This is a genomic window from Marinomonas alcarazii, assembly GCF_003208215.1.
Taxonomy (GTDB): Bacteria; Pseudomonadota; Gammaproteobacteria; order Pseudomonadales; family Marinomonadaceae; genus Marinomonas; species Marinomonas alcarazii.
Genome location: NZ_QKLW01000010.1, coordinates 1 through 57,671, shown reverse-complemented (window position 1 = coordinate 57,671; position 57,671 = coordinate 1). Strand labels below are relative to the sequence as shown.

Here is a 57,671-nt window from a genome sequence, read left to right as displayed (position 1 = left end):
CGCGCAGGACGTCCTGACTGAGTCGGCCCTGACCCAGTATTGGCGGCTTTAGTGTTCATATTTGATGCTTCACTATAGAAGAGAGTGCGATAAAACGACAAGGCTCGACGCTAGGATGTAAACTCCTGAGTTATCTTTGCTTGTGATGTTTTGGCATTCTCTGAGAAATCTTAAGAAGAGGCTGACCTGAGGGTCAGCCTCGTATGTTTACTGCAAGTCAAAGATCTGCAGATTGGATCTTACATACTTGCTTTAACTGCACGTGCTAGCTTGTCTACTGCTTCTTTAGATGTCATAGACTCATCATTGAAGAAGTTCGTTACAACGTCAAAGATAGCGCCTTGAACCATAGAGTTCACAGCCATGCCGTGAGCCATACTTGGTACTAGGTTGCCAGTCGTAGAGCTTGCTAGGAAAGCATCCATAGAAGCGTGTGCACACGTATCAAATTTCTCACGTGGCATATTCAAACGAACAGGGATAGAACCTTTGTTCAAGTTGAACGTTTCTTGGAATTTAGGCTCAAGAATCAAACGAGCAAGGTCTTTTTGCGCAGCTTGTTTGTCTTTACCGTCTACTTTAAACATCGCTAGAGAGTCGATGTTGAAAGTGAAAGCACCGCTTGTGCCTGGCGCTGGGTAACAAACGTAATCGATACCGGCTTTTTTGCCCGCTGCAGTGAACTCACCTTTCGCCCAGTCACCCATGATTTGCATTGCTGCATCACCATTGATAACCATAGAAGTTGCAACGTTCCAGTCACGACCAGAGAAACCTGGATCAACGAACTCACGCATTTGCTTGAAGGTGTCAAATACGTCGATCATGTCTTGGCTACGTAGTGTTTTGTCAGACAAACCGATGAATGCGCTGTTGTAGAATTTAGCGCCTTTTGCCAAAGCAATGGCTTCAAACAAAGTCGCGTCTTGCCAGTTCTGACCACCATGAGCAAGTGGAGTGAATCCCGCTGCTTTGATTTTCTTCGCTTCTACGATGAACTGTTCCCATGTTGTTGGGATAGATGCGCCAGATTTACGGAATACTTCAGGGTTTGCCCACATCCAGTTTACGCGGTGAACGTTTACTGGTGCCGCAACATAATGACCGTCGTATTTCATCGTATCGCTAACGACTTGAGGAAGGATAACGTCCCATTCGCCTGCTTTTGCCACATCGTCAAGGTTTGTTAGGAAACCAAGATCACCCCATTCTTGAATGGTTGGGCCTTTAATTTGAGCAGCGGAAGGTGGGTTGCCAGAAATGGCACGAGATTTTAGAACGGTCATGGCGGATTCACCACCGCCACCTGCGACTGCGAAGTCTTTCCAAGTGTGGCCAGCGTCTACCATTTCTTCTTTAAGTACATTGATCGCAGCGGCTTCGCCACCTGATGTCCACCAATGCAAAACTTCTACTTCACCAGCCTGAGCAGTCGCTGCGGCTAGAGAAAGTGCAACTGTGGTTAAACCGAAAGCAATTTTTTTCATGATAGGAACCTTTGTTATTGTTATATCATCCAACCAAAGACATTTTACAGACTTTGATATCGCGTTATTTTTTTGTATCGACTTCGCTTTCTGAAGATCAGCTTAAGCGAGTGTTCGAGTTACAGAATTTAGCAAAGGAACTGACAAGGGGGGGTAAAGTAGAGCAACCTATTGTAACAAAGTCTTGCAAGGTTGCTTTTTATTGACGACTTTTTTGCGGTTTTTTTGCACATAAGCCCATGAAATCAGTGCCTTGGCAACCAAAGCTTGGCTTCCAGTCCTTGCTTAATATTATTGCTCAATGTCACTTCGCCACCATGGGCGCGGGCAATATTTCGTGCAATGCTTAATCCCAGTCCCATGCCTCCTGGGTGACCAGAGTGATCTGGAGTAAGGCGCGTATAGGGTTGAAAGACTTTGTCCATTTTATCTATTGGAATGCCTGGCCCTTGGTCACAAATGCGAATACAGACTTCGTCTTCATCATCTTCAATGTACACGATGGCGGTTTTTCCGTAATACAGTGCGTTATCAACCAGGTTGCCTAGGCAACGCTTGATCGCCAGTGGTTTGCCAATAAATGGGTGATTCAAATCCCCTACAACCGTGAGCTTTACATCGTGTAAATTGGCTGTGGCTTGCATGTCTCGTAACATGCGGGAGATGTTTACCTCGATGCGATTTTCATGAATATCGGTTTCTTTCACACTTTGTAGTGCGCCTTTCACCAGCATGTCTAGGTCTTCTAAGTCGCGAATCATCGCGTCGCGCGTATCGTCTTCGTCGAGCATTTCTGCCCGTAACCGTAGGCGAGTGATGGGGGTTTTCAAATCATGGGAGATGGATGCAAACAGTCTTTCCCGATCATTTAGATAACGCTGTATACGGCGCTGCATATCATTGAAGGCTTTGGCGGTATTACGCACTTCGACACTGCCTACTTCTTGTATCGGTTTCCAATCGCCTTGCCCAAAGCGTTCTGCTGCTCGTGCCAACGTTGCCAGCGGACGAGTGACGCGACGCAGAATAATAATGCTTAGCAAGAGTACCGTAATGACCGACATGGCCATGGAAAACAAGCGATCGCCAGTGAGTGCTGAGTTGCCATCCAGAAAATATGGGTCTGGCATGAGGCTCGCCAAATACAGCCAGTCTTTGTCGTTGATGGGGATTTGGATGACAATAATCGGCGGCGTAAGAGGCTTCACTAATAAACTATGGTGTCCCCAGCGTTCTGGCAAATCTACAAGACGAGTATGATTGTTGATCACGTGCAAATCGCTTGGGCTGGAAAATGCAATCTTGGCGTTGTGAATGCCCAGTTGTTTGATCAGTGTGGATTGCACCTCGTTTTTGACAATGTTTTTGAGCGGCGAGTCAGGAATATTGTTGATGAGAATTTCTTCTTTGTTGAGCGTTACAAAGAAGCGTGTTCCACCCATGTCTTGCAATTGATCGATGACGATATGTCGATAATTGGTGGGCAAAGAGGTGAAGTAGCTAACAGTGGCGGCGATACGAAATGCCATGTGTTTAGAGACTTCACGGACGTTTTGTTCGGTGTCGGATTCAAGCTGACGCAGCCAAATGGTCGAGCTAATAAACTGTGCGCTGGCTACCCCAAGCGCCATAATAATCAAGATTTGTCCTGTCAGTGATTGTGACCAGCGCTTAATGCGAGAGCGGCTGCTTTGAGCTGTGCTATTGGACATCACTGATGACTTCGACATTGGCGGTTAAGATGTAGCCTTGGCCACGGACCGTTTTGATCAGTTGGGGCTGACGAGCATCTTCATGCAAGCGTTGGCGTAAGCGGCTGACATGGACATCAATAAAGCGATCGAGGGGCGCGCTGTCACGCCCGCGGGTATTTTCTGCGATGAGTTCGCGCGTGAGTACTGCACCGGGGTGAGTCAAAAACAACATGAGCAAATTATAATCCGCCCCAGATAGCGATTCTTTTTTGTCTTCAAAATGCAGCTCACGTGACACAGTATCTAAGGTGAACTGGGCAAACCGATAAAAGCGGTGGCTAACGGTTGTCACTTCAACTACTTCGGTGTGTTCCATACGACGCAAAATCGCTTTCATTCGCGCTAGCAACTCACGAGGGTTAAATGGCTTTGCCAAGTAATCATCCGCGCCAATTTCTAGACCAATAATACGATCCATTTCATCCGAGTTGGCTGTCAGCATAATCACAGGAACTTGCGAAAGAGCACGCAAAGAACGACACACAGCAAAGCCATCTTGCCCCGGAAGCATGATGTCTAAGATCACCAGATCTACGCCTTGCTCTGCTCGAAAATTTGCCAAGAACGCTTCGCCAGAATCAGCGGTAAGTACGTTAAATTGGTGCTTTTCTAAATACGTTTTGAGCAGGGTGCGAATCTCGTCGTCATCGTCTACAACATAGATACATTTTGCATTGGTCATTCTTTTGCTCGGTGGAAGTGTTGATAGAAACCTAGGTGGAGCTTCTATTTAAGATAAAAACCGTCTTGTAATATTTGAGTCTAGCAAGAAAGTGAGAGTGAACCAATTGTTCAAACGAAGCGGTGACACCAAGTCAATTAAATAAATTAAATTGATTTAAGGCTTTTCCACCTGCATAATTTTTCATCTATCCTTATTTCTACTTACGCATTTAAAAGAGAACGCAATAATGACAACAAAAGTGATGGCATTCGGTGAAGCCTTAATCGACTTTCTTTCAAACGGAGCAACCAAAGCCGGAGAGCTTGAATCTTTTACGAAGTTTCCAGGTGGTGCGCCAGCGAACGTTGCCGTTGCTGTGGCTCGCCTAGGCGGTAACAGTCATTTTGTTGGTCAAGTGGGTGATGATGCGTTTGGCCATTTCTTGAAAGCATCTCTTGATGATTATGGCGTGAATACCAGCAATATGCTGATGACCAAAGAAGCCAAAACCGCGTTGGCTTTTGTGAGTCTAGACCAGACGGGCGAGCGTAGCTTCGAATTTTATCGCAGTCCTTCAGCAGACATTTTGTTTCGAGAAGACGATTTCGATGACGCTTGGTTTGCAGGCAGCAAAGGGGTTTTCCATACTTGCTCCAATACCTTAACGGATGCAGATATTACTAAGGCCACCTTGGCTGGTGTGAGCATGGCGCGTGCAGCCAATTGGATTGTCAGTATCGATGTTAATTTACGCGTTAATCTTTGGCCCAATGGTCAAGTGGATACCAAGCGTGTGATTGATTGGATGCAAAGTGGCGACGTGGTAAAAGCCAGCTTGGAAGAATTGGTTGTGTTGGCGGAAGATCCATTTGCTCTGATCGAGCAATCACTGGCTGCGGGCGTGACCTTATTTGTCTTAACGGACGGCGGTAATCCAATCCGCTTTTATACGCAGGCTCATGGTGTCAGTGAAGTGATTACACCGAAAGTCGAGGTAAAAGACACCACGGCGGCGGGCGATGCCTTTGTTGGAGGCTTGCTTTACAAGCTAGCAGAGCAAGGTGGCGATCGTGCAGCATTGGCTGGGTTATCACAACAGCAGCTTATCGATATTGTTCGTTTTGCGGCGGCGTGTGGTGCGGACTCGGTGACTAAATTGGGTGCGTATCCTTCTTTGCCTACTGTTGCCGAAGCAGAGGCTCAATTAGCGAAGTTCTAGTCCAACGGACACTGATTTAGGTTGAAAGGCCATTTTTTAGTTAAACGGTTAAGAAGATAAAAAAGCGGTATTGTCACCTATAAAGCGCAGCTTGGCTGCGCTTTTTTTATGACCAGAAAATCACCATCAATTTAGCAAAAATTGAGAACAAAAGTGGTATAAAATGCTCGATAAGTGAGCATTAACTTGCTGAATTCAGAGAGAAAACCCTATGTTGTTGGTTTTTTATACAGACTATTGAGAATAGATAATATTCGCGTTTTCGTAATAACCAACTAAATTTAACAAATAATTAAGTTAATATTAAGGACGCTAAGTGCTTGAAGCGCGGGTTTTGTTTGTTAATAATCAAATTCCTTCTTAATCCTTATAGAAGACATGTTTAGTGTGTTTCGACCTACGATAATAAAAACAAAGGCGTACTTTGGGAGGATCCCAAGTGTGCCGTAAGGAGCGATGATGAAAAAGTCTCTATTGTCCGCGGCGGTAGCCCTGACGCTTTCCGCAAATGCTGTGAATGCAGCTGATCTTATGTTCACACCTGGTGAAGACTCTCGTTTTAGCTGGAGCAGCTATGAAGCTTTGAAGTCTACAGATTTGTCAGGTGAAACTATCTCCGTATTCGGCCCTTGGATGGGTGACGAGAAAGGTAACTTTGAACGTGTTGTTGCGTATTTTGAAAAAGCCACTGGCGCTAAAGTCAATTACGCAGGTTCAGATTCCTTTGAGCAACAAATTGTTATTGATGCCCAAGCGGGCAGTGCCCCTAATATTTCTGTTTTTCCTCAGCCTGGTCTAGCGGCCGATTTAGCGGCGAAAGGCTTTATAGCGCCACTAAGCGATACCGTGAAAAAGGCCGTAGTGAACGACTATGCAGCAGGGCAATCTTGGGCAGATTTGGCAACCTTTAAAGACCAAAATGGTGACAAAGAGCTCTTCGGTGTCTTTTACCGTGCGGATTTGAAATCTTTGGTTTGGTACTCGCCAGATAACTTTCAAGATGCAGGCTACGATGTGCCTGAAACCATGGAAGACCTAAAATCACTGACCGAACAGATTGTTGCTGATGGCGGCACGCCTTGGTGTATCGGACTGGGTTCTGGTGCAGCAACGGGTTGGCCTGCAACGGATTGGGTAGAAGACCTTATGTTGCGTACACAGCCTGCATCGGTTTACGACAAATGGGTAACCAACGAAATTAAGTTTGATGACCCTCGTGTGGTTGGCGCGATTGAGGAATTTGGCTGGTTTGCTCGTAATGACGACTTTGTCGATGGTGGTGCTGGTGCGGTGTCTTCTACGGACTTCCGTGATAGCCCTAAAGGGTTATTCCAATCGCCACCTAAGTGTTACTTGCATCGTCAAGCGTCTTTCGTTCCTGCGTTCTTCCCTGAAGGAACACAGCTTGGTCTAGACGCTGATTTCTTCTATTTCCCTTCGTATGAGTCTAAAGATCTAGGTAACCCAGTATTGGGTGCGGGAACTTTGGTAAGTATTACGAATGATTCAAAAGGCGCGCGTGCTTTTATCGACTTCATTCGTTCTCCAATCGCTCATGAGTTGTGGATGGCTCAAACAGGTTTCATTTCGGCTCATTTGAAAGCCAATCCTGAAACTTATGCGAGTGAAACAGCGAAGAAGCAAGGTGAGATCCTGCGTTATGCAACCACGTTCCGCTTTGATGCGTCTGACTTGATGCCGGGCAAAATCGGTGCAGGTTCTTTCTGGACTGGAATGGTGGATTACACTGGCGGTAAAGACGCAAAAGAAGTTGCTCATGATATTCAGAAAACATGGGATGCGTTGAAATAAGCTAACTAAAAGCCTCTAAACGAGTGATCGTTTAGAGGCTTTATTATTTGTTGTTCACATTACCAGATGGCCCTTGGGTGATCTGTTTGTTCTAAGAATTTTTGGAGTTTATATGGCTCAGCTCGCTTCCGCGTTAGTGACCATGCTTTTGGGTGTACTGGGATGTGCTGTGTATTTTTACGGTTCTAATGTCCTATTGGATAAAGTCTTTCCGACGAAAAGTGGACCGGCTCAAAAAGTCGCTCGAAATCTGCGTATTTCCAATACCATTCGCCCTTGGCTGTTTTTAGGCCCAGCGGTATTGTTGCTGACGTTTTATCTGTTTTACCCCGTTATCGATTCCATTCGCTTGTCCTTCTTTGACCGTAGTGGCGATGAGTTTGTAGGTATTTCAAACTATGTGTGGTTGTTTAACAGTGATGAGTTTTTTGAATCCTTCCGCAACAACATGTTGTGGCTGATTGTTGTACCAACTGCCGCGACCTTTTTTGGTTTGATTATTGCCACCATGACAGACCGTATCTGGTGGGGAAATATTGCGAAAAGTCTGATTTTTATGCCGATGGCGATTTCGTTTATCGGTGCATCGGTCATTTGGAAGTTTATCTACGACTTCCGTAGTGGCGATGATGCTCAAATTGGTTTGCTCAATGCCATTGTGGTGTTCTTTGGTGGTGAGCCACAAAACTGGATCACTATCCCTTTCTGGAATAACTTCTTTTTGATGATCATCCTAATCTGGATTCAAACCGGTTTTGCGATGGTTATTTTGTCCGCGGCGTTACGCGGGATCCCTGATGAAACCATTGAAGCGGCAGTGTTAGATGGCGCTAATGGTGTGCAGATTTTCTTTAAAATTATGGTGCCGCAAATTTGGGGAACCATTGCGGTTGTTTGGACGACGATCACCATTTTGGTTCTCAAGGTATTTGATATTGTACTGGCGATGACAAATGGCCAATGGGATACGCAAGTCTTAGCGAATCAGATGTTTGATTGGATGTTCCGTGGCGGCGGCGATTTTGGTCGCGGCGCTGTGGTTGCCATTGTGATTATGGTGTTGGTTATCCCGATTATGATTTGGAATATAAAGCGTGCGAACGCAGAAATGGAGGGTCGTTAATATGATTGCATCATCAAAACGTTCCCCATTGACTTATTTGGTACACGCCACTGTTTTGTTCTTGGTAGTGATTTGGACGATTCCAACCGCTGGGTTGTTTATTTCTTCCATTCGTGACAAAGACCAGCTGTCTGTGTCTGGCTGGTGGACGGCACTATCGACTTCGGAACAACGTATTGTTGACCGCGCCAATGGACCGAGTGCCCAAGCCCAAGAGGGCGATCTGTTTGTTATTCGCGGTAATTTGTTGACGAATTCATCGGCAAAAGTGACCAAGTTTGGTTTTAGCTCGTTAGAGCCTGAAGCATTTTCAGCGGGAGACTTAGCTGAAATGAGGAAAGGGCAGACCTTACAAGTGATGCCGAACGGTGACTATGCTCTTTCTTCTCCAACCGAATGGAAGGGGTCGCGAGGACAACGGATTTTCTACACGGCAGAAGTGCCTCCGCGTTTTACTTTGGACAACTATCGCGAGGTTTTAAGTGCGGAAGGGTTGGGACAATCGTTCTTAAACTCCTTAACGGTGACGATTCCTGCGACAATTATTCCTATTTTGGTGGCTGCGTTTGCTGCGTATGCCTTGGCGTGGATGCGTTTTCCAGGCCGAGCATTGTTGGTCGCTGCGGTAGTGGGGTTGTTGGTAGTGCCTCTGCAAATGTCGTTGATTCCTTTGCTTAAAAGCTACAACTTGATAGGTGAGTTCTTTGGTGTTGGCTCAAAAACCTATGTGGGGATTTGGCTGGCGCATACGGGGTTTGGTTTGCCTTTGGCGATTTATTTATTACGTAACTACATTGCCGGATTGCCGGGGGAAATTATTGAGTCGGCCCGTGTTGATGGTGCATCGGATTTTGATATTTTCCGCAAAATCATTTTGCCATTGTCTTTCCCTGCGTTGGCCTCGTTTGCGATTTTCCAATTTCTTTGGGTATGGAACGACTTGTTAATCGCCATGGTTTTCTTGGGGAACAATGAAGAGCATTTGGTGCTAACTGGCCAGTTGCGAGAGCTGCTAGGTTCTCGTGGTGGTAATTGGGAAATTCTGACCGCGTCGGCGTTTATCACCATTATTGTTCCTTTGTGTGTCTTCTTCAGCTTGCAGCGCTATTTAGTGCGCGGTTTGTTGGCAGGTTCTGTGAAATAACACCCGTTGCGCGAGTGAGTTGAGCTTGGCTCCTCACTCAAGGTACGTATTTAGATTGAGGCGATTGAATCATGGCAGATGTAAAGTTAACCCATGTTAAAAAGATTTATTCCAATAAAGTGGAAGTGTTAAAAGACATTAATTTAGACATTAAAAAAGGCGAGTTCATTGTCTTTGTTGGGCCTTCGGGCTGCGGTAAGTCTACTTTGTTGCGTATGATTTCTGGTCTGGAAGAAATCTCGGCTGGTACGTTAGAAATAGATGGTCAGGTGGTGAATGATATACCGCCTGCACTGCGTGGTATTGCGATGGTATTCCAGAGCTATGCTTTGTACCCGCATATGTCTGTGTACGACAACATGGCATTCAGTCTACAGATTGCTAAAGTCAGCAAAGAAAGTATCGATCAGCAGGTGCGTAAAGCGGCTGAGATGTTGCAGCTTACGCCTTACTTGGATCGATTACCGAAAGCCCTTTCCGGTGGCCAGCGTCAGCGCGTGGCGATTGGACGAGCAATTGTTCGTCGACCTAAGGTGTTTTTGTTTGATGAGCCTTTGTCGAACTTGGATGCGGCATTGCGTGTGGCGACTCGTATGGAGATCGCCAACTTAAAAGACACGATGCCAGATTCAACCATGATTTATGTGACCCACGATCAGGTAGAGGCGATGACTTTGGCCGATCGTATCGTGTTGTTGTCGGCAGGTAATATCGAACAAGTGGGGTCGCCATTAGAACTTTATGAGCATCCTGCTAACGTTTTTGTGGCTAAGTTTATTGGTTCGCCAGCGATGAATGTTGTGCCTTGTCGTATCGAAAAAACCGGCGAGCAAACCCATGTGTCTTTATCTTCTAGTATCACGGTTGAAACCCCTATTGTGACTGAGGCCAGCGAGCAAGCGAAAGCGGCATTCTTTGGTGTACGTCCTGAAGATTTGCTGGTTGTAGCGACTGAGGCGGAAGGCTTTTTATCAGGTAAGGTGACGTTCGTAGAATCTTTAGGTGAAGCAACGTTACTGTATCTCACGGTGCCAGGCTGTGAAGACATGATCATTGCGAAGCAAGCAGGTACGTTGAAAACTCAGCGTGGAGACACGGTTCATTTGTCTGCCTTACCAGAAAAAATGCATTTGTTTGATGATAAAGAAGTGTCTTATCGTCGTTAATCGTTTGAATTCTTTTGATCGGAACATGGTGTTGTTCCCTGTTTTTTTTGTTTTTGGAGAGCCGTTATGACGACCACTTTAAATTGGTGGAAAGGTGGAGTGATTTACCAGATTTACCCACGTAGTTTTATGGATGCGAATGGCGATGGTATTGGTGATTTAGCGGGCATTACAAGCAAGCTTGATTACGTAGCGTCATTGGGTGTGGATGCGATTTGGTTGTCGCCTATCTTCACATCACCAATGAAAGATTTTGGTTATGATGTGTCAGATTATTGCGATATCGATCCTATGTTCGGCACGTTAGCGGATTTTAAAGCCTTAATTGATCGTGCTCATGAATTAGGTCTTAAGGTGATGATTGATCAGGTAATCAGTCATTCTGCGGATTCTCACCCTTGGTTTGAAGAAAGTCGACAAGATAAAACGAACCCTAAAGCCGATTGGTATGTTTGGTCTGACCCTAAACCAGATGGCTCGCCACCAAACAACTGGCTATCTATTTTTGGTGGCAGTGCATGGAAGTGGGACAGCCGTCGTTTGCAGTATTATCTGCATAATTTCTTGGAGTCTCAGCCTGATTTTAATTTCCATAACCCAGATGTACGTAAAGCGCATTTGGAGAATATGCGTTTTTGGTTAGATATGGGTGTGGATGGTTTCCGTTTGGATACGGTAAACTTCTATTTCCATAGTGAAGGTTTGGAAGACAATCCTCCGGTGTTACCTGGTGAGCCCAAAACTATGGGGGCGCCACACGATAACCCTTATACCTACCAACGACATGTGTACGATCTGAGCCGTCCAGAAAACCTCGATTTTCTAAAAGACATGCGCGCCATGATGGACGAATATCCGGGTACGACGACTGTGGGCGAAATCGGTGACGATTTCCCGCTAAAACGCATGGCAGAATATACTTCTGGCGGCGACAAGCTGCATATGGCGTACACGTTTGATTTTTTGAATAAGCCACATGCACCAGATTATATTCGTGATGTGTTGAAAAACATGCAAGAGATAGTGGGCGATGGCTGGCCATGTTGGGCGCTGTCGAACCACGATGTTGTGCGTTCTCGCACACGCTGGGGGGCGAATGAAGATGGTGAAGCCTATCCTCTGATTACCTTAGCGCTTATTTTATCTCTGCGTGGTAGTGTGTGTTTGTATCAAGGTGAAGAATTAGGCTTACCTGAAGCGGATGTGCCGTTTGAACGCATTCAAGACCCTTATGGCATTCCATTGTGGCCAGTGTTCAAAGGCCGTGACGGCTGTCGTACACCCATGGTGTGGGATAAGTCGCCATTAGGTGGTTTCTCTACAGTAGAGCCTTGGTTGCCAGTGTCTAAAGAGCAGTTACCTTTGAGCGTGGCTGAGCAGGAAGCGAATCCAGATGCGCTATTACATAAGGTGCGTAAGCTGATTCATTGGCGTCAACAGCAACCGGTTTTGGTGAATGGTGAGTTATCGCAGCGAGATGTGGATAATGCGCAGTTGATTGCTTTGGTTCGTGAGTATCAAGGTGAGCGTTTGCTGGTAGTGTTGAATATGACTGGGGAATCTCAACAAGCGACTGTGGGGAATGATATTGCGGCTGAACTGCAAGGGCATGGCTTTACATCATCATTGAACGGTCAAACCTTGACGTTGCCAGCGTATCAGGCGTTTTTCGCTAAGCTTTCTTAAACTTCTCTGTTATACGACATTAGGTTGTAGTAACAAACAAGCCGATTTTGGGAGACCTAAATCGGCTTGTTTGTCGTTGTTTTTTGGTAATTATGGACAGTGAGCATGACAAAAAATATAAAAAAGCTGACTTTAAAAGATGTCGCAGAGCGCTTGAATGTGTCTACGGCAACCATTTCAAACGCATTTAATCGCCCAGATCAATTATCAGCCCACTTGCGTGAAAACATTCTTAGCGAATGTGAGAAAATGGGTTACTTTGGCCCTAATGCTGCGGCTCGGAGCTTGCGAACGGGGCGAACCGGAATTGTTGGTATCGTGCTTTCAGACGATTTGAGTTATAGCCTCACCGATCCGGTTGCGAATCAGTTTTTGAAAGGCATGGCGGAAGTCTTTGAGGCCAATGAGTACAACATGTTACTGCTGTCGTCTGACCATGTAGAACAAGACGCACAAAGTCGTATGCAATCGTCTATGGTGGATGGCTTTATCGTTTACGGCCATAAACCTCAACAATGCATTAACGCGCCCTGGCTAATGCCGAATAAAAACATTATTACGGTGGACAGTTTTATTCCGGGTACCACGTCGGTCAACATTGAAAATCACAGCGGTGCTTACCGAGTGGCGAATCATGCGTTGCAGCATAAACCTGAGTCGGTGGCCATTCTAGGCTTAAGTTTGCTGGATACGGATCGTGTCTGTCGGATACGTGAAGATGAGTTATTTGACCGCGCGGCGTCGATTTCTATTCAACGCTTACATGGTTACTTCGAAGCATTGGAAGAGCATGAACTATCAGTGCCTTCTGAGCATATTTGGAATATCCCTGAGAATAACCATAAACAAGCGTATCAAGCCGCCCGTGAAGCATTGACCATGGCTCAGCGCCCACAGTTGTTATTGTGCATGAGTGATTGTATTGCCATTGCTGCGGTGCAAGCTGCTTTACACTTAGGCTTACGAGTGCCGGAAGATTTGCAGGTCGTGGGCTTTGATGGCATCGCGGAAAGCGCCAATATTCACCCTTCAATCACCACGATACATCAGCACACCGTGGAAAAAGGCCGTGTGGCAGCGGAAGTGTTCCTAGGGCTTAGAGAAGCGAGGGACGTGGTGCTAGAAACCGAACTGGTGGTTCGTGAGAGCTGTCCCTCGATAACTGAGCCTGCGTGAGGCTTACATCCAATAGTTTGAGATGTCCGCTTCTGGATCCATGTGATAGGAAATCTGTGCTTGCAGCAGTTCCGCCGATGACAGGGCATCAGTGAGTGCGTGATGTGCTTTGTAACGAGGCAGTTTATAACGTTGGCGGCATGCGTCTAAGCGCAATGAAGGCCGTCTGCCAAAGCGTTGCCACCAAGGTTTGAAGGTCGCCTGGCGTTCAATGTCCATGGTATCAAGCACAGGGAAGTACAATGGATAACCGTAGGCTTTCATTGACGCTTCGAGCAAAAATTGTCGTTCGATAGCAACGCAATGGACAACCACTACTTGACTGGTTAACGCGATCAAGATCTCGTCTAAGATCGCATTCAAAGAGGGGGCTCCAGCGAGCTCTGCATGAGTTATTTCATGAATCGTTACCGATTCAGCGTTTAACGAATGCTCTGGCTTTGCCATCCAGTATTTCGCCCCTTGGCAGCGAATGATTTTGCTGCTAAGTGGAATCAAACCAAGACTGATAATTTCATCATGTTGTGGGTCAAGGCCAGTTGTTTCTAAGTCCAACGCTAACAAAGGTGTGTCTTTAAGCGCGGTGTTGGGCGCAATCATGCCTGCTTGGTAATAGCGCTTTAATGGGCCTTCTGGTGCTTCCTCAGCCCACTGTGCAAACATGGCTTGCCAGTCTTGGATCTCTTCTGTGCTCTTCTTTTTCAATAGGTGCTTTGACATTTAACTACGCTTCCCTGCATATCGGAACTTTATAAACTCCTGTTGGCGAGAGACGATATGAAACGCATCGCGTAAATGACGCTTTTCAAAAGAAGATAAATGCTCTGGGTTGACGTGGTTGTTTGGTTCTTCACCTGCTTCAATCTGCTCTTTTTGGTTGCGAATTCGTACCATGCCGATCATTTCTAATGCCAAAGCAAGGTCTTTCGCGCGTCCGCCAGGCAGTAAGCCTGCCGCTTCAATGTCTTCTATTCGTTCCAAGGTATTGAGCTTATCGCTACCACAGGCCAAAGCGTGTACTCGGACAATGTCGATGATTGGCGCAATGCCACGTTCTTTTAAGTTGAAGGTACGCGATTGCTTACCTTCACCGTCTAAGACAAATTGCCTAAAGAAACCCAAAGGTGGTTTGCGTTGGTTGGCGTTTCTGGCCATAAAGGTTAAGAAGCCAGAGTGTTGTTGCGCCTGTTGGCGTATATGTTGATTCAATTGTTTGGCGAGGGTTTTGTCGCCGTAGATACCGCGTAAATCGAAGAAAATCGACAAGCGTAATAGAGCTTCGGCTTTTGGCTTTTGTATCCATTCGCTGAAATTTTCTTTCCACGCTTTTAGCGGCTGACGCCAGCGTGGGTTTGAAGCCATGATATCGCCGCTACACAGTGTGTAACCACATTCGTCAAGGTTCCGACATACCCAGTCGCTTAGCGCTTCAAAGTATTCCCCATGAAGCTTTTTATCGTATTTGTCGCTTAAAATAAGCGCATTGTCTTGGTCTGTTTTGATGGTTTGCTCTTCGCGTGCTTGTGAACCAAGCGCAATAAAGCAATAAGGCACCGGTGGCGGCCCATATATTTCTTCGGCTAATTGTAATAATCGTTTCACAAAGGCGGTGCCAATATGCGACATGGCATTGCCTATCATTTGTGTATTGGCATCAGCGACCACAAGCTGTGTGAACGTGTGGGTCATTTTTTGGCTGATGCTTTTTAAGCCTTCAATACTGGTTTGTTTATAAATATCACTGATCAGATAGACACTGCCGTGGCTTTCTTTCTGAATGATGTCACCAGTACTGACAACGCCTATAGGGCGACCGTTTTTGACGATCGGAATATGGTGGACGTTGCGTTCCATCATTTTTAACACGGCTTCTGATGCGTAATCACCGCTGTCCATGACGATTGGATCACGAGTCATAATTTCTGAAACAGGCGTATCGTAAGCAAGACCTTGAGCAACCGCTCGGGTGCGCAAGTCTCGGTCTGTTAGGATGCCTATCAATTCATCGCCGTCTGTAATCAATAAGCTAGAAACGCGGTGTTCTGCCATGATCTGAGCGGCGACACGAATATTTGAATCAATGTTTGTGCTGATCGGAGGGCGCCTTAATAAACTGACGACAGGACATGTCATTAAGGAGACATCGGAGTTTTGCGCATCCATGGCGGCACGCAATCTTGCTTCTCTAGCCAGCTGAAAAAAGTCAGAAAAATTATCATTTTCTTGGTGCAGCTTTAGGAACCAGCGTGCTGGAATACGGTACAGCAAGCTGTCTTCTATGGTTCGCATCGCCTGAGAGGATTTACCGCCGCGCAAAATAGAGGCGTAGCCAAACAGCTCGCCTTCGTTCATGCGTCGAATTAACTTTTTATCTTTGCTGAGAATTTCTATTGCACCGCTGCGAATAAAGAACAAGGTGTTGTTTAAGGCACTTTGAGCAATAACCATTTCCCCAGCGCGAACATACTGGATCTCTATTTCTTTTGTCATGTCCTTGAGTTGCGGGTCGTCAGCAATCTCATTGAATGGAGCATGTTGGCAAAGCGCTTCAAGTATTTCTGTTAATTCGACGTCCATAATACATTCCTGTTTATTAGAGCCTTTTAATGAAGTAATGGCGAAGCAATGGTGACCACGCCTAAGATAAGAAACAACAAACAAGCAAGCTGACGAGTTCGATCTGCATTAATTCTATCCATGATCCAGTTGCCAGCAAAGACAACAGGCACATTGGCTAACATCATGCCAATCGTGGAACCGATCAATACCATCCAAACACTACCGTAGTTTGCGCCTAGCAAAACAGTGGCAATTTGAGTTTTATCACCAATTTCCGCAAGGAAAAACAATACAAAAGTGGCACCAAATGCGCCGTATTTCAGCATGCTATTATCATCGCTGTCGTCTTTGTCTGGAATCAATAGCCATAGACCCACTGCTATAAAGCTTAGACCAACTACCCAACTAATGGCACTTTCTGGAATCCATTGTGCGACTTCAACACCGATCCAAGCTGATAACGCATGGTTGAGTAGTGTGGCGGCAAGAATACCAAGAACAATAGAAGATTTAGACGCGAAGCGCGTAGCAAGGAATAGAGCGAGAAGTTGGGTTTTATCTCCCATTTCCGCGAGAGCGACAGTGGAGATCGATGTGAGTAGTGCTTCCATTTGATAGGTCCTAGGTGGGCAATAAAACAAAAGACAACGAACCTGTGCCCACCTGAGCCAAGTCATTGTCTTAAGTCTCATCAATCCCAACGATTTATTATCGAGTCAGGACTTCTTTGCCATGAGCTTGAGGCTCAATTATGTTGACAAAGAATCTTTGTAGTTTGCACTACAAAGAAGATTACTCCCCTAAGAGGACGCAGAGAATATAGCATTTATATTAAGAATACAACGCGGACAGACATTGCTGTCCGCGTTGCTTAGCAATATAAGTTATTTATACAAGTGCATATCGCTGTGTAGACCTTTCCATAGACTTACGCACATGATCAACATGAGTAAGGTAAATGGTAGGCCAATGGTGATTGCTGCGGCTTGAATTGCACCAAGTGCTTCAGAACCACCACCAACAAGCAATGCAATCGCAATGATACCTTCTAGGATCGCCCAGAAAACACGTTGGATCATTGGTGCGTCAGTTTTACCACCAGCGGTAATACCATCGATAACCAAAGAACCTGAGTCAGAAGAGGTAACGAAGAATACCAATACCAGAATGATACCAATGAAGGAAATCACAGACGTCATTGGCAAGCTAGCAAACATTTGGAACATAGCCAATGAAGAATCAGAGATACCGTTTGCTAATGCACCAATGCCATTTGCAGACTGATCTAGAGCAGAACCACCGAATACGGACATCCACACAAGAGAAACAACAGTCGGTACTAATAGCACAGCAATAACGAATTCACGAACAGAACGGCCACGAGAAACGCGTGCGATAAACATGCCGACAAATGGTGACCAGGAAATCCACCAAGCCCAGTAGAACACAGTCCAGCCATGGTAGAACGTAGTGTCTTCACGGCCAATCCAATTACTTAATGGGATGATGTTTTCAACGTAGCTAAACAAGAAAGCAATCATGGCAGAAAAGATAGCGCCAGTATTGCCTACAATGACGATGAAAACGGCCAGTACAGCGGCAATAATCATGTTCACGTTAGACAGTAGTTTTACACCGCCTTCAAGACCACGGGCTACCGAAATAATCGCTACTGCGGTTACACCAGTAATCACTAAGATTTGCGTTGTTAGTGTATTTGGAATGTCGAACAAGAAGTTCAAGCCACTTGTCGCTTGCATAGCGCCAAAGCCAAGTGATGTTGCCAAACCAAAAATAGTCGCAATAACAGAAATGACGTCAATGACGTGACCAATAGCGCCCCAAACTTTTTCACCGAATAGTGGGTAAAAAGCGGAACGAATGGTAAGAGGAAGACCTTTGTTGTACGCAAAGAACGCCAAAGACAAGCCAACCACAGCATAAATAGCCCATGGATGAAGACCCCAATGGAACATGGTAGCGCCCATTGCTAAATCTCTTGCTTCCGGTGTATTGGCTGCAACATCAAATGGCGTACCGTACCAACCAGTGTAGTAGGCAACAGGTTCAGCCACACTCCAAAACATCAGACCGATACCCATACCTGCTGCGAACAGCATTGAGAACCAAGTGATGGTGGAGTGTTCTGCTTTTGCTTCAGTGCCGCCAAGGCGGATCTTACCGAGAGGAAGAAGAATGAGTAGCAAACAAAAGAGAACGAAAATATTACCTGCAACCATAAAGAACCAATCAAAGTTATTGATCGACCAATTCTTTGCACCAGACAAAATGACACTTGCATCAGAAGGAAATAAGATACTACCGATGATAAATGCAAAGATGATTACAGCGCTCGTACTAAATACTGGGTTCAATACATCGAGACCAAGGAACTGAACGTTGTCTTGCCCCACTTTATACGATGTATTGTATTCTGCCCGACCATTGTCAGGTACTTTGTTAGTCATAAATCTTCTCCCGAATTAGTGAAAACTTTTCCCGATTTTTTTCTTAATAGCCATGCTATGTGTTCAAAGACTCTTGTTACGTTATTTAAACGAAAACCCACATGAATGTTTTTTGCACAATACCGCTACTCAACATTAAGAGAATTTATTGCATCAAATTGTTCTGATAGCGACGTTTTTGGAACTGTTTTGACAGTTTTCGTCTGCTTCAGCATCATTTGAGTTTTTGTTTAAATCTTTGTCTGGCTGAGCCTTTTTTTGCTAGCAAGGACTGATTATTGAGCTAGCATAACTCAACTGTAAAGTTCTGAAAGACAACAAAAAAGCCATCAAAGATGGCCTTTTTTGTTTGTAACCGGATAAGAGTTACATCAATATGTTTAGATGTCAAATTATAGTAAACAATTTGACGGGTTAAGGAAGGAATAGCTCAAGTAATTCGTTGAGGAATAATTTGCCTTTTTCGGTGGTTTTTATGCGCTGTTTGTTCCATTCATCAGCGTCTAATAAGCCTTGTTTTATTGCGACTCCACAGGCCTGAATTAGAGAATCAGGGACACTTTGATAGGTAAATCGTTGGTAATCCTTTAAATCAAAGCTTTCAAACAAACGCAGACGGTTCATCATGAACTCAAGCGGAAGGTCTTCTTGCTCTATGGCTTCTTTAATGACTAAAGCTTCGGGTAGGTTATTTAAGTAATGATTTGGGTGGCGAGTCTTTCGTGTACGAAATATTTGACCATTAACTAATGTGATCTTGCCGTGAGCACCTGCGCCAATCCCTATGTAATCTCCAAAGCGCCAATAGTTTAGGTTGTGTGCCGCGCGATGGTTCTCTTTTGAATTAGCCGACACTTCGTACTGAGCGTAACCATGTTTGGTCAACAGCTCTTGTCCTGCGTCTTGAATTCCCCATAAGGTGTTGTCTTCAGGCAGTGTTGGTGGTCGGCGATAAAATTCAGTATTTGGCTCGATAGTGAGTTGATACCAAGACAAGTGTTCCGGGTTCAGCTCGATAGCAAGAGATAAGTCTTCTAGTGCCATTTCAAGGCTTTGATCGGGTAAACCGTGCATCAAATCCAGATTAATATTGTCGAAGCCAGCGGCTCTGGACTTATCCACAGCGTGTATTGCTTCTTCACGGTTGTGGATTCTTCCTAGGGTTTTCAACAGGTTTGGCTGAAAACTTTGAATGCCAATGGACAAGCGATTAATGCCCGCTTGGCGGAAATGACGAAATTTCTCTTGTTCAAATGTACCTGGATTGGCTTCCATGGTGATTTCGGCATTGTCTGCCCAAGTCAGTTTTTCACGTAGGGCATTCATGAGTCGATAATAGAAATCTTCACTCATTAAGCTTGGCGTGCCACCGCCAATAAACGCCGTTTGAATAGGGCGTCCTGCGACATAAGGTAAATCGGCTTCTAAATCAGCGAGTAGCTGTGCTAAATAAGCGTCTTCTGGCAGCTTGCCATTGGCTTCAAAGCGATCCGCTTGATGGGAGTTGAAGTCGCAATATGGGCACTTACGCACACACCAAGGTAAATGTATGTATAGACTTAGCGGTGGCAATAGGTTGCTCAAAATGGCGTACCTTGTTGCGCAGCTGATTGCTGTTGGAACGCGCTAACAAGCTGTTTTAATGCTTTGCCGCGATGGCTAATTTGATTTTTGACTTCTTTTGGCAAGCTGGCGGCACTGCAACCGCATTCTGGTACATAAAATAAAGGGTCATAACCAAAGCCTTCTTGGCCTTCCGTCGAGGTCAAAATACGGCCTTCCCAAACACCGTGGAATACCAGCGGAGTAGGGTCGTCTTTGTGACGCATATAAGCCAGAACACAATGAAAGCGTGCAGTACGTTCTAACTCAGGTACGCCGTCTAGTTTTTCTAATAGCAGGGCATTGTTAGCGTCGTTATTGCCATGTTCACCAGCAAAGCGGGCGGAGTAAATGCCTGGAGCGCCATTAAGGTAATCGACTTCAATGCCAGAATCATCGGCTAAGGCTGGTAAGCCGGTATGAGCGCAAGCATTACGAGCTTTTAAAATCGCATTTTCGATAAAACTTAGGCCCGTTTCTTCAGCTTCTTCGACGTTAAACTCGTTTTGCGGTTTTACATCAATGCCCATGTCACCCAGTAACGCATTGAATTCTTTGATTTTACCGGCGTTGTTGCTGGCGAGTACGATGGTTTTGTTCACGGATTTTTCCTCGATTTCGTAAAACAAAGGCGGCTGGTTCGCCGCCTTGATGTCATCTTAGTTGCTCGACTTCAATGGTTATCTGCTTAGCGACTGATATGGAAGATCGCTGTTTCGCTGAATAAATTCGGCATAGAGCGAATCCACCAGTGGTCTTTTAGCTGTCCATCTACGGCAGCCCAACGTAGCACTTTTATGTTCTTTTCTTCACACAGACGTTCAAAATCTTGGAAGGTAAAAAAGTGAATGTTTGGTGTGTCATACCAGTTGTATGGCAAAAAGTCTGAGACAGGCATGCGACCTTTTAACGCCAAATGCATACGACTGCGCCAATGGCCAAAGTTAGGGAAGGTAATGATGCATTCTTTACCAATACGCAGCATCTCATCGATCAACAAATCTGGACGGCGGAACTGCTGCAAGGCATGAGTCATCAGAACGAGGTCAAAACTTTGGTCGTCGAAATTTTGTAAGCCTTCGTCTATGTTTTGTTCTAAAACTGGAATGCCTTTTTCGATACAGGTGTTTAAATCGTCATGGCCGATTTCCAAGCCATAGCCGTTCACCTGCTTATTTTTAATTAGGTGATGGAGCAATTCACCGGGGCCACATGCTAAATCGAGTACACGAATATTAGGTTGTACCCATTCGTCGATTATCTCTAAATCAGAACGCATTATTTGACCTCCGTGGTTAAGCGATTGGCAACACGGGTTAGAAAGGTATTGAGTACCGACATGTAGCGTGGAATCGGGAACAAAAAGGCATCGTGACCTTCTGCGGCTTCTATTTTGGCGTATGACACCTGCTTACCGGCTTTGACGAGTGCATTAACGATTTCTTCACTGCGCTCTGGAGAGAATCGCCAATCGGTAGTGAAGGAGACCAATAAAAATTCACATTGAGCTCGACTCAGTACTGCCGCGAGGTCGCCATTCGTTTGCGCTGCCGGATCAAAGTAATCTAACGCTTTGGTCATTAGCATGTAGGTGTTGGCGTCAAAGCGCTTGGTAAAGGCTTCGCCTTGATAGCGCAAGTAACTTTCTACTTCGAATTCGATGCCGTAATTGTATTGGTAGCTGTCATGGCGCATTTGACGGCCAAATTTAGCGCCCATGGCGTCGTCCGATAAATAGGTGATATGACCAAGCATGCGTGCCAAACCAAGGCCATTGGTTGGTACAGAGCTGTTTTCTAGGTAGTTGCCATCAAAAAAATCAGGATCACGGCGAATAGATTGACGTGCCACTTCGTTGAAGGCGATATTTTGTGTCGATAACTTTGGTGCTGACGCCACTATTACTGCGGACTGCAAACGCGTCGGGAAGCGAATGCTCCATTCAAGCACCTGCATTCCCCCTAAGCTGCCACCAACGATGGCGGCAAAAGTTTGGATACCTAGCAAGTCCGCTAAACGCGCTTGGCTTTCGACCCAATCTTCTACAGTAACGATTGGAAAGCTGGCTTCCCAACGTTTGCCTGTTTCTGGGTTGATGCTGGTTGGGCCTGTTGAGCCACAGCACCCCCCTAAGTTATTCAGAGCAATAACAAAAAAGTGATTGGTATCAATGGCTTTGCCAGGTCCAATCGCCGAGTCCCACCAGCCTGGTTTTTTGTCAGACATGCTATGGTAGCCCGCTGCGTGATGATCGCCGCTCAATGCATGGCAAATCAAAATGGCATTAGAGGCGGCTTTATTTAGCGTTCCATATGTCTCATAGACCAGTTCATATGATGACAGTGTTTGTCCGCATGAAAGCGTTAATGGCGTGTCGAATTGCGCAATCTGTGGCGTGACAATACCAATAGAGTCGGCTGGAATGACGTCCGGCATAGGTTTGTTTGTATCCTAATGAAAGTGCTCGAATTCCCGTTAAGAAGAGAGGGAAAGTTCATCGATGAATGATGCCGTACAGTCTAGCGTCTGCGCCTAGTGTCATCAAGAGGCGAGAGGAGGAAAACAGGCGTAGACAAAAACGCTTCTATTGCCTTGTGTGGCGGACATAGAAGCGTCTTGTGTTGTGTGTTTGGTAGGTTAAGGGAGGGTGAAGACTTGAGTCTTGCTGGCCAGTTGCTCGCAGAGCTGTTGAATCTGCTTGGTTTTATCCGCCATGACATCGATAGAATGCGTATCTTGGTTGAGCTGTTGAGCGATTTGTTCCATCTCTGAACTCATTTGCACCGCAGTGCTGGCAACATCTTGAATGGCGCTTGCCATTGAGTCTGTGGATTTGGAGCCTGTCATCGCATTGCTTTCGATATCACGCATGGCATCTTCTGCCTTACTGCCATTTTCACCAATGATTTTTAAATTGTCTTGTCCGCTTTCCATGGTGGTGATGGCTGTTTGGGTGGAATTCTGGATGGTGCCAACGATGTCTGTGATTTTTGAGGTAGCGTCGACGGTTTTTTCTGCCAAGGCTCGCACCTCGTCAGCTACGACAGAAAATCCTCGGCCGGCTTCCCCTGCTCGCGCGGCTTCAATGGCTGCGTTTAATGCGAGTAGATTGGTTTGGCTGGCAAGGTCATTGATCATAGCGATCACGCTATCTATATCCTTGGATAATCGGCCTAGCTCGTTGAGCTGTTGGCTGGTGGTATTAACGATTTCTACCGTATCGCTGATACTGTTTAGTACCATTTTGATGGTATCTGCACCAGATTTTGCCGATTGGTAAGTGTCATTGGAGTGACCTTTTAGGGCGTGGGTGGTGTTCGACAATTCCGTTAAGCGGTTTGATATATCATCTGTGGCCGTTGCTAAAGAATTGGTGCGCTGGTTTACCAAGTGGTTGCTGCCAGCAATGCTGCTTATGGTGTTATTTAAATCTGTCGACATGCCACTGACATTATCTGTCGTCGATACCACATCTTTGAGGACATCGCTCAAGCCCCCCGTCATCTGATTCAATGATTGGCTGAGTTGGTCAAATTCATCATTACGCTTTGTATTGACGATTGCTTTTGAGGACATATCCCCTTTTTTAACCTTGTTTAGGTCGGCAATGATGCCTTGTAGGGTAGTGTTTACACTGCGTCCTATGGCGATCATTAGTAATGCCGCCACTAGAATAATGGCAATACTGACCGTCAATAAGGTGGCGTTTGCTTGAGAGGAGCTTTTCAGAGCCGCTTCTTCGGCTTCTACTAATTTGGTTTCAATCAGTGTGTTGGTCGCTAGCTGGACTTTGGTAAAGTTGTCTTTTTGTTGTGAGAAGGTGTTCTCTGTTTCATTCAGAGCGACATAGGCTTGGCCGTACTGTAAAAGCGCGGCTCGATAGGCGTTGGCTTTAACGCCATGAGTCTCTTGAAAGCCAAAATTCTCGATTCGGTTGTCGAACCGAGTAAAGCTGGTGTTGAATTCCTCTAAATTCTCTGCGGTAGGGTCCGATAAATAACTGGCTTCCGCTTTTCGAACGTTTGTGAACTCGCGTCTTAATAGACTGAGCTTTTGAATGTCATCACTGATTTCTGTGCCCATACGGTCAATTTCGCCACGTAAGCCAGAAGACGAATCAAAGCCTATGATGCTTCGCTCTTTAATAAGAGCAATGAGTGATCGGCTATAGAGATTGATGCGTTCCAAGTTTTCTTCTAGTGCCTTCTTGAGGTCTTGGCTATTGGCTTTCTCTATGCTGGCTGTAATGGTGTTTGTATTTTGTTCGATTTGTTGGTTTGTTGTTGCAAGGTATTCTTGAACGGTATCCACCGACACGGATCTTAAGCGGTCGGCTATGTCCAGCATTTGAATGCTGAGGTGGTCATTGGAAGCTTGAATTTTGGATAGGTTTCTTAGTTTATTGTTCGCTTCCTGTTGAGAGGATAATCCGCCAATTGCCACAAAAGTGACGATGACGAGTCCTAAAATTGCAGTGATTAACAGTATTAATAACTTCGTTTTAAAGGATAGGTTTAACAACATAATGACCTTCCAGCTCGGCTGTTTATTGGAATAACATGCACATAGTGGCTATGTGGGTTATTGGTCTATGCAATCATCGTGCTAAAAGTTTAAAAAATGAGCACGTTTGGGGGAGCGGTCGAATAAATGGTCGGTTTTATTTAGATAACGCTTTCAATTGGTGCAGAAAGTAGGGCGAAGGAAACGAAAGAAGCCCTGTTTTGAGCAGGGCTGTTAATAATTAGGTCGATTATTGGGTAATACTAAACAAGCGGTAAACTAGCTGTCCGGCGGTTTTCTCTTTTATTAGCGACCAGTGGCTGGGCAACTCTGGTAAAAGGGCCTCTTTTTCCATTTCTATGTACACCAAGGCGCGATCGGCAAGCCAGCCTTTTTCAAGCAAGGGGATGATTTGTGCTAGCCAACCTTTACGAAATGGTGGATCTAAAAATACGATATCCATTGGCTGAGGCGTGGCTGTATCGAGAAAAACTGCGGTGTTCTGTGCCGTCACTGTCGCATTGGTAGCACCTAATGTGGCTAGGTTCTGCGTCATTTGTTGGGTGACGACTCGGGAGTTATCGACGAAGGTCAGATGCTTTGCTCCCCGAGATAAGGCTTCTAATCCTAGGGCGCCTGATCCACAAAAAAAATCAGCACAAACCGCGCCAGGAATTTCATGGTTAATCCAGTTGAAGAGGGTTTCTCTGACCCTGTCTGGAGTGGGACGTAACCCTTCAATGTTTGGGATTGGCAGCTGGCGGGAGCGCCATTCACCAGCAATTATCCGAAGTTTAGCGGCTTTTGCTTGGCTTTTACTTGAAGCGTTGTTTAGTGGTTTTTTTTTCATTGGTAAACCTGAATCTCTTGATAAGACGATGGTGTTAATAGTTGAGAGAGAGCCGTTTGATAATCTTCTGCGGTAAAGCTATTCACTGCTTCTTGGTAGTTATTAGCGAATTGCTCTAGAGTAAGCGGGCCGTCTAGATGGGCGATTTGTGTGGCGATATAGCTCCACCAAGTTGGCGATAAGGCTTGGGTTTCTAGCTGTGTTTTAAAGGCATCCAGTAAAGCCTGAAATGTTTTTTCATCCTGAACAGAGGGGACTTGCTCTGTAAAAACAAGACTTTTCGCGTTGATCAATTGATCCATTTTTTCGTTTGATGCTGTTGGAGTGATAATCGGATTATTGCTGTATTGAATACTCCACCATGCCCAAGGGTTCTTTGGCGAAAGCGTGAGGGCAAGCTGAACAAAGTCTATGTGCTGTTGCTTATTTAGAGTGGAAACCAAGTCTGCCCCCCAAATCTGTAAGCTAATCCATTCTTTTATTGTGGCAACGGGTTTTAGAGCGATAGCACTGCGAGTTTGCCAAAGGTCGCCTTGGTTCTGCTGAATGGTACTACTGATGGGCTCGTGTTGGATTTTCTCGGCTGGGTCCTTGGCTATTTTGAAGTCTTGGCTGATTGCGTTCAGTGCTGTTCGAAGGCTTTGCTGCGCTTTAAGCGTTAGATCGCCGACCACGTAAATGGCAACGACTGCGTTTTTAAGGCTCTGATAGTAGTCAACAATGTGCTCCAGTGATGCCGGCATGAGGTTTTTGCTGACTTGTTCTTCTGCGCTGTCAAAGAATAAGGCGTCTTCAAGTACGTGTTGTGCATTTGGCGACTTTGAACGTTGAGTTTGCCAATTATCAAAAGTACGACGTTTGAAGTCGGGATCTTTTAGCCATTTGGTAATCAAAGATAGCGAGGGCAGTAAATAATCGGTTTCATTGTTTAGGGTTAGACCAATGACTTGATTTTCGTGGTCATAATAGCTGTTTGCACTGGCCGCCAATGGTGCAAGTCTTTGGTTGATAGAGGCGGTACTCAATGGAAGAGAATCGCTCATCAACATCGCCAATGTCGTTTCTATAAGTGCGGTATTGGTCGTAACAGAACGAAAAACAAAGCGCAGCTCAACTTTGTTGCTGTTTTCCCACGCTTCTTGTTTGAGCCACACTACAGGGATGCCCGATGTGGTCGACCAAGCTTCTACTTTAGGGGTTGGAAGTGTGGTGCTATTACTCGCGGTTAAATTAAGCAACCAAATTGCCAGGGTACAGAACAGCATAATGGCCGCTAAAACAGGTCGACTAAAGAGAGGTTTGTTACTGTCTGACATAATTAACCTTGAAACGGTATGTGTTAGTGTGAAACTAGGCCTGTTTGCACACTAAAATGATGTTAAAATAGTCGTTTTAGTGCTTATCTGCGTGGCACAATGTCCAATCATAGCATTTCACTGATGTGCACTGCATCAGTCAAAATAAAGAGACCGATTTAATGGAAGTTGTTAATCAAATCATTGTTTTTTTCACACCGTATTTTGGTGAATATGCGCGTTATGTTCCGATTGCGATTGGAACACTTTTAGCCATTATAGCCTTTATTATTCGCCGCCGTTTTGTGAATAAAATGAATGCAGATATTAAAGCAGCTAAGAAAAAGGATATAGATGCTTCTAAAGCGGCAGATGGCAATTCAGATACACCGGAAACTGTTGATACAGATTCCACGGTAATAGAAGAAGTCAGTCATACTGACGCAACGGAAAGCTTGCCAGTTGAAGAACAAGCGCCGGCATTATCTTGGTCTCAGCGTATCAAGTCTGGCTTGTCTCGCACGCGAAGCGGCTTAGGGAATGGTTTGTCTTCGGTTGTTCGTGGGCACAAGAAAGTCGACGCAGATGTACTGGAAGAATTAGAAACTCAGTTATTAATGGCAGATGTGGGGATTGATGCAACACAAGCCTTAATGACTGGTTTAACGGAAAAGCTGAATCGCAAAGAATTAAAAGACCCTGAAGCCCTGTTGAGCCAATTGAAAGCGGATATGCAGGGAATTCTTTCTGTCTCTGAAAAAGAGCTAGAGCCAGTAAATCAAGATGGTCCTTTTGTGATCTTAATGGTTGGTGTAAATGGCGTAGGAAAAACGACGACCATTGGTAAGCTGGCGAAAAAATATCAGGCAGAAGGCAAAAGTGTTATGTTGGCAGCGGGCGATACTTTTCGTGCTGCCGCCGTTGAGCAGTTGCAAGTGTGGGGCGAGCGCAATAATGTACCTGTTGTGGCGCAACATACTGGCGCGGATTCAGCCTCAGTCATTTATGATGCTATCGAATCTGCCAAAGCCAAAGGCATTGATGTTGTTATTGCCGATACAGCAGGGCGTTTGCAAAATAAAGCGAATCTGATGAATGAGCTGTCAAAAGTCGTTCGCGTAATGAAAAAACTGGATGTGCACGCGCCTCATGAAGTGATGCTTGTGCTAGATGCCGGTACTGGTCAAAACGCAATTAGTCAGGCGAAGTTGTTTTCGGAAGCGGTTGGTGTAAGCGGCATTACGTTAACTAAGCTAGACGGAACCGCAAAAGGCGGTATTATTTTTGCGATATCGAAACAGTTTGCTTTGCCAATACGCTACATTGGTGTAGGGGAGCAAGCCGATGACTTACGCCCTTTTGTGGCGCAAGAATTTATTGATGCCTTATTCGATGGTGAGTAGAAATACATTAAACCTTTTTACGAAAGGATAGCGGATAAACGTGGAAATTGAATTTCAGCGGGTTGGTAAGAAGTACGAGAGTGGTCAAGAAGCATTATCGCAGGTGAGCTTTCATTTGCGACAAGGTGAAATGGCATTCCTTACTGGGCATTCAGGTGCAGGCAAAAGTACCTTGATGAAACTCATGATGATGATAGAACGTCAGACCTCGGGCCAAATTTTGGTTGACGGGGTTGATCTGCGCACATTAAGCCGACGTGCCGTGCCCCACCATAGGCGTCGTGTTGGTGTGGTTTTCCAGAATCATCAGCTGTTATTAGACCGAAGCGTATTTCATAACGTTGCCTTACCTCTGCAAGTGAGTGGCGCGGATCCGGCGCAAATTGCCAAACGTGTTAGAGCTGCGCTAGATAAAGTCGGCTTATTAGACAAAGAAAAATATAACCCGATGGCATTGTCTGGTGGTGAACAGCAGCGCGTTGGTATTGCCAGAGCAGTAGTGAACAAACCTCAGTTACTGTTAGCGGATGAGCCAACGGGTAACTTAGACCCTAAGTTGTCAGCTGAAATTATGAACCTTTTCCAAGAATTTAATCGCGTTGGTGTGACTGTCCTGGTTGCCAGTCACGATCTTGCCTTGGTGGCGCGCATGCGACATCGTGTCTTGACCCTAAATCAAGGTCGAATGGTTAACGACGGAGGGTTTGGCTAAATGGCACAAAAGCCGAATCAGAGGGGCGCCACTCGAGAGTCTATTAAAGCGACGAAGCATAATTGGCCGACACGGACGACTTTTAGCCCCAAGCAGTACTTGCGTCAGCATCAAGCGACATTGGCTGAAAGCTTTATGCGTTTGGTGAGTTACCCTTTGGCGAGCGTTATGACGGTGATGGTAATCGCCATTGCGTTGTCTTTGCCTGGCGGATTGTATGTATTGTTGAAAAACGTACAGTCGGTAACGGATCAATGGGAACAGCAGTCTGTTATTACTCTGTACCTTTTCCCTAACATGGAAGACACACAAGCCTTGGCTCTGTCTCACCGATTATCCGCACAAGATGACATTGCATCGGTGGAATATATTTCTAAGGAAGAAGGGTTAAGGTATTTCGAGCAATCCAGTGGTTATGAGCAGATTATGTCTGCTCTGCCTGAGAACCCTTTGCCTATCGTGTTGCGGGTGATTCCTAAGCAAGCGGTAGACATTACGACTTTATCGAGTTTGCAAGCATTACGCGATACATTGGCTGCCGAAAAAGAAGTGGATCATGCCGAATTAGATGCACAATGGTTACAGCGTCTTGCGAATATACTGAGTTTTGGGCAACGATTTGTGTATGCCTTGTCGGTATTGTTGGTGGTTGCCGTATTGCTGATTGTGGGAAATACCATTCGTATGGCGGTAGAAAGTCGCCGAGACGAAGTGTTGGTAATGAAATTGGTGGGCGCAACGGACGCCTATATTCGCAGACCCTTTTTATATATGGGGTTTTGGTTCGGTGTGTTGGGTGGTTTTTTCGCAAGCCTATGTATTCTCTTGCTTAGCTGGTGGGTGAGTGCACCTGCAGAACGATTGATAGACCTTTATCAAAGTGGTTTTGAGCTTCAGTCTTTTAATGCAGATGAGATTGTTTTATGTTTAACTATCAGCGCATTTGTTGGGGTGTCCGGTGCATGGATTGCTGTTAACCGACATATTGCGAATATTGAACTGCAGTGACGATAAAGGGCTATAATCAGTATAAAGATAATAGCCATGGTTTATTCACATTTATGTCACACACAGGCAGAATTTACTTGTTAGTATTTTGTCGTACACAGTATGAACAACTAGAAGGTGGAAACAGAGATGGGTAAAGCTCTCCAACCTACAGACATGATGATTCCTGGCCAAAACCTTGAGTCTTATATGCAGGCAGTCGGACGAATTCCGATTCTGACGGCAGACGAAGAAAAAGCGTTAGCCGAGCGTCTATATTATAAAGAGGATCTTGAGGCAGCACGTACGTTAGTAATGTCGCATTTGAGATTTGTTGTACATATTGCAAAAAGTTACTCTGGATACGGTTTAGCCCAAGGCGACCTTATTCAAGAAGGCAACGTTGGACTGATGAAAGCAGTAAAACGCTTCAATCCTGAAGTGGGTGTGCGTCTTGTGTCTTTTGCTGTGCACTGGATCAAAGCTGAGATTCATGAATTTATTCTGAAGAACTGGCGTATTGTGAAAGTTGCGACAACGAAAGCACAACGTAAGATGTTCTTTAATCTGCGCAGCGCGAAAAAGTCATTGTCTTGGTTCAGTAACTCTGAAGTCGAGTCCGTGGCGAGTGATCTTGGTGTTACGCCAGAAGTGGTTCGTCAAATGGAAGGGCGTTTAAGCGCGTCTGATATGGCATTTGATGCTTCTGCGGATGACGATGATGACAGTGCTTTCCAATCGCCTTCTCAGTATTTAGAAGATCATCGATATGACCCTGCCACCTTGCTTGAAAACGGCAACTGGGAAGAAGACTCTAACCAGCGTTTGGAAGTGGCCATGTCAGATCTTGACGAGCGTAGCCGAAATATTTTGGTGCAGCGTTGGTTATCGGATGCGAAATCAACATTGCATGAGCTAGCAGATGAGTACGGTGTGTCAGCAGAACGTATTCGACAGCTCGAAAAGAACGCGATGAAGAAAATACGCCTTGCTATGGGTGATGGTCAATTTGATTGATTGCTATCTTTAGCCAGCGAGAAAAGAAGCCCTCTAGTCGAGGGCTTTTTTGTGTCTAGCATGTTCATTGCCAGATTGTTGTTTACCGGCTTTGTAGTTGGTTACCTGGTACAAATCGCCAAGTACGGATTATTTCCAGCTTATCCACTTCTTTCTTTAATTCGCTTGGAAAGGCCTGAAAAGGCTCGGCAAGGCGCACAATACGCATGGCTGCGTCGTCTAACACTCTAATCCCAGAAGACTGTAATACTTCTATATCATCGACATACCCTGAAGGCTGGATGATCACGGCAAGGCGTAGTTCGCCATATAAGTGATTTCGTTTTGCTTCTTCTGGGTAATGTATATTCCCTATACGCTCAATTTTACGACGCCAGTCATCCAAATATTGCGCATCAATGGCTGATTTTGCTGAGACGGAAGTCAGTCGTCGAATTCTCGGGCGTTTTGCATAGGATTGTCGTTGTTGATCGAGCAGGGCTTCTAGCGTGGCGATGTCGTTCGAAAGGTGGCTGGGGATTTGAGTTTCGCCACGGAACTGCTCTTCAAGTGTTTTAGTGGCTTCATCTGGCTCGTTAATGATTTCAAAAACGGCTTCTTGGTTTTGTGTTGCCAACAAGCTTGGTTCATCTATAGGTTGCTGAGAAGCGAGTTGGGGCTGTACTGGGGGAGAGATTTCTTGGATCGTATCGGATAAAAACTGTGCATTCTCTGTCGTTGTCAGCTTCTGTTTTCGTAGCTCTGTCCCGCTTGCCTCTTGATTGGCTTGGGCGATGAAATCCGCTTCGGTAGGTGCTTTTGTCGTGTGTTGAACAAGTGTCACTTCGAGCGTTTTGGGTTTTGGGGAAGGGAGTTCGAAATCGAAGCCAATAATCATCACCATTAGCACATGCAGGCTAATGGCGATGAAAAGCGCGATAGAAAATTTATCAATTACTCGCATCGGCTATTACGAAAGACGTTTCTCGATGGCTTCAATTAACGTCATGGCGATATTGAGATCGAATTGAGTGTCTAATTCACGTACGCACGTTGGGCTGGTGACATTGATTTCAGTGAGATAATCACCGATCACATCTAAGCCAACAAACATTAAATTCTTTTCTTTCAAAGAAGGAATCACTTGTTCACAAATCCAACGATCTCTGTCGCTGAGAGGGCGACCTTCACCACGGCCTCCTGCGGCTAAGTTACCACGAGTTTCACCAGAAGCAGGAATACGGGCTAGGGCGTACGGCACTGGTACACCATCAACTACTAAAATGCGCTTATCACCCTGTTTGATTTCAGGAATGAATTTCTGCGCCATGATCTGCTCTGTGCCCATGTTTGTTAATGTTTCAATAATAACGCTGACGTTGGAATCGTCCGGTTTTAGGCGGAAGATAGACGTGCCACCCATACCATCTAAAGGTTTGAAAATAACGTCGCCATGTTCTTTGTGAAAGTTTTTCAATAAATCGGCGCGACGTGTCACAAGTACGGCTGGGCAGCATTGTGGGAATTGGGTTGCGAAGAGTTTTTCATTGCAGTCGCGTAGGCTTTTTGGGTCATTTACAACCATGGCACCATCGCGTTCTGCTTGTTCTAAGATCATCGTGCTGTAGACAAATTCACCATCAAACGGTGGGTCTTTACGCATCAAGATCACGTCCAGTTCGCCAAGAGCCATTTTGCTCTCGTCACCTAGGTCATAAAAATGCTCTGGGTCTTTGTATACATTGAGCGGACGAGTCATGGCGTAGGCTTTGCCATTGTCTAGGAATAAGTCCTTTTGCTCCATGTAGATAAGTTGCCAACCTTTTTCTGCGGCGGCCCAGAGCATGGCGAGTGAAGTGTCTTTTTTGTAGTTAATGGATGCAATTGGATCCATAACGATGCCGAGCTTAATAGTCATAGGGTGATTCCTAAAGCGAAAGCGACGTTTTAGCGCTTTAATAAAACGATTAATAGATGTTGATGCTATAGAAATATGGGGACGCTGAGAAGAAAAAACACCCATGATTTTCATATAGTTGATTTGAGAAATAAAAAATTGAACTGAATGCGAGCCGTAGAGATAAGAATTGGTCATCCTGTCGGCGCTTGAAGCCATAAGATGACAGAGTCTTTGGGGGCTATGGGATGGGTACTCAAAGACTCTGTGTTGATTGCTTACCAGCTGCCGCTTTCGCCTGCATCAAGAAACAGTTCATTCTCTGCTGGTGTTTCTGCTTTGCTAGCGGATGGCTTGGCTTGAGGGCTGGCAGATTCTTTTTCTGTTATTGTACTTTCTGCTGCTTGCAATTCTTCAGTGGCCGTAGCGGGAATATCCATTGGCGCTTTGGCAGGCTCAAATTGGTCATTGAACCCAAGTACTTGCGGACGATAAATACGGAACGCGCGCATTAACTCGCCTTTTGCATTAAATAGTCTGAATTCAGAAAAAAGCTGATCGTAGTCCGCATTCACGTAATCCTGACGTGCCTGGAACAATTCATTTTCACTGTCCAGTACATCGAGCAATGTACGTCGACCTAAACGAAATTGTTTTTCATAGGCAATCTGAGATTCTTTCGTGGCAATAACGTATTGACGAATATGCTCTTTTTGACCTGATGTTGCTTCAAAGGCGGCCCATGCCAAACGGACTGTTAATTCAGTATCTCTAATTGTATTACGTCGAATTTCAGTGGCTTGTATATTTTGCTGAGACGCTACCTCTGCTTGGCGTTTTTGTGTGTTGCCACTGTAGAGGTTGTAATTTAAGCGCACCATTGCGAGTAGATCTTCGCTTGGCCCTTCGGTTCCATCAATATTGTTATTCCAAGTGCGCTCTAAAACAAAATTAACCGTTGGGTATTTGCCAGCATCGGTAATCTTTTGTGCGCTCTCAGTGGCTGCAACGTCCCATTTAGCGCCTTCAATTGCTGGGTTTTGTTTTAACGCAGCGTTAAGCGCAGAGTCGAGATCTTTTGGAAGTAAGTCGTTATCTGGAATTGGATAAATCAGCTCTTTTGGTGGCATTTCGCCAACAATATTGTTGTAGTTGCTTTCTGCGTCTCTTAAGTTATTCACAGCAGCAAGATAGTTTGCGTGAGCCTTGGATAATCGTGCGGTAATTTGACTGAGGTCGGATTGCCTACCTATGCCTGAATCGCTTTTAAGCTTTATTTGGCCATAAATGCGTTGGTGAGTCTCCAGGTTCAGTTTTGCTAAGTTTACCAGCTCGCGGTAGCGCAAAATATTGGCGTAAACTTGAGCGACTTCAAGAGCTGTATTTTCGACGGAAATGAGAGCGCTCCAGCGATCAGCCTCTGCTTCACTTTGTAAACGTTCTACCTCATTGACCGTAGAGAAACCATTAAAAATAGGTTGATTCAGAGATAAAGTGAGCTCTCGACGAGCAAGGTCAACGTCTGCGGAACCTGGGTTGTCGTCAGCGTAGGTGGTTTCTTGGCCTATTCCCGCAGAAAGGTCGATGCTAGGGTAGTAACCTGAACGTCGCGCAATATCTGCGCTCTCTTTGGTTTCTCGGTATTTTGCAATAGCTTGTCGTACTGTTGGGCTATTTTCGATTGCGGTATAAGTAGCTTCTTCAAGAGAGATAGCGTGCGATATTGCAGGTACAAAAGCGGCGCCAATATAGACCGTGCAAGTTAACACTATTCGGTAAAACATGTGATTCCCTATCCTTTAAATTTTCTACTTGAATGATAGATCCATTGATTCTATGAATATGTTGCTATTCTGTTATGACGTACAGTTTAAATATCGCCCCATAGAGCGTTGATTACGCTGAGCGCGACAATGGGAGCTGTTTCTGTTCTTAGCACTCTTGGTCCAAGTGAAATTGCATTAAATCCTGATTTTTCAGACAGTTGCACTTCTTTTTCACTAAGTCCACCTTCAGGCCCAATCAATAAAGCGATGCGATTGTTACTGGGTTTTTCGAATTGTCGGATAGGTTTTGCGCTATGGTGATGCAATGTAAGCTTTAACATTTCGTTACAATTCGTGATCCACTCCGTCAATTCTATCGGTGGATACACTGTCGGGACAATACCACGACCACATTGTTCAGCCGCACTGATGGCAACTTGTTGCCAATGTTGCAGACGTTTTTCCGCACGGCTGTCTTGTAGCTTTACTTCGCAGCGTTCACTAAAAAGCGGCTGAATAGCAAAGACACCCGCTTCGACAGATTTTTGAATGGCGTAATCCATGCGCTCACCCCTAGACAGCGTTTGTCCAACGGTAACTTGAATTGGAGATTCGTTCTCTAACTCTTCGAAATCCGCTATTTGAATACTGGCAGAGCGTTTTTCGACGTCACTTAGTGTCGCATTATATTGACGACTTTTACTATTAAACTCTTGGCCATTAAATACGCGAAGAGGGTGGCCTGACTTTAGGCGCAGAACTTTGCAGAGATGCTGAAACGCTGAGTCTGGTAGGGCAAGGGTGCTATTCTCGTTGAGTTCTGTGTCGATAAAAATTCGTGGAATGCGCATGCTTTGCCTTATGTTTTCGAAAGTATTAAGGATAGAAATAAAAAAGCCTTCTTCTGCCCCATAATGATAGTAGGACAGAAGAAGGCTTTATAGCGAAAATTCAGGGAATTATAAACCCGCAGCTTTGCGCAATGCGTCTGCTTTGTCTGTTTTTTCCCAAGTGAAATTTTCGCCTTCACGACCAAAGTGACCGTAAGCCGCTGTTGGTAGGTAAATTGGGCGTTTTAGATCCAGCATTTTAATTAAACCGGCTGGGCGTAATTCGAAATGCTCACGAACCAATTGTGAAATCACCGTGTCGCTGACTTTGCCAGTACCGAAGGTGTTGATACTGATAGATGTTGGCTCAGCCACACCGATAGCGTACGAGATTTGAATCTCACATTTGTCAGCAAGACCCGCTGCGACAATGTTTTTCGCCACATAGCGACCAGCGTAAGCTGCAGAGCGGTCAACTTTAGATGGATCTTTACCAGAGAAAGCACCGCCGCCGTGACGAGCCATGCCGCCGTAGGTATCAACGATGATTTTACGGCCAGTTAGGCCACAATCGCCAACCGGGCCGCCTATGATGAACTGACCTGTTGGGTTGATGAAGTATTTGGTTTCTTTTGATAGCCATTCCGCAGGAAGCACAGGTTTAATGATTTCTTCCATTACTGCTTCACGAAGATCGGCTTGTTTCACTGATGCACTGTGCTGTGTTGAAAGAACAACCGCATCAATAGCGCATGGCTTGCCGTTTTCGTCGTAGCGGAAAGTAACTTGGCTTTTCGCATCTGGGCGAAGGAAGTCTAGCGTACCGTTTTTGCGAACTTCTGCTTGGCGTTGAACCAAACGATGCGCGTAAGTGATCGGCGCAGGCATTAGTACGTCCGTTTCGTTTGTGGCAAAACCAAACATCAAACCTTGGTCGCCAGCGCCTTGTTCTTTTTCATTGGCTTCATCGACACCGACGGCAATGTCAGAGGACTGTTTACCAATGGCATTCATGACGGCACAAGATTCCCAGTCGAAACCCATGTCTGAGCTGTTGTAGCCAATTTCACGGATAACGCCACGAGATATTTCTTCGATGTCGACCCATGCGTTGGTACGAACTTCACCAGCGACTAATACCATGCCGGTTTTGACGAGGGTTTCACACGCCACGCGGGCTTCTGGATCTTCTGCCAAAATGGCATCAAGAATGGCATCGGACACTTGGTCCGCGATTTTATCGGGATGACCTTCAGAAACGGATTCTGAGGTAAATAAAGAATATTCTGACATATTGAGCTTTCCTCTTTAGCTGAGTTAGTCGCTAAACAGGCATAAAAAAACCTGCTTCGCATCAAAAGTGCTAAACAGGTTCTTGCGTATCTGTTTAGCTGAGTTTATATAGCGCCCGCAAGCCGAGACAAATCGACGCTGTATTAATAGTGCGAATCATGAACTAGCGTTGTTTAAATATCAACCCAGTATGTGGATTTTAATGAGGCAAAAGGCGGTTTTTTTGTTACGATGGTGCAGATTTCTATGTGATTTCATTTTCTTTGCCCTGTGTTTGGGCGTTACGAAGGTGCCAACCTTGTATCGTGGTTCTATCCCGTAGAGAATGTTACTTCTATTGTTCGTTAAGCTATCAGGAGTGGAATAACCATGCCGTCTCGTAAACAACTTGCTAACGCCATACGTGCATTGAGTATGGATGCCGTACAAAAAGCTAACTCTGGTCACCCAGGTGCACCAATGGGTATGGCGGATATCGCTGAAGTGCTATGGAATGATTTTCTAAAGCACAACCCAAACAATTCAAAATGGGTTGATCGCGACCGCTTTGTGTTGTCAAACGGCCATGGCTCTATGTTGATTTATTCTTTACTGCATCTTTCTGGCTATAAATTGGCTATCGAAGATTTAAAACAGTTCCGTCAACTTCATTCTAAAACACCAGGGCACCCAGAATACGGCTATACCGATGGTGTAGAAACGACTACTGGCCCATTGGGTGCCGGTATCAGTAATGCTGTTGGTATGGCGATTGCTGAGAAAACGCTCGCTGCGCAGTTTAACCGTGAAGGCCATACGATTGTTGACCACAATACTTACTGTTTCCTAGGCGACGGTTGTTTGATGGAAGGTATTTCTCACGAAGCGGCGTCTCTTGCTGGCACGTTGGGCTTGGGTAAATTGGTTGCTTTCTGGGATGACAACGGTATCTCTATCGATGGTCATGTTGAGGGCTGGTTTACTGATAATACGCCACAGCGTTTTGAAGCGTATGGTTGGCACGTAATTGCAGACGTAGATGGACATGATCCAGAAGCGATCAAAGCGGCGATTGAAGCTGCGAAAGCAGAAACGACTAAACCGACACTAATTTGTTGCAAAACCATTATCGGTTTTGGCTCGCCAAATAAATCTGGTAGCCATGACTGTCACGGTGCGCCTTTGGGCGATGCTGAAATTGCGGCAGCTCGTGAATTCCTTGGCTGGCCATATGCACCGTTCGAGATCCCTGCTGATGTATATTCTGGTTGGGATGCGAAAGAAGCTGGCTCTGCTCGCGAAGCTCAGTGGAACTCTCAATTCGAAGCCTATAAGGCCGCTTACCCAGAATTGGCAGCAGAATTTGAGCGTCGTGTGATTAAAGGCGAATTGCCTGCGGATTTTGAAGCCAAAGCGCAAGCTTTCATTCAAGAAAGCCAAGAGAAAGGCGAGAGCATTGCCAGCCGTAAAGCATCACAAAATGCGATTGGTTTCTTTGGCTCTATGTTGCCAGAGCTGCTAGGTGGTTCTGCTGACCTTGCCGGTTCTAACTTGACTCTATGGTCTGGTTCTAAAGGTATTCAAGACGACCCAGCGGGCAACTATGTGTTCTACGGTGTTCGTGAATTTGGTATGAGTGGCATTATGAATGGTGCTTCTTTGCACGGTGGTTTCATTAACTACGGTGCGACTTTCATGATGTTTATGGAGTACGCGCGTAATGCCGTACGCATGTCTGCTCTTATGGGCATTCAAAACGTATTTGTTTACACGCACGATTCTATCGGTCAAGGCGAAGACGGCCCAACTCACCAGCCTATCGAGCAATTGGCGAATTTGCGCATGACGCCAAATATGTCTGTATGGCGTCCTTGTGATGCGGCAGAAACGGCGATTGCTTGGAAAGCAGGTATCGAACGTCGTACTGGCCCAACCTCTTTGGTTTTCTCTCGCCAAGGTTTGCCTGCGCAAGCGCGTGATGCACAACAATTAGCGAATGCTGCGAAAGGCGGTTACGTTCTGAAAGATTGCGCAGGGACACCTGAGCTTATCTTGATTGCTACGGGTTCTGAAGTGGGTCTAGCAATGGATTCTGCGGAAGCACTAACAGCGAAGGGTACGAAAGTGCGTGTGGTTTCTATGCCATCTACGGATGTCTTTGAAGCGCAAGATGCTGCTTATAAAGAGTCTGTGTTACCAAGTAGTGTGACGAAGCGTGTTGCTATCGAAGCGGCTCACACGGATTACTGGTACAAGTACGTTGGTTTCGAAGGCGCTATGGTAGGCATGACAACGTTCGGTGAGTCTGCTCCTGGTGGCGATCTTATGAAACACTTCGGCTTTACAGTAGACAATGTGGTTGCGACTGCTGAGAAAATACTCGCGGCGTAATCTGGTTGCTTGATAAGTAAAGAGGCGTACGGATGTATGCCTCTTTTTCCTTTTATTAAGGCGGAAGGTGATGATTTTCGGTCACTTTCTTTGCGATGAAGTAGTAGGAATATGTTGCGAGTCGCTATCAATGGTTATGGTCGTGTCGGACGCTCGGTATTACGGGCTCTGTATGAAAGCGGCTACCGCGATCACATTCAAGTGGTTGCTATTAATGAATTGTCCGATATTGAGACAATCAGTTACCTTACTCGCTATGACACCACTCATGGCCGTTTCCCTAAGCCTGTCTCGATCCAAGGCAATGCATTGCTGATCGGAGATGACAGTATTTTATGTTTTTCTTGTGCCACTCCTGAGGCGTTGGATTGGTCTTCTCTTGAGCTTGATATGGTGTTGGAGTGCTCTGGCAGTTTCTCCAGCCGAGAAAGTGCACAAGCGTATTTAAATGCCGGTGTTCCACGAATGTTGCTTTCCCAACCTGCTGCTGCGGATGTGGATGCGACGATTGTGTATGGTTTTAATCACCAAGATATTCAAGCGGATCAGAAAATTGTGTCGGCGGCATCGTGTACGACGAATTGTTTGATTCCTGTTTTGGACGTCGTGAAGCAATTTTCTGGCGTGGCGCATGGTATGACGCAGACGATTCACTCGGCTATGAATGATCAGCCTGTGATTGATGGTTATCATACCAATGATTTACGCCTAACCCGTGCGGCCTTGAGCTCTATTATTCCTGTTGATACCGGTTTGGCGAAGGGTATTACACGGATGATGCCAGAACTTGACGGAAAAATGGGTTGTAATGCGGTACGTGTGCCAACATTAAATGTCTCAGTGATTGATTTGGTTTTGAGGACTGAACGGGACGTGACAGTTGAGCAAATAAACTCTCAGCTAGAGCAAGCGGCTAGCACAAAATACGCTGGGCTAATGGGGTTCACTAAAGAAGCGCATGCGTCTGTGGATTTTAATCATGATCCACGCTCAGTAATTATAGATAGCACACAAACCCAAGTGATTGATCAGCGAATGGTGAAGTTGCTATGTTGGTTTGATAATGAATGGGGCTACGCTAACCGAATGTTAGACGTGGCTAAGCATTGGGCAGGTGTGATTGAACAATCAAATTTGGATTGAGATATCAGAAGTTTAAACGACGAGGACATCGTACATGACTGTAATTAATATGAAAGACGTGGATCTGACGAACAAAAGAGTATTGATTCGCGAAGATCTGAATGTACCGGTAAAAGATGGCAAAGTAACCAGCGATGCACGTATTCGTGCGGCTTTGCCAACCATTAAATTGGCGTTAGACGCGGGCGCTAAAGTTATGGTGATGTCGCACCTTGGTCGTCCTACAGAAGGGCAGTACGAAGAAGAGTTTTCACTTCAACCTGTTGCGACACATCTTGCTAGTCTGTTAGGACAAGATGTGCCATTAGTTAAAGATTGGTTGGATGGTGTTGAGGTTGAATCTGGTCAGCTTGTTTTAGTTGAAAACGTGCGCTTTAACCTTGGCGAGAAAAAAGATGATGAAACGCTGTCTAAAAAAATGGCAGCCTTGTGTGATGTGTTTGTCATGGATGCATTTGGAACGGCTCACCGTGCCCATGCATCAACGCATGGTGTCGCTAAATATGCGCCGGTAGCTTGTGCTGGCCCATTATTGGCAGCAGAGTTGGAAGCATTAGGTAAAGCGCTTGATAATCCTGCTCGCCCTTTGGTGGCGGTTGTAGGTGGTTCAAAAGTATCGACTAAATTAACCGTATTAGAGTCGTTATCTAAAGTGTGTGATCAGCTGATCGTGGGTGGCGGTATCTCTAATACGTTTGTTGCCGCTCGTGGCTACAATGTTGGTAAGTCATTGCATGAAAAAGACTTAATCCCTCAGGCTCAAAAATTGATGGCCGATTTAGACATTCCTGAGTTGACGGACGTTCGTGTCGGAACAGAGTTTTCAGAAACAGCGGTTGCAACGATTAAGCCTGTTGATCAAGTGGCGGATAATGAAGAAATTATGGACTTAGGTCCGGATTCTGCTCAAGTGCTTGCTGAAATTCTAAAAAATGCCAAAACCATTCTATGGAATGGGCCATGTGGTGTGTTTGAGTTTGATAACTTTTCTAAGGGCACAGAAGTCGTTGCTCAAGCCATTGCAGACAGTGAAGCTTTCTCTGTTGCTGGTGGCGGAGATACGTTAGCAGCGATCGATAAATATGGCTTAGCCGATAAAATTTCTTATATTTCTACAGGTGGCGGGGCGTTTTTAGAATTTGTTGAAGGAAAAGTGTTGCCAGCGGTTGCGATGTTAGAGTCTCGCGCGCAAAATTAGTATCAAAGAATGACAAAGATCGTTCTAAAAAATTTATAAGTAATAAAAAAGGCGTAAAGCCTATTTCGTTAACATCGGTGTAAGCTTAGTGTGAGTTGTGCTGAAAGCGGTGTTAACGAAAAACAAAACTAGAGAGTGACCTACTCAGCGTAAGCTAAGTATGACAATAACGATAAGGCGTAAGCCACATAGCTTGTGATAAGCAATGCTGTGATTACAAATAATGCGAGTTATCAAACACCGTAACTCCAAACGTTATAAATACAAAACAAGACAAATTGTCAGAGGAAACCTTTTATGCCTTTAATTAGTATGCGTCAACTGCTCGACCATGCAGCGGAACACAGCTATGGTTTGCCAGCGTTCAATGTGAATAACATGGAACAAGTTAAGGCAATTATGGAAGCAGCCCATGAAGTGAACTCGCCAGTTATCATGCAAGCATCCGCTGGTGCTCGCAAATACGCTGGTTCACACTTTTTACGTCACTTGATTGCGGCTGCGATTGAAGACTACCCACATATTCCTGTTGTTATGCACCAAGACCACGGCACATCGCCAGCGATTTGCCAGCGTTCTATCCAGCTTGGCTTTTCTTCTGTCATGATGGACGGTTCTTTGATGGCCGATGGTAAAACCCCTGCAAGCTATGAGTATAACGTCGATGTAACTCGTCGCACGGTTGAGTTTGCGCATGCCTGTGGTGTGTCTGTAGAAGGTGAACTGGGTGTATTGGGTTCTCTAGAGACAGGTCAAGCTGGTGAAGAAGATGGCGTGGGTGCAGAAGGCATTCTTTCTCATGATCAAATGCTGACGGATCCGCAAGAAGCGGTAGACTTCGTTAATGCGACTGGTATTGATGCATTGGCTGTAGCGATTGGTACAAGCCACGGTGCTTACAAATTTACGCGTCCACCGACTGGCGATATTCTTGATATCGAGCGTATTGCGAAAATTGTCGCACTACTACCAAATACGCATATTGTACTGCATGGCTCGTCTTCTGTTCCTCAAGATTGGTTATCTATTATCAATGAGTTTGGTGGTGATATCCCAGAAACTTATGGTGTGCCAGTAGAAGAGATTGTTAAGGCGATTCGTTACGGTGTTCGTAAAGTGAATATCGATACGGATTTGCGTTTGGCGGCAACGGGCGCGATTCGTCGTAGCTTAGCTGAGCACAAAGGTAACTTTGATCCGCGTAAATACTTAACAGAAAGTATTAAAGCGATGAAAGCGGTTTGTATTGATCGCTATGAAGCGTTTGGTTGTGCAGGTCAGGCTTCTCGTATTCATACTATGGATCTGGAAGAGATGGCTGTACGTTACGAACACGGTGAATATTCTAGTGGTCGAGTTTTTTAAATCTTGCTCTAAATTGAGTGAGGTTTGATCAAAAATGGCGAGTAGGTGGGGTGAAGAGTAATTTTTTTAGTTTTTTTCATGAAAAAGAAAAAAAACTATTGACCGAGAAATTCAATTACCTATAATGCTCGCCATTCCTTGCGGGAGTGGTGGAATTGGTAGACACGCTGGATTTAGGTTCCAGTGCTTCACGGCGTGAGAGTTCGAGTCTCTCCTTCCGCACCAAATTTTAAAAAAAGCTGACTTTATGTCGGCTTTTTTTATGTCTGAAATTTGTACTCACCTATCGTATTTCTATTTTCGATTACTCTTTCTACCTTTTTAGGTGTCTGCTGGTATTTTCTTGTTCCTGTTGTCACGAAAGTTCGTTAATTTAGATAGAATATTTCTTTCTGTGGATGGGTATATCAGGTTTGATAATGCATAGGCTTCGTATTTTTTTGGTATTTCTCTTTCTTGGGAGTACTTGCCTGACGGTGCAAGCTGCAAACATGGCTTTAAACCTAATGGATAGCCATGACTATTATCAGCTAAGCCCTAGGCAGGGTCCTTTAGCCGAGCAGTTTACAACCATTATTAATTCTCCTCCTAGCCCGATTCGGATAACGCAAAAAAATGCGATACGTATTGCGTTGTTTCTTTTTGGCGATGAAGACGCTATTGAAAACAAAGCACTGCAAATGACGCTCCGAAAACGCATGCGTGAATTGGGTATTGATTATCGACTGGATGTTTATCTGGGGCGAAACCACAATGAAACGGACTTCTCAGCGTACCTTAAAATAGCAGCAACGCCTCCTGATTATATTGTGATGACGAAACTGGGTTTTGTGCAGCGCCGCTTTTTAGAGCGCTTTTTGCGAGCGGGGAAGACCAAGGTTATTTTGTACGATTTTGCATCACCGTTAACGCATTGGATGAATCATTCTCCGCTAATGTATATCGGTTTTGATCAGAAAAGGGCAACGACTAGATTGGCAAGTTACCTTGACCGTCAGTTCCCCCCCGAGACCACTATTTCAGCGCTGGTGTTGCCAGAAGGATATCTTGGTCATTCACGATGTGATTTATTTTTAGATGAAATGCTTAAGTACAATCGCCACGTTAGCCGTATTCGCGTTGTCGCTGATGACAAGCAACAAGCCTTTGAGGCAGCGAAAGTGTTTTTAAAAGAGACGCCAACGGATTTTATTTTTAGTTGCTCTCAAAATATTTCAGAAGGCGTTGTGGCTGCGTTGGAGGAAAGCGTTGCTGGTTCTAAGACTCAGACTAATGCATGGGGCTTGTCTCCTAATGGAATTGAAGATTTAGTTAATCGGAACGTAAAAGTGACCGTGCTGTTTATGAAAGATAATTTATCCATCGCGGTCGCTGAGGCGATTAAGCTCGATCTCGAAGGCAAGAATATGCCTACTCTCTATGTGGCAAATTCAACATTGATGCCTGCTGAATTAGACTCTGAGAGTTTGCGTTTGATGGTTCAACAAGCTTATCAATATTCGGTGGATTTATGGCGGCAGTAACGGTGAGTTTACAGCGTCGATTACGGCAAAAAGCGTTAATGCTGATGGTCGCTATTTTTTTAGTGGTCGTATTATTAAGTGTCTTTTTTATTGATACTTTGACGCAGGCGGCGAAACAGAAAAACTTGGCGTTGAAGCACCAAGTGGTGGAGCAGGCCTTTAATGCTTATTTGGCGCGTGCTGAAGACGAGATGAAGTTCATAGGACAAGATCTTTCTTCGAGCGATTCTATTGCTGGTCGTGAGTTGGACTTATTATTTAGTCATCATGAAGTATTATTTTTTGGCGGGTTAGATTTTTTCTATATTGAATGGGCAAATGGCAACTACTCCATGGACCCAAGAGCGCGTTTATTTACTAAGGCGGACTTTAAAACGGTTATTGGGGCAGGGCTTCTAAATCGATGGGCGTCGGTTAAGACTGAGGATGGCGCAACCTTATTGGTGCTTAAAACAAAATTGTTATCTGAAGAGCAGGATAGTACTGGCTTTTTGTATGGTTTCATTTCCTTAAATGACAATTTAACCCTAGCCAATGAACTGTTGGATAGTGCTGTGGTTAGCGCTGTTCGTATCTACGATGTGTCGCATAATCGTGTTTTGTTGGAAGAGCACAAAGCGGGAGTGGATTTGTCTGCTAATTCATTGCGCTCGAGTTTACCTTTGATTTCACCTATTCAGGACAATTTACAATTAGATGTGATCGAGGCGAACTCCATCTCCTCGGCAATATTTACAAATGCTTTGCCACTGATTCTATCCGTGGGCGTTGCGTTGTTGGTGTTCTATTTCTTGCTTGTTCGACAGATGAAGGTATTAATTTTTCAACCGATCGAAACGGTTGTGTACAAGCAAGAAGAAGAACTCATCCCTTATATTGAGTTACAGCCGATCCAACGTCAAAGTCGTCAGTTGATGGCTGAGATAGAAGCGAAGGATAAGCGTTTCCTGTTGCTATCAGACTCGGTACACAGTGCAGTTATCTTCTGCAATGAGGTGGCTGAAGTTGAGTTAGTGAATGTCGAAGCTCGTCATATTTTTCCTAATTCAGTTAAAGCTCGAACGCTTTTTGATTTTATGCCTATTACCAGTCATCGCTCTATTCAGGATGCATTAAAGGGGAATATTGGTATTACCTTTGACTTAACATTGACTGAGTTAGGGCGGATATATCAATGGCATGCTTATACATTCAGAAATGAAAGCGACTACCGTGGCTTGTTATTAGTAGGTAAGGATATTACTCAAGAAACTAGTCTCACTTGGCAGCTAGAGCAGTTAAGCCCATTGTCTTCTTTGATCGAGAGGAAAGTGGATACGGATGCCATACTGAACGAGTTAAGTTATCTATCACAATTACCAAGCCATATAGAGTCAAGCCATTTGAAAGGTTGGATTACCTTGTTGCTGTCTGTGCTAGACGGCATTGGTCAGCAGGACCAGGATGTATCTTATCTCCCTCTTGGGGATGTTTTTCGTCAGGAAAGTGATTGTGTCATGGCAGCGATGGGAATCGAAGCAACGCGGGCTTTGGTTGATTGCTCTGTCGAAACGGGTAGCAAAGTCGTGGCGGTTGGCGTGCATTTTCGAGGTTTGGTGCGTACCTTGCTCATGATGGTTATGTCGAATGATATGGCCGAGCGTCGTTTGAGTATTCGATTTAACAGCGATATGGAGCTGGAGATCATTGCGATGAACGACATGGCTTTTCGACCGCTGTTCTTTTGGATGATTAAAATGTTGTCAGAAAGCCTTGGCGGGCATAAAAAAACACTTCAAAACAATGCTCTACAGTTAAATATAATGATGGATGTTAACGAGGCTGGCGAGGATGCTTTATCGTTACAAGCAAACCAAGTAATTGCTTGGATAGCCAATGATTATCCTTATGCTTGCGTTGTAACAGAGGCATTACAGCGGTTTGGTTTGAAGGTAGAGGAGTACGCTTCGACTGACAGCTTTTTCACTCAGTCCAATGTATTAACCAAGTTTGACGCGGTATTGATTGGTTGTGATAAAGACGTCCAATCTCAAATCGATATGACACTGGCTCTGAAGCTGAAACATAAGCGGGACCACCTCCCCATCATTTGGCTTAATAGCCAAACCCCTTCACAAATTGATGATAGCGTTTATACCTTGCAAGGCTGTTTCTTTGATTACAATTTGTATCAGGTATTGCTTAAAGCATGCGAAGAGGATGGGATCTCTATAGCGAACCACAATGAACAGGAAGTATGTTGGGTGATGGTGGGCGGAAGCCGGGTCACTAAGGCTATTTGGTATAATGAATTAGAGCAATGTACTATCGCCACTCAGTGGCTGTCAGATTTGGCGGATTATGATCTGGTGTTATCGTATCAACCTAATGCCATTATCGTGTTATTGGAGCCCCAGTCATCGGCTGTTATATTGGCCGCACAAACTGCTTTTCCTAATGTACGCTTCTATTCTGTGCAAAAGTGGCCGGACATGCCGGATAATGTGATTTTGTTTGATTTGGTTTCACCTAACTCTGGTGAGCAAATACGGTTTTTTACACAAGACGTTATGCAACACAATACAAATTCTAGGAGTAATGAATGAGCGTAATTGGATTAATCGGCGCCATGGATGAAGAAGTAGCTGTTATCAAAGCTTGGATGACAGACGTTCGTGAGCAGTCTATTGCTGGATGTGATTTTTTTATTGGTCATTTTGAAGGTAAAGACGTTGTTTTGCTGAAATCGGGTATTGGGAAAGTAAACGCGGCCGTGTCAACTACCTTGCTATTGTCTGAATTCAACCCTGAATATGTCATAAACATTGGCTCTGCAGGAGGGTTTGATCCTGAGCTACAGGTTGGTGATGTGGTGATTTCTGATCAGGTTGTTCATCATGATGTGGATGTGACAGCCTTTGGTTATGTGATGGGCCAAGTTCCTAATATGCCAGCGACTTATCCTGCTGATGTTGCTTTAATGAACAAGGCGAAAAATGCGTTGCAAGCTGTGACTCAGGTGCAAGCGAAAGTAGGTTTGATCGGCACTGGTGATAGTTTCATGAACGATCCTGTCCGTGTTGAAGCTGTGCGCACAACATTTCCTGACCTTGTTGCAGTTGAAATGGAAGCGGCGGCTGTTGCACAAGTGTGCTTCAAATTTGGAACGCCGTTTGTGGTTGTCCGCTCTTTATCTGATATCGCAGGCAAAGAATCACCTAAGAGTTTTGAAGAGTATCTAAAGGTAGCCGCTGAGAATTCTTCTTTGATGATTCAGCAAATGCTGAAAGGCGCTTAATACATGAGGTCGAAAGGTCGCATCGCGGCTTACTTAGTCGCATGCTGTCCCTTTTATTTAGAGGCTGCAGAAGAGGCGCCTAGCATAACGGAGGCTCAGCCAGTAGAGGTGCAGGCGTCCGATGAGACTGATGAGGCTCCGTGGTGGTTTAGTTCCCATGAAACCGTGTCCAGGACCATCGGTAATTGGTCAACAAACATAGACTCGTTTTTGTCTGGTGAACAAAGTCAGCAGTACAATGATAGTTATGTGGAGATTCGATTTGGTTCCGTCTTAGAAAAGGATGAAAGCTCAGGCTTTTTTGATTTTAGTGCCAAACTAAGACTACCAAATACCCAAGACCGGTTGCGCCTTGTGGTTGAATCAGAAAGTGACTCTTTAGCCCCAGAAAGTCTACGAGGCGAATCCTCTCAGCAAGACAGTGTGGTCAATTCGGCCCTAAAAACCACTATTTCCGCTGCGGTTCGTTACATCAAAGAAGATATCGGCTTAGATGTTGATGCAGGGGTAAAGGTGGATTTCCCTTTAGACCCTTTTTTACGTTTTCGCTTGAAGCAGGGTGAGGTGATCGGTTCGTTTGAATGGTGGCAAAAGCAAGAGGCGTTTGCCTATTACTCTAAAGGTGTAGGAGCGCGTTATGGGATTGGTGTTGGCTACGCGACGAGCCCAACACTGAATTTCGGAATGGATTTTGGTACCACTTGGTTGGATAAAGAAGGGCTATTTTATGTGCGAGAAAACTTTTTTATACAACATCGTGTCAACGATAAAAATCGCCTAGGCTACCAATTGAGCTTTCTGCAATCTGGGGAACATAGTATCGAACCGGACAGCTATTTGTATAATGTTCAATACGAAAGGTTGCTTTATAAAGATTGGCTAATTGGGCAAATTAAACCGCAAATGACGCATGAGGCTGAAGACGATTATGACGGCGTTTTGTCATTAACTTTATCCTTGGCTATTTTGCTAGGGCCAGAGTATCTGCATTAGTTGGTGGATCAATGTTGAATTTTCTCGCGTGTTATTAGATTTGCATTCCGGTAACTCGTATAATGCCGCGCTCTACGATAATTAGTACTTACCGCTTCCAAGAGAGTCAGCTATGAGACCGGATCAAATTCAACCAGAAATGTACCAAGAACAGCTGCAAAAAAAGCAGTCTGATCTCGCTTCTTTAATGGCAACATTGTCATTGCCTGAGATGGAGGTCTATGAAAGTGCATCTTCTCATTATCGTATGAGAGCTGAATTTCGGATTTGGCACGATGGCGATGATTTGTTTTACGCCATGTTTGATTCTGCTGATCCGAGAACTCCCATTCGCACCGATCAGTTTTTGGCGGCGTCGAGCCTTATTAATGAACTAATGCCAAAGCTTTTGGATGCCGTTCGTGACGTTCCAGTCTTGCGCTACAAATTATTCCAAGTGGATTTTCTAACCACGACAACAGGCGAAGCCTTGATCAGTTTGCTCTACCATAAGCCAATTGATGATGAGTGGAATCTTGCCGCTCAGCAGCTCAACAAGTTGTTCCCTGCGTGTCACTTTATTGGTCGAAGCCGTAAGAAAAAACAAATTTTGACTCGTGACTTTGTAATGGAAACCCTCACTGTTGGCGGACAAAAGTTTCACTACCAACAAGTGGAAAACAGCTTCACACAGCCGAATGCGGGCATTAATGAGAAAATGCTGGAATGGGCTTTAGATGTGACCAAAGAGGCGTCTGGTGACTTGCTAGAGATGTACTGCGGTAATGGTAACTTCTCTATCCCTCTGGCTCGTCAGTTTAAGCGCGTGGTCGCGACAGAGATATCCAAAGTCTCGGTAAACTCAGCACAGCTGAATATCGCAATTAATGGTATGGATAATGTTCAAGTGGTTAAAATGGCCAGTGAAGATGTGTCTGCTGCCTTGAATGGCGATGCTGAATTGCCTAAAAGTTTGCTTCAAGCTGGTGTGAGTGAATTATCGCCTTCTGTTGTGTTAGTTGACCCTCCACGCGCTGGTTTAGATGATGCGACGGTAGAACTTATTCGTAAAATAGATTCTATCCTGTATATCTCCTGTAACCCCGAAACGCTTAAAGCCAATTTAGAAGCGCTTTCTAGTACCCATAATGTTGTTCGATATGCGATGTTCGATCAGTTTCCCTATACCCATCACGTGGAAACAGGCGTTTACTTGGAGCGTAAGACGAATTCCTAATATAGAAAAAGGCTGCGAAGCCTTTTTCTATATTGAGCGCAACATGACTCATACTTTGTATTGACGATATTTAGATAGTGTTAGCATCAATACTTTGTATGAGTTTCGCTCTTATCATAATGAAAGACATTCTTGTATCTTGAATACGACACAGAATGTTCTGTGGTAACATATGCGCATACATTTTCCCCCACCATAATAGAGAAGTCGAACGAGCCATGAGCAACAACTCACTAGACAAAGGCAAAATCAAAATTTTGTTATTAGAAGGCGTTCATCAATCTGCATTGGACGCATTGAATGACGCTGGTTATACCAACATTGAATACCATAAGACAGCATTAGCGGAAGATGAGCTGATTGAAAAAATCTCAGAAGCGCACTTCATTGGTATTCGTTCCCGCACTCAGCTGACTGAAAAAGTCTTAGCGCATGCTAATAAGCTGGTCGCTATTGGCTGTTTCTGCATCGGTACAAACCAAGTTGATCTAGATGCGGCAAGCGAAAAAGGCATTGTGGTATTTAATGCGCCTTACTCTAATACTCGTAGTGTTGCTGAGTTGGTGTTGGGTCAATTAATCCTATTGCTGCGCGGCATCCCTGAGAAGAACGCAGCATGTCATCGCGGTGGCTGGATTAAATCTGCTGTGGGTTCTTTCGAAACTCGTGGTAAGCGTCTAGGTATTATTGGTTACGGAAGTATCGGTACTCAATTGAGTGTTCTGGCTGAATCCTTGGGTATGGAAGTCTGCTTTTACGACATTGTCACCAAGTTACCTTTAGGTAATGCTCGCCAGATTAAGAGCCTGAAAGAGCTGCTGTCAACCAGCGACATTATTAGCTTGCATGTGCCAGAAACCAGCTCCACTAAGATGATGATTGGTGCGAAAGAAGTGTCACAGATGAAGCAAGGCGCTATCTTTATTAACGCCTCTCGCGGCACAGTAGCGGATCTTGACGCCGTAGCAGAAGCGATTAAAACTGGCGCTTTAGGTGGGGCTGCCATTGATGTGTTCCCTGTTGAGCCTAAAGGCAATGACGAAGAGTTTGTTTCTCCGCTTCGTGGCTTGGACAATGTGATTCTAACGCCTCACATCGGTGGTAGCACAATGGAAGCGCAAGAGAACATCGGTATTGAAGTGGCTGATAAGCTGGTTAAATACTCTGATGTTGGTACGACAATCGCTGCGGTTAACTTCCCTGAAGTGGCGCTACCAGCTCAAGCGAATAATCATCGTATTCTGCATATTCATGAAAACCGCCCTGGTGTGCTGTCTAAGATCAATGCGATCTTCTCTGAGAACAACATCAACATTACGGGTCAGTACCTTCGTACTACGGAGAAGCTTGGCTACATGGTAATGGATGTGGATGCAGAAGAAGGTGAATTAGCGCTTGAGAAAGTGAAAGAAGTAGAAGGCACAGTGAAAGCACGCGTTTTGTTTTAAGCTTGAACGCTAGGCTTTAACAAAGAATCCAGCTTAGGCTGGATTTTTTGTTTCTGGCGTTGAATTATTTTAGACGGAAAGTGCTTTTTCCCTAGCTAATACCTAGCGTTGTCGTAATGTCTTGGATCTTTTGTTTAATATTATCGGTCACACCCGCCATAAACACTTCAGATTCATTTGCTTGTTCTCTGACTTTTATCACTGCGCTATTAAGCTTATTCATTCCCTGTTTTTGCTCTGCGGCATAGCCGGTCGCTTTTTTCGCTAAATGGGACGACTGCTTGGATTTCTCGAGAATGTCTTGGGCTGATTGACCAAGCGCATGGGTCAGGTTGATCTGTTCTGTCGATGCGCTTTCAATGAGGTCTAGGTTCTTCGTCAGCTTATCGGTTGCTGAAGTGAGAAGGGAGAAAATTTTCGTTATTTCTTCTAAAGATTGTTGGGTTCGAGTAGATAAAGTACGAACCTCCGAAGCGACAACCGCGAAACCTCGCCCGTGCTCTCCCGCTCTCGCTGCTTCAATCGCCGCATTGAGTGCCAGTAGGTTGGTCTGCTCAGAAATGTCTCTAATTCCACCGACAATGGAAGAGGCGCTAGCGACCGAACTGCCTAAGCTGGATAGCGCATTTTTACTGCTGTTAAGGCGCTCAACAGTCGTCTGGTTGGCCTGAGCCAACGAAGCCGCTTGATCAACACTATAGGTCATCGCTGTATTGGTTTCTGCTGCGTAATTCGCGACTTCTTGAGCTCTTACCTCTGCTTTATTCGCTAATGTTTCGACTTGAGTCGACATGCTTAGTGTGTCATCTAACTCTTGTCGTGACGCCATGCTCAGATTATGTACTTGTGCAAAGGAGTTGAGCATGTCATTGAGTGATACGGATATGTTGTTTAGTTCGGTATCTCTTTGCTGCCGCTGTACGGCTATTTGCTCTAAATAGCGATTTAAATAGTGGGCAACATCGGTGAGTTCATTTTTATTTTTGCCGACTGTGAGTGTATTGATATTTTGATGTTCAACTAAGTCCTTAACGGCGACATACAAATCTCTGGCACTTTTAACGACCACTTTGTTTTGGAAAATATGCACGGCTATAGTGGTAAATATCATCAAAAGTACAAAAACAGAAAACGCCATTAATGTCTGCTCTTGCGTTTCTTCCGCGCTTTCTTGAATGTCTTTGGTGCCTTGCCCCAAAATGTCCTCAAGCTGTTTTATCTGATTGCGGATCTTGTTTTGTGCGGTTAGGGCTTGCTGGATATTGATAAGACTGGAATCAACGTCTTTTAAATAACGACTAGACCAAGTATGCAGCTCACTTTTGGTTTCTTCTAATGGGTCTATTTCTTCGTTGCTCTCTTCGGACTCTGTTGCCCAGCCCATTAGTGAAGATAAATCGTCGACGCTTGTTTCCTCTGAACTTTCATCTAATGACAAGATCGGTAGGCTATTGAATTCTGCAATATGAGACTGAAATACCTCAAGGTTTTGCGCTAGACGTTGATGATTCTCTTTTGTTTGGTTTGCTAAGTACTCATCTTTAGCACTGCTCACGTGAGCTAAATCTGCATATAAGATAGCTTGGCTGGCTAGATAGATAGCCGCTGATTGCAGGCCGTTCTGATTTTGGAAGCGTTGAACTTTGTCCGCAAGAGCGTCCAAAGAAAGTAAAGTTTGTCGTTCATTGTTTTCAATTAAGGCAAACGGATTGCCTGAAAGTTTTCCCGCGGCTCTTACATCAGATTGCAGACTTGTTTCAATTTCAATCAATTGTTCGTTGATTGGTTTTTTAATGTTTGACGGCAAAGGATTAAGGGCTGGGCGAATTTTTGTTTCGATGAATTCTTGGGCTGCTTGTAATGCTGATGCCTCTCCAGAGGATAAGTAACCTTCTATTTGTTGCTTTAGTTCAATGGATGAGTACTTCCAAACTTGAGTATATCTATCGCTTTGCTCAAAAGCGCCACGGAACTTCATTAAGCTCCAAAGAAGCAGGGCAATAAGCATGACCGCAATAACTAGATAGCTCACGGTTGTAGTGCGGGTGACATGGGATATTTTCAATTCAGAACCTGCTTTAATCTACATAAATCGATGAATGCGACTACCTTAATATGAATATGTGACAAAAATGTGACGATCATTGTGTGAGCTATATGGGACAAAAAATTCAAAACTTTATAATTTTGACCAAAAGCGACAAATATATGCCATTTAGCGACAAACGTGACACCAATCCTGACTAATTGGCAAAAAAACCTTCCATGGTCACTTTTTCGTCATTATTTTGTATTAGTTTTATAAGGTTATTGAATAAGCATTTAATTAAAGTGAGTTTTAGCTGAAGAGATGCTTGCGGAATGAAATATCCATTAATTGTATAAATCAAAGGAGCTCAAGAATGACCCTTTCTCGTCGCCAATTCGTGAAAGGCGCCTCTATTGCAGGTGCTGTTGCCGCTACCCCGTTTTCGATCAATAAAGCTATTGCGGCTAACAAAGAGCTGCGCATTTATGCGTGGGCAGGTTATATCACCGATGAAATGTTAGCGGACTTCAAGGCAAAAACAGGTATTAATGCGACGTTTACACCGTATGGAACGAACGATGAGTTAATGAACTCGTTGCGTGCTACGGATGGAACCGGGTTTGATATTATTATGCCAACGGTCGACCGTGTACCTGGATACGTTGATTACGATTTAGTGCAGCCTCTTGATGTGAAAAGAATTAATTGGGATGGTTGTTTAGAAAGTGCCTTGTCTGGATCGGATGTCGGTGGGATCGTTAATGGCAAGCGTTACTTCGCTCCATCTGATTGGGGAACCGAGGCGATTGCTTACAATAAAAATAATGCAAAAATCAGTAAAGAGCTAAGCTACGGTGACCTTTGGTTGCCAGAAAACGCAGGTGGCGTAACGGTTCGTGGCCACTCGGCTCTTGTCGGCATTGGTTTGTGGCTAGAAAAAGCGGGCAAACTTCCTTTCCCTTTATTGGATTCGTACAAAAACGAAAAAGCCATGCGTGCTAACTTCGATGTTATCTTAAAAGTCGCTGCCGAACATAAGGGCGCACTTGCTCAGTTCTGGTCGACAGAAAACGAAGCGCAAGGTGCATTCCGTACCAATGGTGCGATTATTGGTCAAACTTGGGACAGTACTGCCTTCAAGTTGCAATCAGAAGGTGAGCCAATTGCCTATGGTGCACCAAAAGAAGGTGCGTTGGCATGGATGGAAGGTTTTGTTATTCCGAAAAATGCCAATAACGTCGACTCTGTCTACGAATTCATTAACTGGTATTACACGCCGGAAGCGGGCGCGATGTTCGTTAAATCTACCGGTTATAACTCTACATCAAAAGGTGCAGATGCTTTATTGCCAGCTGAGACGAAGCAGTTCTTCCAAGACTCTTACAGCGAGCAAGATTTAGCCAACCTTTGGTGGTGGCCTATTCAAGAACCATGGTACGTCGCACTACGTAACGAATACCAAGACCGTTACTTGTCTGCATAACCTCGAAAGCCCCTTGCGACAAATAGGTCGTAAGGGGCTTTTTGTATCGAGAAAAAATAACCAGCGAGAGAAATATGGATAGCAGTGTTCACCTAGATAATACCGTCATGCAATTTGGCGACTTTACCGCCATACAGAAAACCGATTTAACCATACAGTCCGGCGAATTTTTTAGTTTCTTAGGTCCTTCAGGTTGTGGCAAAACGACCATCTTGAATATGATCAGTGGTTTTATCGACCCGACACAAGGCGATATTAAGATTGGTGGTAAGAGCATGCGTGGTGTGCCGGCCAATAAAAGACCAACCTCGATGATTTTTCAAAACCTCGCCCTTTTTCCTCTGATGACAGTGGCCGAAAACATAGAGTTCGGTTTAGAGGTTCGCGGTGTTTCGAAAAGTGAGCGCAAAAAAGCCTCCGATCGCTTGCTTGAATTGGTGGCTCTAGAAGGCAGTGGAACAAAAAAAGTTTCTGAGTTATCAGGTGGTCAAAGGCAGCGTATTGCTATTGCCCGAGCTTTAGCGGTTGAGCCTCAAGTTTTGTTATTGGATGAGCCATTATCTGCATTGGACTTAAAGTTGCGCCAACATATGCGCACCGAATTGAAAGCCATTCAGCGTAAAACAGGCATTACTTTCATCTATATCACCCATGATCAAGGCGAAGCGCTGACTATGTCGGATCGAGTCGCGGTTATGTCAGCGGGGCGCATTCAGCAAGTTGCTGATCCCATTACTCTTTATAAAGATCCACATACGGCATTTGTTGCCTCTTTTGTGGGAGAAAATAATGGCGTTTCTGGCAAAGTCGTTGCCGCCAACTCGGATCTTGTTGTGTTGGATTGTGGGCCGCTTGGCAAACTGTCTGGACGCTCGCATGGTAATGTCGCAGTAGGTGCAGACGCTACGCTTTTTATTCGACCTGAACATTTTAGATTGCAGGCTGAAGATGGCATGCACACATTAGGCGCGACTATTGACGAAGTAAACTTCGAAGGCGCCTATCTGACATTGAATGCCAAAACCCCTGCAGATCAAGCTTTGTCTATCCAGCTTGGAACGCATCAATTCTCTGAATCTCTGAAAAAAGGCGCGCCTGTTAGCCTGTCTTATAATGAGCAAGATGCCATTGTGATTGCAGGAGAGGGCCATGTTTAGTCAGCTAAAGTCGCGATTTGGTAGCGGATTAGCGGTTGGCATTATAGGGATGATCGCAATCTGGTTGATTGGTATGGTGATACTGCCTCAGCTTTTGATGGTGGATTACTCGTTTCGACCAAATCTATTGCCGGCCGATATCGGTGGGCCAAAAGATACTTATTCCTTAGTTAATTATGAAACGCTGTTCAGCAATAAAATACATTTGGCGATTTTCTTCAAAACGATCTGGTCAAGCGTGCTGGTGACGGGGTTAACATTAGTTGTTAGTTATCCGATTGCTTTTTACCTTGCTAAAGTCGCAACACCTCAAAAAGCCGCACTGTGTTTATTGTTATTGATCATTCCGTTTTGGATCAATGAAATTCTACGTACGTTTTCTTGGTACATCATTCTCGCCTATAAAGGGCCGCTGAATGCATTGTTACTAGGATTGGGGCTTATCGATCGGCCTATTCGATTTTTGTCCGGCGATGGTGGTGTACTCATTGGTATGGTTTACGCCTATATCTTGTTTATGATTTTTCCTATTTACAACGCTATCGAGAGTTTGGATACCAATCAAATTAAAGCAGCGCGTAATTTAGGTGCTGGCTGGATTCGTACACATTGGCGTGTAGTGATTCCCCATGCCAAGCCTGGGATTGCAACGGGCTGCATTATGACCTTTATGTTAGCAGCGGGAAGTTACGCTGTTCCGGCGTTATTAGGGTCTCCCGGCAGCCGTTGGTTTACTCAAATTATTTACAATTGGTTTTTTGAAGGAGGCGATTGGAACCAAGGGGCAGCGTACGCATTTTTATTGCTAGTCATTTGTATTGGTTTTATTGCCTTGGTGATGCGTGTCTTTAAAGTTGGTTTGGGGGACATTGCAAAATGAAGTCTGAAACAATCATGCGCTTTGCGATACGTTTTTATATTGGTGTGTTTTTTATCTACCTATTTACACCGCTGATTATTATGGGGCTGGCAACGTTCAATGATAGTCGGTTCCCAACGGTGTCTCCTTGGAAAGGGGCAACGCTAAAATGGTTTGAGGCGCTGGCTCAAGATGGCGCTATGTGGACAGCGCTATGGACCAGCGTACTAGTAGCGGCTGGTGTACTGGTGGTTGCTGTGCCGATTGGTATTTGTTGTGCGTTGTTTTTATCGACGGTTCAGGGTAGGGGGAAAACTTTCCTATACTCGTTGATGATGTCACCATTATTAACACCAGGTGTTATTGTGGGTATTTCAACGCTCATTTTCTGGAAAGGGTTGTCAGTGAGTGGCGGAGTATTCTTAACAGTTGTTGCTCAAACGACCTTTATTGCAGCTTATGTCATGCTCATGGTATTAGCTCGGTTACAGCGGTTTGATCGTACGCTTGAAAATGCAGCGTTGAGTTTGGGGGCTACTCAGTGGCAAGCGTTCCGACGTATTCTTTTGCCTTATTTAAAGCCTGCTATATTTTCTGCGGCAGCGATTGCCTTTTTGCAATCGTTTGAAAACTACAACACGACTTTGTTTGTTAAAGGTTATGACACGACATTAACCGTTTATATTGCTTCCAAAGTAAGAACAGGGTTAACACCTGCGGTAAATGCCCTTGGTTTAGTGATGATTTCTGTCACTATTTTGTTGGCCATTGTTTATGAAGTAAAACGTCGTCGGGAGCTTTCTAGCCGTTCATCATAAATAGATAGTTATAATTGAAATCGAAAAAGGCCATTATTTGTTCAAATAATGGCCTTTTTTACGCTTATTGATTGTTTATTAATCGGCTTTTGCGGCTTAAGCAAATAAATATGACAAAATGATAAAAAACCTCAAAAAAAGGTTGCACAAAATCTGTAGATCCTTAATATACGCCCTCGCTGACACGGACAAGGCTTCAGAGCAACGAGGACCAAGTTCAACTAACTAAATACAATTTGGTTAGCCATTCAAGTTAGCACGCTCTTTAAAATAGATAATCAGATAATTTGTGTGGGCGCTCGCTGGAGGCTTCAGAAGATCCTTTTAGGATCAAAAAAATTGAAGTCTTGCGAAACGTCTAACACGTCAATTCGCTTTATGTTGGCTTATTGTTTTTAGG

46 protein-coding genes, 1 tRNA gene and 1 riboswitch (1 of these 48 running past the window's edge) are annotated in these 57,671 nt (G+C 44.8%); of the genes, 26 read left to right on the top strand and 21 right to left on the bottom strand.

The window, feature by feature from the left end; all coding sequences use genetic code 11:
* The 4 genes from DFP75_RS16025 to DFP75_RS16010 form a co-directional block, all read right to left on the bottom strand.
* A protein-coding gene (locus DFP75_RS16025) for a carbohydrate ABC transporter permease (protein ID WP_175404971.1) crosses the window boundary here: on the bottom strand, nucleotides 1-59 show its start. 871 nt of this gene lie to the left of the window's left edge; the window shows 59 of its 930 coding nt (coding positions 1-59); its start codon is at nucleotides 57-59; its stop codon lies off the left edge, out of view.
* Between the two features lie 180 nt (nucleotides 60-239).
* A complete protein-coding gene (locus DFP75_RS16020) occupies nucleotides 240-1,487 on the bottom strand; it encodes an ABC transporter substrate-binding protein (RefSeq protein ID WP_110577060.1) in 1,248 nt (415 codons plus the stop codon).
* Nucleotides 1,488-1,732: 245 nt separating this feature from the next.
* Nucleotides 1,733-3,199, bottom strand: a complete 1,467-nt coding sequence (locus DFP75_RS16015; RefSeq protein WP_110577059.1) for an ATP-binding protein — start codon at nucleotides 3,197-3,199, stop codon at nucleotides 1,733-1,735.
* On the bottom strand, nucleotides 3,189-3,923 hold the full coding sequence (locus tag DFP75_RS16010; RefSeq protein ID WP_110577058.1) for a response regulator: 735 nt from the start codon (nucleotides 3,921-3,923) through the stop codon (nucleotides 3,189-3,191). Before DFP75_RS16010 ends, DFP75_RS16015 begins: the two co-directional genes overlap by 11 nt.
* 229 nt (nucleotides 3,924-4,152) lie before the next feature.
* Here DFP75_RS16010 and DFP75_RS16005 point away from each other — a divergent pair, with 229 nt between their 5' ends.
* The 7 genes from DFP75_RS16005 to DFP75_RS15975 all read left to right on the top strand — a co-directional run bounded on the left by DFP75_RS16005 (nucleotide 4,153) and on the right by DFP75_RS15975 (nucleotide 13,231).
* Complete coding sequence (locus tag DFP75_RS16005) at nucleotides 4,153-5,124, top strand: carbohydrate kinase family protein (RefSeq protein ID WP_110577057.1); 972 nt, start codon at nucleotides 4,153-4,155, stop codon at nucleotides 5,122-5,124.
* A 459-nt stretch (nucleotides 5,125-5,583) separates the two neighbouring features.
* Entirely contained in the window at nucleotides 5,584-6,936 is a 1,353-nt protein-coding gene (locus tag DFP75_RS16000; protein ID WP_110577056.1) for an ABC transporter substrate-binding protein, read from the top strand.
* Between the two features lie 112 nt (nucleotides 6,937-7,048).
* The gene (locus DFP75_RS15995) at nucleotides 7,049-8,059 is read left to right on the top strand and encodes a carbohydrate ABC transporter permease (RefSeq protein WP_110577055.1); all 1,011 of its coding nucleotides are present in this window, start codon (nucleotides 7,049-7,051) and stop codon (nucleotides 8,057-8,059) included.
* 1 nt (nucleotide 8,060) lies between these two features.
* The gene (locus DFP75_RS15990) at nucleotides 8,061-9,203 is read left to right on the top strand and encodes a carbohydrate ABC transporter permease (RefSeq protein ID WP_110577054.1); all 1,143 of its coding nucleotides are present in this window, start codon (nucleotides 8,061-8,063) and stop codon (nucleotides 9,201-9,203) included.
* Nucleotides 9,204-9,274: 71 nt separating this feature from the next.
* The gene (locus DFP75_RS15985; RefSeq protein ID WP_110577053.1) at nucleotides 9,275-10,369 is read left to right on the top strand and encodes an ABC transporter ATP-binding protein; all 1,095 of its coding nucleotides are present in this window, start codon (nucleotides 9,275-9,277) and stop codon (nucleotides 10,367-10,369) included.
* Between the two features lie 66 nt (nucleotides 10,370-10,435).
* Nucleotides 10,436-12,055, top strand: a complete 1,620-nt coding sequence (locus DFP75_RS15980; protein WP_110577052.1) for an alpha-glucosidase — start codon at nucleotides 10,436-10,438, stop codon at nucleotides 12,053-12,055.
* 105 nt (nucleotides 12,056-12,160) lie between these two features.
* Nucleotides 12,161-13,231, top strand: a complete 1,071-nt coding sequence (locus tag DFP75_RS15975; RefSeq protein WP_110577051.1) for a LacI family DNA-binding transcriptional regulator — start codon at nucleotides 12,161-12,163, stop codon at nucleotides 13,229-13,231.
* A 3-nt stretch (nucleotides 13,232-13,234) separates the two neighbouring features.
* Here DFP75_RS15975 and DFP75_RS15970 read toward each other — a convergent pair whose 3' ends face one another.
* The 11 genes from DFP75_RS15970 to DFP75_RS15920 form a co-directional block, all read right to left on the bottom strand.
* On the bottom strand, nucleotides 13,235-13,951 hold the full coding sequence (locus DFP75_RS15970; RefSeq protein WP_110577050.1) for a 3'-5' exonuclease: 717 nt from the start codon (nucleotides 13,949-13,951) through the stop codon (nucleotides 13,235-13,237).
* On the bottom strand, nucleotides 13,952-15,808 hold the full coding sequence (locus DFP75_RS15965) for a DUF294 nucleotidyltransferase-like domain-containing protein (RefSeq protein WP_110577049.1): 1,857 nt from the start codon (nucleotides 15,806-15,808) through the stop codon (nucleotides 13,952-13,954).
* 26 nt (nucleotides 15,809-15,834) lie between these two features.
* The gene (locus tag DFP75_RS15960) at nucleotides 15,835-16,401 is read right to left on the bottom strand and encodes a TMEM165/GDT1 family protein (protein ID WP_110577048.1); all 567 of its coding nucleotides are present in this window, start codon (nucleotides 16,399-16,401) and stop codon (nucleotides 15,835-15,837) included.
* A 6-nt stretch (nucleotides 16,402-16,407) separates the two neighbouring features.
* Nucleotides 16,408-16,605, bottom strand: a riboswitch (yybP-ykoY riboswitch).
* A gap of 69 nt (nucleotides 16,606-16,674) precedes the next feature.
* Nucleotides 16,675-18,258, bottom strand: coding sequence for a BCCT family transporter (locus tag DFP75_RS15955; RefSeq protein ID WP_110577047.1), 1,584 nt, complete (start codon nucleotides 18,256-18,258; stop codon nucleotides 16,675-16,677).
* Nucleotides 18,259-18,672: 414 nt separating this feature from the next.
* A complete protein-coding gene (gene hemW, locus DFP75_RS15950) occupies nucleotides 18,673-19,842 on the bottom strand; it encodes a radical SAM family heme chaperone HemW (protein WP_110577046.1) in 1,170 nt (389 codons plus the stop codon).
* Complete coding sequence (rdgB, locus tag DFP75_RS15945) at nucleotides 19,839-20,462, bottom strand: RdgB/HAM1 family non-canonical purine NTP pyrophosphatase (protein ID WP_110577045.1); 624 nt, start codon at nucleotides 20,460-20,462, stop codon at nucleotides 19,839-19,841. The genes hemW and rdgB overlap by 4 nt, the downstream gene beginning before the upstream one ends.
* A gap of 86 nt (nucleotides 20,463-20,548) precedes the next feature.
* Nucleotides 20,549-21,139: a methionine biosynthesis protein MetW gene (gene metW / locus DFP75_RS15940; RefSeq protein WP_110577044.1), complete on the bottom strand. Its 591-nt coding sequence runs from the start codon at nucleotides 21,137-21,139 to the stop codon at nucleotides 20,549-20,551.
* Nucleotides 21,139-22,296 (bottom strand): homoserine O-succinyltransferase MetX, encoded by a 1,158-nt coding sequence (gene metX, locus DFP75_RS15935; RefSeq protein ID WP_110577043.1) that lies wholly within the window; start codon nucleotides 22,294-22,296, stop codon nucleotides 21,139-21,141. The genes metW and metX overlap by 1 nt, the downstream gene beginning before the upstream one ends.
* A gap of 201 nt (nucleotides 22,297-22,497) precedes the next feature.
* Entirely contained in the window at nucleotides 22,498-24,384 is a 1,887-nt protein-coding gene (locus tag DFP75_RS15930; RefSeq protein ID WP_110577042.1) for a methyl-accepting chemotaxis protein, read from the bottom strand.
* Nucleotides 24,385-24,613: 229 nt separating this feature from the next.
* Entirely contained in the window at nucleotides 24,614-25,213 is a 600-nt protein-coding gene (gene rsmD / locus DFP75_RS15925) for a 16S rRNA (guanine(966)-N(2))-methyltransferase RsmD (RefSeq protein WP_110577041.1), read from the bottom strand.
* Nucleotides 25,210-26,529: a peptidase M16 family protein gene (locus DFP75_RS15920; RefSeq protein ID WP_110577040.1), complete on the bottom strand. Its 1,320-nt coding sequence runs from the start codon at nucleotides 26,527-26,529 to the stop codon at nucleotides 25,210-25,212. Before DFP75_RS15920 ends, rsmD begins: the two co-directional genes overlap by 4 nt.
* A gap of 161 nt (nucleotides 26,530-26,690) precedes the next feature.
* Between DFP75_RS15920 and ftsY the strand changes: the two genes are divergently transcribed.
* The 4 genes from ftsY (at nucleotide 26,691) to rpoH (ending at nucleotide 30,627) form a co-directional block, all read left to right on the top strand.
* On the top strand, nucleotides 26,691-27,911 hold the full coding sequence (gene ftsY / locus DFP75_RS15915; protein WP_110577039.1) for a signal recognition particle-docking protein FtsY: 1,221 nt from the start codon (nucleotides 26,691-26,693) through the stop codon (nucleotides 27,909-27,911).
* 40 nt (nucleotides 27,912-27,951) lie between these two features.
* On the top strand, nucleotides 27,952-28,623 hold the full coding sequence (gene ftsE / locus DFP75_RS15910; protein ID WP_110577038.1) for a cell division ATP-binding protein FtsE: 672 nt from the start codon (nucleotides 27,952-27,954) through the stop codon (nucleotides 28,621-28,623).
* On the top strand, nucleotides 28,624-29,631 hold the full coding sequence (gene ftsX, locus DFP75_RS15905; protein WP_110577037.1) for a permease-like cell division protein FtsX: 1,008 nt from the start codon (nucleotides 28,624-28,626) through the stop codon (nucleotides 29,629-29,631).
* A gap of 129 nt (nucleotides 29,632-29,760) precedes the next feature.
* Nucleotides 29,761-30,627: an RNA polymerase sigma factor RpoH gene (gene rpoH, locus DFP75_RS15900; protein ID WP_110577036.1), complete on the top strand. Its 867-nt coding sequence runs from the start codon at nucleotides 29,761-29,763 to the stop codon at nucleotides 30,625-30,627.
* An 82-nt stretch (nucleotides 30,628-30,709) separates the two neighbouring features.
* On the opposite strand, the gene DFP75_RS15895 is transcribed toward rpoH, so the two are convergent.
* The 5 genes from DFP75_RS15895 to metK form a co-directional block, all read right to left on the bottom strand.
* Nucleotides 30,710-31,570 carry an energy transducer TonB gene (locus DFP75_RS15895; RefSeq protein ID WP_110577035.1) on the bottom strand — a complete coding sequence of 287 codons (861 nt, stop codon included), beginning with the start codon at nucleotides 31,568-31,570 and terminating at the stop codon, nucleotides 30,710-30,712.
* Nucleotides 31,571-31,576: 6 nt separating this feature from the next.
* On the bottom strand, nucleotides 31,577-32,524 hold the full coding sequence (gene gshB / locus DFP75_RS15890; RefSeq protein ID WP_110577127.1) for a glutathione synthase: 948 nt from the start codon (nucleotides 32,522-32,524) through the stop codon (nucleotides 31,577-31,579).
* A 257-nt stretch (nucleotides 32,525-32,781) separates the two neighbouring features.
* Nucleotides 32,782-34,287: a TolC family outer membrane protein gene (locus tag DFP75_RS15885; RefSeq protein ID WP_110577034.1), complete on the bottom strand. Its 1,506-nt coding sequence runs from the start codon at nucleotides 34,285-34,287 to the stop codon at nucleotides 32,782-32,784.
* A gap of 86 nt (nucleotides 34,288-34,373) precedes the next feature.
* Nucleotides 34,374-35,120: a 16S rRNA (uracil(1498)-N(3))-methyltransferase gene (locus DFP75_RS15880; RefSeq protein WP_110577033.1), complete on the bottom strand. Its 747-nt coding sequence runs from the start codon at nucleotides 35,118-35,120 to the stop codon at nucleotides 34,374-34,376.
* Nucleotides 35,121-35,228: 108 nt separating this feature from the next.
* Nucleotides 35,229-36,392: a methionine adenosyltransferase gene (gene metK, locus DFP75_RS15875; RefSeq protein WP_110577032.1), complete on the bottom strand. Its 1,164-nt coding sequence runs from the start codon at nucleotides 36,390-36,392 to the stop codon at nucleotides 35,229-35,231.
* Between the two features lie 369 nt (nucleotides 36,393-36,761).
* Between metK and tkt the strand changes: the two genes are divergently transcribed.
* From tkt to serA, 11 genes are all read left to right on the top strand, one after another.
* A complete protein-coding gene (tkt, locus tag DFP75_RS15870) occupies nucleotides 36,762-38,762 on the top strand; it encodes a transketolase (protein WP_110577031.1) in 2,001 nt (666 codons plus the stop codon).
* Between the two features lie 111 nt (nucleotides 38,763-38,873).
* Nucleotides 38,874-39,905, top strand: a complete 1,032-nt coding sequence (locus DFP75_RS15865) for a type I glyceraldehyde-3-phosphate dehydrogenase (protein WP_110577030.1) — start codon at nucleotides 38,874-38,876, stop codon at nucleotides 39,903-39,905.
* A 34-nt stretch (nucleotides 39,906-39,939) separates the two neighbouring features.
* Complete coding sequence (locus DFP75_RS15860; RefSeq protein ID WP_110577029.1) at nucleotides 39,940-41,103, top strand: phosphoglycerate kinase; 1,164 nt, start codon at nucleotides 39,940-39,942, stop codon at nucleotides 41,101-41,103.
* 297 nt (nucleotides 41,104-41,400) lie between these two features.
* Nucleotides 41,401-42,468, top strand: coding sequence for a class II fructose-bisphosphate aldolase (gene fba, locus DFP75_RS15855; protein WP_110577028.1), 1,068 nt, complete (start codon nucleotides 41,401-41,403; stop codon nucleotides 42,466-42,468).
* 140 nt (nucleotides 42,469-42,608) lie between these two features.
* Nucleotides 42,609-42,693 (top strand) — tRNA-Leu (locus DFP75_RS15850).
* A gap of 266 nt (nucleotides 42,694-42,959) precedes the next feature.
* Nucleotides 42,960-43,991 carry a substrate-binding domain-containing protein gene (locus tag DFP75_RS15845; RefSeq protein WP_245927075.1) on the top strand — a complete coding sequence of 344 codons (1,032 nt, stop codon included), beginning with the start codon at nucleotides 42,960-42,962 and terminating at the stop codon, nucleotides 43,989-43,991.
* Nucleotides 43,979-46,576: a nitrogen regulation protein NR(II) gene (locus DFP75_RS15840; RefSeq protein WP_110577026.1), complete on the top strand. Its 2,598-nt coding sequence runs from the start codon at nucleotides 43,979-43,981 to the stop codon at nucleotides 46,574-46,576. The genes DFP75_RS15845 and DFP75_RS15840 overlap by 13 nt, the downstream gene beginning before the upstream one ends.
* The gene (gene mtnN, locus DFP75_RS15835) at nucleotides 46,573-47,268 is read left to right on the top strand and encodes a 5'-methylthioadenosine/S-adenosylhomocysteine nucleosidase (protein ID WP_110577025.1); all 696 of its coding nucleotides are present in this window, start codon (nucleotides 46,573-46,575) and stop codon (nucleotides 47,266-47,268) included. Before DFP75_RS15840 ends, mtnN begins: the two co-directional genes overlap by 4 nt.
* Nucleotides 47,269-47,271: 3 nt before the next feature.
* On the top strand, nucleotides 47,272-48,261 hold the full coding sequence (locus DFP75_RS15830) for a hypothetical protein (protein WP_110577024.1): 990 nt from the start codon (nucleotides 47,272-47,274) through the stop codon (nucleotides 48,259-48,261).
* Nucleotides 48,262-48,373: 112 nt separating this feature from the next.
* The gene (trmA, locus tag DFP75_RS15825) at nucleotides 48,374-49,477 is read left to right on the top strand and encodes a tRNA (uridine(54)-C5)-methyltransferase TrmA (RefSeq protein ID WP_110577023.1); all 1,104 of its coding nucleotides are present in this window, start codon (nucleotides 48,374-48,376) and stop codon (nucleotides 49,475-49,477) included.
* A gap of 218 nt (nucleotides 49,478-49,695) precedes the next feature.
* Complete coding sequence (serA, locus tag DFP75_RS15820; RefSeq protein ID WP_110577022.1) at nucleotides 49,696-50,925, top strand: phosphoglycerate dehydrogenase; 1,230 nt, start codon at nucleotides 49,696-49,698, stop codon at nucleotides 50,923-50,925.
* 91 nt (nucleotides 50,926-51,016) lie between these two features.
* Here serA and DFP75_RS15815 read toward each other — a convergent pair whose 3' ends face one another.
* Nucleotides 51,017-52,990 (bottom strand): methyl-accepting chemotaxis protein, encoded by a 1,974-nt coding sequence (locus DFP75_RS15815; RefSeq protein ID WP_245927074.1) that lies wholly within the window; start codon nucleotides 52,988-52,990, stop codon nucleotides 51,017-51,019.
* 337 nt (nucleotides 52,991-53,327) lie between these two features.
* Between DFP75_RS15815 and DFP75_RS15810 the strand changes: the two genes are divergently transcribed.
* The 4 genes from DFP75_RS15810 to DFP75_RS15795 all read left to right on the top strand — a co-directional run bounded on the left by DFP75_RS15810 (nucleotide 53,328) and on the right by DFP75_RS15795 (nucleotide 57,271).
* On the top strand, nucleotides 53,328-54,437 hold the full coding sequence (locus tag DFP75_RS15810; protein ID WP_110577020.1) for an extracellular solute-binding protein: 1,110 nt from the start codon (nucleotides 53,328-53,330) through the stop codon (nucleotides 54,435-54,437).
* 74 nt (nucleotides 54,438-54,511) lie between these two features.
* Complete coding sequence (locus DFP75_RS15805; RefSeq protein WP_110577019.1) at nucleotides 54,512-55,594, top strand: ABC transporter ATP-binding protein; 1,083 nt, start codon at nucleotides 54,512-54,514, stop codon at nucleotides 55,592-55,594.
* Entirely contained in the window at nucleotides 55,587-56,474 is an 888-nt protein-coding gene (locus tag DFP75_RS15800; RefSeq protein ID WP_110577018.1) for an ABC transporter permease, read from the top strand. The genes DFP75_RS15805 and DFP75_RS15800 overlap by 8 nt, the downstream gene beginning before the upstream one ends.
* Nucleotides 56,471-57,271 (top strand): ABC transporter permease, encoded by an 801-nt coding sequence (locus DFP75_RS15795; protein WP_110577017.1) that lies wholly within the window; start codon nucleotides 56,471-56,473, stop codon nucleotides 57,269-57,271. The genes DFP75_RS15800 and DFP75_RS15795 overlap by 4 nt, the downstream gene beginning before the upstream one ends.
* Nucleotides 57,272-57,671 lie beyond the last annotated feature (400 nt).

Excerpts from the sequence above, each read along its gene's own strand:
- ftsY (WP_110577039.1), top strand. The coding sequence starts at position 26,691 with ATGGAAGTTGTTAATCAAATCATTGTTTTTTTCACACCGTATTTTGGT.
- DFP75_RS15860 (WP_110577029.1), top strand. The coding sequence starts at position 39,940 with ATGACTGTAATTAATATGAAAGACGTGGATCTGACGAACAAAAGAGTA.
- DFP75_RS15995 (WP_110577055.1), top strand. The coding sequence starts at position 7,049 with ATGGCTCAGCTCGCTTCCGCGTTAGTGACCATGCTTTTGGGTGTACTG.
- DFP75_RS15885 (WP_110577034.1), bottom strand. The coding sequence starts at position 34,287 with ATGTTTTACCGAATAGTGTTAACTTGCACGGTCTATATTGGCGCCGCT.
- DFP75_RS15795 (WP_110577017.1), top strand. The coding sequence starts at position 56,471 with ATGAAGTCTGAAACAATCATGCGCTTTGCGATACGTTTTTATATTGGT.
- DFP75_RS16000 (WP_110577056.1), top strand. The coding sequence starts at position 5,584 with ATGAAAAAGTCTCTATTGTCCGCGGCGGTAGCCCTGACGCTTTCCGCA.
- DFP75_RS15965 (WP_110577049.1), bottom strand. The coding sequence starts at position 15,808 with ATGGACGTCGAATTAACAGAAATACTTGAAGCGCTTTGCCAACATGCT.
- DFP75_RS15955 (WP_110577047.1), bottom strand. The coding sequence starts at position 18,258 with ATGACTAACAAAGTACCTGACAATGGTCGGGCAGAATACAATACATCG.
- DFP75_RS16015 (WP_110577059.1), bottom strand. The coding sequence starts at position 3,199 with ATGTCCAATAGCACAGCTCAAAGCAGCCGCTCTCGCATTAAGCGCTGG.
- metX (WP_110577043.1), bottom strand. The coding sequence starts at position 22,296 with ATGCCGGACGTCATTCCAGCCGACTCTATTGGTATTGTCACGCCACAG.
- metW (WP_110577044.1), bottom strand. The coding sequence starts at position 21,139 with ATGCGTTCTGATTTAGAGATAATCGACGAATGGGTACAACCTAATATT.
- DFP75_RS15970 (WP_110577050.1), bottom strand. The coding sequence starts at position 13,951 with ATGTCAAAGCACCTATTGAAAAAGAAGAGCACAGAAGAGATCCAAGAC.
- DFP75_RS15805 (WP_110577019.1), top strand. The coding sequence starts at position 54,512 with ATGGATAGCAGTGTTCACCTAGATAATACCGTCATGCAATTTGGCGAC.
- DFP75_RS15845 (WP_245927075.1), top strand. The coding sequence starts at position 42,960 with ATGGCTTTAAACCTAATGGATAGCCATGACTATTATCAGCTAAGCCCT.
- DFP75_RS15980 (WP_110577052.1), top strand. The coding sequence starts at position 10,436 with ATGACGACCACTTTAAATTGGTGGAAAGGTGGAGTGATTTACCAGATT.
- DFP75_RS15920 (WP_110577040.1), bottom strand. The coding sequence starts at position 26,529 with ATGTCAGACAGTAACAAACCTCTCTTTAGTCGACCTGTTTTAGCGGCC.
- mtnN (WP_110577025.1), top strand. The coding sequence starts at position 46,573 with ATGAGCGTAATTGGATTAATCGGCGCCATGGATGAAGAAGTAGCTGTT.
- DFP75_RS16010 (WP_110577058.1), bottom strand. The coding sequence starts at position 3,923 with ATGACCAATGCAAAATGTATCTATGTTGTAGACGATGACGACGAGATT.
- ftsX (WP_110577037.1), top strand. The coding sequence starts at position 28,624 with ATGGCACAAAAGCCGAATCAGAGGGGCGCCACTCGAGAGTCTATTAAA.
- DFP75_RS15865 (WP_110577030.1), top strand. The coding sequence starts at position 38,874 with ATGTTGCGAGTCGCTATCAATGGTTATGGTCGTGTCGGACGCTCGGTA.
- fba (WP_110577028.1), top strand. The coding sequence starts at position 41,401 with ATGCCTTTAATTAGTATGCGTCAACTGCTCGACCATGCAGCGGAACAC.
- DFP75_RS15880 (WP_110577033.1), bottom strand. The coding sequence starts at position 35,120 with ATGCGCATTCCACGAATTTTTATCGACACAGAACTCAACGAGAATAGC.
- trmA (WP_110577023.1), top strand. The coding sequence starts at position 48,374 with ATGAGACCGGATCAAATTCAACCAGAAATGTACCAAGAACAGCTGCAA.
- gshB (WP_110577127.1), bottom strand. The coding sequence starts at position 32,524 with ATGACTATTAAGCTCGGCATCGTTATGGATCCAATTGCATCCATTAAC.
- DFP75_RS15895 (WP_110577035.1), bottom strand. The coding sequence starts at position 31,570 with ATGCGAGTAATTGATAAATTTTCTATCGCGCTTTTCATCGCCATTAGC.
- DFP75_RS15840 (WP_110577026.1), top strand. The coding sequence starts at position 43,979 with ATGGCGGCAGTAACGGTGAGTTTACAGCGTCGATTACGGCAAAAAGCG.
- DFP75_RS15800 (WP_110577018.1), top strand. The coding sequence starts at position 55,587 with ATGTTTAGTCAGCTAAAGTCGCGATTTGGTAGCGGATTAGCGGTTGGC.
- tkt (WP_110577031.1), top strand. The coding sequence starts at position 36,762 with ATGCCGTCTCGTAAACAACTTGCTAACGCCATACGTGCATTGAGTATG.
- DFP75_RS15990 (WP_110577054.1), top strand. The coding sequence starts at position 8,061 with ATGATTGCATCATCAAAACGTTCCCCATTGACTTATTTGGTACACGCC.
- serA (WP_110577022.1), top strand. The coding sequence starts at position 49,696 with ATGAGCAACAACTCACTAGACAAAGGCAAAATCAAAATTTTGTTATTA.
- DFP75_RS15830 (WP_110577024.1), top strand. The coding sequence starts at position 47,272 with ATGAGGTCGAAAGGTCGCATCGCGGCTTACTTAGTCGCATGCTGTCCC.
- rpoH (WP_110577036.1), top strand. The coding sequence starts at position 29,761 with ATGGGTAAAGCTCTCCAACCTACAGACATGATGATTCCTGGCCAAAAC.
- metK (WP_110577032.1), bottom strand. The coding sequence starts at position 36,392 with ATGTCAGAATATTCTTTATTTACCTCAGAATCCGTTTCTGAAGGTCAT.
- DFP75_RS15975 (WP_110577051.1), top strand. The coding sequence starts at position 12,161 with ATGACAAAAAATATAAAAAAGCTGACTTTAAAAGATGTCGCAGAGCGC.
- DFP75_RS15930 (WP_110577042.1), bottom strand. The coding sequence starts at position 24,384 with ATGTTGTTAAACCTATCCTTTAAAACGAAGTTATTAATACTGTTAATC.
- DFP75_RS16020 (WP_110577060.1), bottom strand. The coding sequence starts at position 1,487 with ATGAAAAAAATTGCTTTCGGTTTAACCACAGTTGCACTTTCTCTAGCC.
- DFP75_RS15960 (WP_110577048.1), bottom strand. The coding sequence starts at position 16,401 with ATGGAAGCACTACTCACATCGATCTCCACTGTCGCTCTCGCGGAAATG.
- rsmD (WP_110577041.1), bottom strand. The coding sequence starts at position 25,213 with ATGAAAAAAAAACCACTAAACAACGCTTCAAGTAAAAGCCAAGCAAAA.
- DFP75_RS15810 (WP_110577020.1), top strand. The coding sequence starts at position 53,328 with ATGACCCTTTCTCGTCGCCAATTCGTGAAAGGCGCCTCTATTGCAGGT.
- DFP75_RS16005 (WP_110577057.1), top strand. The coding sequence starts at position 4,153 with ATGACAACAAAAGTGATGGCATTCGGTGAAGCCTTAATCGACTTTCTT.
- DFP75_RS15985 (WP_110577053.1), top strand. The coding sequence starts at position 9,275 with ATGGCAGATGTAAAGTTAACCCATGTTAAAAAGATTTATTCCAATAAA.